The organism is Streptomyces sp. NBC_00075 (genome assembly GCF_045041225.1).
Classification (GTDB): domain Bacteria; phylum Actinomycetota; class Actinomycetes; order Streptomycetales; family Streptomycetaceae; genus Streptomyces; species Streptomyces adonidis.
In genome coordinates, this window is sequence record NZ_CP108243.1 from 6656562 (window position 1) to 6714232 (window position 57671).

47 protein-coding genes, 1 tRNA gene, 1 pseudogene and 1 riboswitch (2 of these 50 cut by a window edge) are annotated in these 57671 nt (G+C 69.1%); of the genes and pseudogenes, 27 read left to right on the forward strand and 22 right to left on the reverse strand.

What is annotated here, in order from left to right:
• A protein-coding gene (locus OG787_RS29105) for a tetratricopeptide repeat protein (RefSeq protein WP_405537037.1) crosses the window boundary here: on the forward strand, window positions 1–113 show its 3' portion. 1960 nt of this gene lie to the left of the window's left edge; the window shows 113 of its 2073 coding nt (coding positions 1961–2073); its start codon lies beyond the left edge, outside the window; the stop codon is at window positions 111–113.
• A gap of 549 nt (window positions 114–662) precedes the next feature.
• Here the strand turns inward: OG787_RS29105 and OG787_RS29110 are convergent.
• Window positions 663–1919 (reverse strand): cytochrome P450, encoded by a 1257-nt coding sequence (locus OG787_RS29110; RefSeq protein WP_369036908.1) that lies wholly within the window; start codon window positions 1917–1919, stop codon window positions 663–665.
• 28 nt (window positions 1920–1947) lie between these two features.
• On the opposite strand from OG787_RS29110, the gene OG787_RS29115 reads away from it, so the two are divergent.
• From OG787_RS29115 to OG787_RS29150, 8 genes and pseudogenes are all read left to right on the forward strand, one after another.
• Window positions 1948–4095 carry a recombinase family protein gene (locus tag OG787_RS29115; RefSeq protein WP_405537038.1) on the forward strand — a complete coding sequence of 716 codons (2148 nt, stop codon included), beginning with the start codon at window positions 1948–1950 and terminating at the stop codon, window positions 4093–4095.
• A 52-nt stretch (window positions 4096–4147) separates the two neighbouring features.
• A pseudogene (locus OG787_RS29120) lies at window positions 4148–4300 on the forward strand (cytochrome P450); the annotation flags it as partial.
• A 239-nt stretch (window positions 4301–4539) separates the two neighbouring features.
• Window positions 4540–5352: a transglycosylase family protein gene (locus OG787_RS29125; protein ID WP_405537040.1), complete on the forward strand. Its 813-nt coding sequence runs from the start codon at window positions 4540–4542 to the stop codon at window positions 5350–5352.
• Window positions 5353–5503: 151 nt separating this feature from the next.
• Window positions 5504–5721: riboswitch (cyclic di-AMP (ydaO/yuaA leader) on the forward strand.
• A gap of 3 nt (window positions 5722–5724) precedes the next feature.
• Entirely contained in the window at window positions 5725–6420 is a 696-nt protein-coding gene (locus OG787_RS29130; RefSeq protein ID WP_369036911.1) for a transglycosylase family protein, read from the forward strand.
• A 334-nt stretch (window positions 6421–6754) separates the two neighbouring features.
• The gene (eno, locus tag OG787_RS29135; protein WP_235478068.1) at window positions 6755–8035 is read left to right on the forward strand and encodes a phosphopyruvate hydratase; all 1281 of its coding nucleotides are present in this window, start codon (window positions 6755–6757) and stop codon (window positions 8033–8035) included.
• 126 nt (window positions 8036–8161) lie between these two features.
• Complete coding sequence (locus OG787_RS29140; protein WP_369036912.1) at window positions 8162–8659, forward strand: septum formation initiator family protein; 498 nt, start codon at window positions 8162–8164, stop codon at window positions 8657–8659.
• A 32-nt stretch (window positions 8660–8691) separates the two neighbouring features.
• Window positions 8692–9210 (forward strand): DUF501 domain-containing protein, encoded by a 519-nt coding sequence (locus OG787_RS29145; protein WP_369036913.1) that lies wholly within the window; start codon window positions 8692–8694, stop codon window positions 9208–9210.
• Between the two features lie 204 nt (window positions 9211–9414).
• A complete protein-coding gene (locus OG787_RS29150; protein WP_405537043.1) occupies window positions 9415–10386 on the forward strand; it encodes an exopolyphosphatase in 972 nt (323 codons plus the stop codon).
• A gap of 88 nt (window positions 10387–10474) precedes the next feature.
• On the opposite strand, the gene OG787_RS29155 is transcribed toward OG787_RS29150, so the two are convergent.
• The 5 genes from OG787_RS29155 to OG787_RS29175 form a co-directional block, all read right to left on the reverse strand.
• Window positions 10475–11305, reverse strand: a complete 831-nt coding sequence (locus OG787_RS29155; protein ID WP_405537045.1) for a hypothetical protein — start codon at window positions 11303–11305, stop codon at window positions 10475–10477.
• Window positions 11306–11735: 430 nt separating this feature from the next.
• Window positions 11736–12293: an RICIN domain-containing protein gene (locus tag OG787_RS29160; protein WP_405537046.1), complete on the reverse strand. Its 558-nt coding sequence runs from the start codon at window positions 12291–12293 to the stop codon at window positions 11736–11738.
• A gap of 197 nt (window positions 12294–12490) precedes the next feature.
• On the reverse strand, window positions 12491–12952 hold the full coding sequence (locus OG787_RS29165) for a glycine-rich domain-containing protein (RefSeq protein WP_405537048.1): 462 nt from the start codon (window positions 12950–12952) through the stop codon (window positions 12491–12493).
• 183 nt (window positions 12953–13135) lie between these two features.
• Complete coding sequence (locus OG787_RS29170) at window positions 13136–13516, reverse strand: hypothetical protein (protein WP_405537050.1); 381 nt, start codon at window positions 13514–13516, stop codon at window positions 13136–13138.
• An 80-nt stretch (window positions 13517–13596) separates the two neighbouring features.
• Window positions 13597–14118 (reverse strand): ATP-binding protein, encoded by a 522-nt coding sequence (locus OG787_RS29175; protein ID WP_405537051.1) that lies wholly within the window; start codon window positions 14116–14118, stop codon window positions 13597–13599.
• 134 nt (window positions 14119–14252) lie between these two features.
• Between OG787_RS29175 and OG787_RS29180 the strand changes: the two genes are divergently transcribed.
• From OG787_RS29180 to OG787_RS29210, 7 genes are all read left to right on the forward strand, one after another.
• Window positions 14253–15608, forward strand: coding sequence for a hypothetical protein (locus OG787_RS29180; protein WP_405537053.1), 1356 nt, complete (start codon window positions 14253–14255; stop codon window positions 15606–15608).
• A gap of 1031 nt (window positions 15609–16639) precedes the next feature.
• A complete protein-coding gene (locus tag OG787_RS29185) occupies window positions 16640–16870 on the forward strand; it encodes a hypothetical protein (RefSeq protein ID WP_405537054.1) in 231 nt (76 codons plus the stop codon).
• Window positions 16871–17279: 409 nt separating this feature from the next.
• Window positions 17280–17405: a hypothetical protein gene (locus tag OG787_RS29190; protein WP_405537055.1), complete on the forward strand. Its 126-nt coding sequence runs from the start codon at window positions 17280–17282 to the stop codon at window positions 17403–17405.
• A gap of 77 nt (window positions 17406–17482) precedes the next feature.
• On the forward strand, window positions 17483–17650 hold the full coding sequence (locus OG787_RS29195; protein ID WP_405537056.1) for a hypothetical protein: 168 nt from the start codon (window positions 17483–17485) through the stop codon (window positions 17648–17650).
• Between the two features lie 1041 nt (window positions 17651–18691).
• Window positions 18692–22525 carry a helix-turn-helix domain-containing protein gene (locus OG787_RS29200; protein ID WP_405537058.1) on the forward strand — a complete coding sequence of 1278 codons (3834 nt, stop codon included), beginning with the start codon at window positions 18692–18694 and terminating at the stop codon, window positions 22523–22525.
• A 443-nt stretch (window positions 22526–22968) separates the two neighbouring features.
• Window positions 22969–24357 carry an NAD(P)/FAD-dependent oxidoreductase gene (locus OG787_RS29205; protein WP_369036916.1) on the forward strand — a complete coding sequence of 463 codons (1389 nt, stop codon included), beginning with the start codon at window positions 22969–22971 and terminating at the stop codon, window positions 24355–24357.
• A gap of 416 nt (window positions 24358–24773) precedes the next feature.
• Window positions 24774–26069, forward strand: a complete 1296-nt coding sequence (locus OG787_RS29210; RefSeq protein ID WP_405537059.1) for a class I SAM-dependent methyltransferase — start codon at window positions 24774–24776, stop codon at window positions 26067–26069.
• Between the two features lie 63 nt (window positions 26070–26132).
• On the opposite strand, the gene OG787_RS29215 is transcribed toward OG787_RS29210, so the two are convergent.
• Both OG787_RS29215 and OG787_RS29220 read right to left on the reverse strand, forming a co-directional pair.
• Window positions 26133–28670 carry an ABC transporter permease gene (locus tag OG787_RS29215; protein ID WP_405537060.1) on the reverse strand — a complete coding sequence of 846 codons (2538 nt, stop codon included), beginning with the start codon at window positions 28668–28670 and terminating at the stop codon, window positions 26133–26135.
• A 60-nt stretch (window positions 28671–28730) separates the two neighbouring features.
• Window positions 28731–29507, reverse strand: coding sequence for an ABC transporter ATP-binding protein (locus OG787_RS29220; protein WP_369034564.1), 777 nt, complete (start codon window positions 29505–29507; stop codon window positions 28731–28733).
• A gap of 420 nt (window positions 29508–29927) precedes the next feature.
• Here OG787_RS29220 and OG787_RS29225 point away from each other — a divergent pair.
• The 3 genes from OG787_RS29225 to OG787_RS29235 all read left to right on the forward strand — a co-directional run bounded on the left by OG787_RS29225 (window position 29928) and on the right by OG787_RS29235 (window position 32489).
• Window positions 29928–30011 (forward strand) — tRNA-Leu (locus tag OG787_RS29225).
• Between the two features lie 171 nt (window positions 30012–30182).
• Window positions 30183–31367 carry a 4-hydroxybenzoate 3-monooxygenase gene (locus OG787_RS29230; protein ID WP_369034565.1) on the forward strand — a complete coding sequence of 395 codons (1185 nt, stop codon included), beginning with the start codon at window positions 30183–30185 and terminating at the stop codon, window positions 31365–31367.
• A gap of 213 nt (window positions 31368–31580) precedes the next feature.
• A complete protein-coding gene (locus OG787_RS29235) occupies window positions 31581–32489 on the forward strand; it encodes a Bax inhibitor-1/YccA family protein (RefSeq protein ID WP_405537062.1) in 909 nt (302 codons plus the stop codon).
• Between the two features lie 105 nt (window positions 32490–32594).
• Here the strand turns inward: OG787_RS29235 and OG787_RS29240 are convergent, their stop codons facing one another.
• Complete coding sequence (locus OG787_RS29240; protein WP_235478137.1) at window positions 32595–32825, reverse strand: DUF4287 domain-containing protein; 231 nt, start codon at window positions 32823–32825, stop codon at window positions 32595–32597.
• Between the two features lie 104 nt (window positions 32826–32929).
• On the opposite strand from OG787_RS29240, the gene OG787_RS29245 reads away from it, so the two are divergent.
• On the forward strand, window positions 32930–33241 hold the full coding sequence (locus OG787_RS29245) for a hypothetical protein (protein WP_235478138.1): 312 nt from the start codon (window positions 32930–32932) through the stop codon (window positions 33239–33241).
• Between the two features lie 364 nt (window positions 33242–33605).
• Here the strand turns inward: OG787_RS29245 and OG787_RS29250 are convergent, their stop codons facing one another.
• The 3 genes from OG787_RS29250 to OG787_RS29260 all read right to left on the reverse strand — a co-directional run bounded on the left by OG787_RS29250 (window position 33606) and on the right by OG787_RS29260 (window position 36993).
• Entirely contained in the window at window positions 33606–34421 is an 816-nt protein-coding gene (locus OG787_RS29250; protein WP_405537064.1) for a hypothetical protein, read from the reverse strand.
• A gap of 266 nt (window positions 34422–34687) precedes the next feature.
• On the reverse strand, window positions 34688–35908 hold the full coding sequence (locus OG787_RS29255) for an acetyl-CoA C-acetyltransferase (protein WP_405537065.1): 1221 nt from the start codon (window positions 35906–35908) through the stop codon (window positions 34688–34690).
• 116 nt (window positions 35909–36024) lie between these two features.
• Window positions 36025–36993, reverse strand: coding sequence for a LysR family transcriptional regulator (locus OG787_RS29260; protein WP_369034569.1), 969 nt, complete (start codon window positions 36991–36993; stop codon window positions 36025–36027).
• A gap of 105 nt (window positions 36994–37098) precedes the next feature.
• Here OG787_RS29260 and OG787_RS29265 point away from each other — a divergent pair, with 105 nt between their 5' ends.
• Window positions 37099–40455 (forward strand): S8 family serine peptidase, encoded by a 3357-nt coding sequence (locus tag OG787_RS29265; protein ID WP_405537066.1) that lies wholly within the window; start codon window positions 37099–37101, stop codon window positions 40453–40455.
• Between the two features lie 18 nt (window positions 40456–40473).
• On the opposite strand, the gene OG787_RS29270 is transcribed toward OG787_RS29265, so the two are convergent.
• From OG787_RS29270 to OG787_RS29280, 3 genes are all read right to left on the reverse strand, one after another.
• On the reverse strand, window positions 40474–41856 hold the full coding sequence (locus OG787_RS29270; RefSeq protein ID WP_405537067.1) for a caspase domain-containing protein: 1383 nt from the start codon (window positions 41854–41856) through the stop codon (window positions 40474–40476).
• Between the two features lie 2 nt (window positions 41857–41858).
• Window positions 41859–42236: an effector-associated constant component EACC1 gene (locus OG787_RS29275; RefSeq protein ID WP_369034572.1), complete on the reverse strand. Its 378-nt coding sequence runs from the start codon at window positions 42234–42236 to the stop codon at window positions 41859–41861.
• A gap of 130 nt (window positions 42237–42366) precedes the next feature.
• Window positions 42367–43563 carry a helix-turn-helix domain-containing protein gene (locus tag OG787_RS29280; RefSeq protein WP_405537069.1) on the reverse strand — a complete coding sequence of 399 codons (1197 nt, stop codon included), beginning with the start codon at window positions 43561–43563 and terminating at the stop codon, window positions 42367–42369.
• 278 nt (window positions 43564–43841) lie between these two features.
• On the opposite strand from OG787_RS29280, the gene OG787_RS29285 reads away from it, so the two are divergent.
• From OG787_RS29285 to OG787_RS29295, 3 genes are all read left to right on the forward strand, one after another.
• On the forward strand, window positions 43842–44246 hold the full coding sequence (locus tag OG787_RS29285) for a hypothetical protein (protein ID WP_369034574.1): 405 nt from the start codon (window positions 43842–43844) through the stop codon (window positions 44244–44246).
• Between the two features lie 122 nt (window positions 44247–44368).
• On the forward strand, window positions 44369–45280 hold the full coding sequence (locus OG787_RS29290; RefSeq protein ID WP_369034575.1) for a hypothetical protein: 912 nt from the start codon (window positions 44369–44371) through the stop codon (window positions 45278–45280).
• 164 nt (window positions 45281–45444) lie between these two features.
• A complete protein-coding gene (locus tag OG787_RS29295; RefSeq protein ID WP_405537070.1) occupies window positions 45445–47739 on the forward strand; it encodes a FlgD immunoglobulin-like domain containing protein in 2295 nt (764 codons plus the stop codon).
• A gap of 49 nt (window positions 47740–47788) precedes the next feature.
• Here the strand turns inward: OG787_RS29295 and OG787_RS29300 are convergent, their stop codons facing one another.
• A complete protein-coding gene (locus OG787_RS29300; RefSeq protein ID WP_405537071.1) occupies window positions 47789–48310 on the reverse strand; it encodes an ATP-binding protein in 522 nt (173 codons plus the stop codon).
• 97 nt (window positions 48311–48407) lie between these two features.
• On the opposite strand from OG787_RS29300, the gene OG787_RS29305 reads away from it, so the two are divergent.
• Entirely contained in the window at window positions 48408–50018 is a 1611-nt protein-coding gene (locus OG787_RS29305) for an FAD-dependent monooxygenase (RefSeq protein WP_405537072.1), read from the forward strand.
• Here OG787_RS29305 and OG787_RS29310 read toward each other — a convergent pair.
• Complete coding sequence (locus OG787_RS29310; protein WP_369034579.1) at window positions 49990–51033, reverse strand: SGNH/GDSL hydrolase family protein; 1044 nt, start codon at window positions 51031–51033, stop codon at window positions 49990–49992. The two genes, OG787_RS29305 and OG787_RS29310, sit on opposite strands and share 29 nt — an antisense overlap.
• A 150-nt stretch (window positions 51034–51183) precedes the next feature.
• On the opposite strand from OG787_RS29310, the gene OG787_RS29315 reads away from it, so the two are divergent.
• A complete protein-coding gene (locus tag OG787_RS29315; RefSeq protein ID WP_369034580.1) occupies window positions 51184–52575 on the forward strand; it encodes a cystathionine beta-synthase in 1392 nt (463 codons plus the stop codon).
• A 365-nt stretch (window positions 52576–52940) separates the two neighbouring features.
• On the opposite strand, the gene OG787_RS29320 is transcribed toward OG787_RS29315, so the two are convergent.
• From OG787_RS29320 to OG787_RS29340, 5 genes are all read right to left on the reverse strand, one after another.
• Window positions 52941–53390: a hypothetical protein gene (locus tag OG787_RS29320; protein WP_369034581.1), complete on the reverse strand. Its 450-nt coding sequence runs from the start codon at window positions 53388–53390 to the stop codon at window positions 52941–52943.
• A 124-nt stretch (window positions 53391–53514) separates the two neighbouring features.
• A complete protein-coding gene (locus OG787_RS29325) occupies window positions 53515–54450 on the reverse strand; it encodes an ABC transporter substrate-binding protein (protein WP_405540619.1) in 936 nt (311 codons plus the stop codon).
• Between the two features lie 51 nt (window positions 54451–54501).
• A complete protein-coding gene (locus tag OG787_RS29330; protein ID WP_369034582.1) occupies window positions 54502–55164 on the reverse strand; it encodes an ABC transporter permease in 663 nt (220 codons plus the stop codon).
• 1 nt (window position 55165) lies between these two features.
• Window positions 55166–55807, reverse strand: coding sequence for an ABC transporter permease (locus OG787_RS29335; protein WP_235478154.1), 642 nt, complete (start codon window positions 55805–55807; stop codon window positions 55166–55168).
• Window positions 55804–56865 carry an ABC transporter ATP-binding protein gene (locus OG787_RS29340; RefSeq protein WP_369034630.1) on the reverse strand — a complete coding sequence of 354 codons (1062 nt, stop codon included), beginning with the start codon at window positions 56863–56865 and terminating at the stop codon, window positions 55804–55806. The genes OG787_RS29335 and OG787_RS29340 overlap by 4 nt, the downstream gene beginning before the upstream one ends.
• Before the next feature lie 142 nt (window positions 56866–57007).
• Here OG787_RS29340 and OG787_RS29345 point away from each other — a divergent pair, with 142 nt between their 5' ends.
• Window positions 57008–57671, forward strand: partial view of an aromatic amino acid ammonia-lyase gene (locus tag OG787_RS29345; RefSeq protein WP_369034583.1) — the 5' portion only. It continues 902 nt past the right edge of the window; only the first 664 of its 1566 coding nucleotides appear in the window; it begins with the start codon at window positions 57008–57010; its stop codon lies off the right edge, out of view.

A 57671-nucleotide genomic window follows, 5' to 3' on the forward strand; every position in this document is an offset into this window, starting at 1 on the left:
TGCTGCGGAGGAGGGGCGGAGACAGCGAGGCGGAGGGTACGGCACTGCTCCGTAAGGCCGCCAGGGCCGGTAGGCCGAGGCGTGGAGCAGTGCACCGAGAAGCTGAGGGGTAGGTCGCGTGCGTATGTGGAACCTGCGCACATCCGATACCGGATCGTGAGTCAGGTCGGTTTCGCTCTGGGCCTGACGGCTGTCCCAGATCCTGCACGGCCTGGCCCGCCCGCGCCCAACGGGCTGTGAGATGTCCCGCCCAACCTCCGTGCGCCGCCATCGGTTGCGGGCGGGCATGAAGCCCCGTTCACTCCGGATCCGACTCCCGGCGGTGAGCGGGGCTTCGACATGACCTTGCTCGCCAGACATCGGCAGACAGCCGGCTGTCGAAGAACCTTGACCCAAGCACGGCAGTCAGAAGAACGTGCGTATGCCAAGGGCCAGGTGGGTATCCCGGGAGCGCAGGGCTAAGTTGATGACCATCTGTTCAACATCGATCCGTCGGACCACACCAGGCCGCGCAGGCGCGCATCGAAGGCTTTCACTTCGCGCCGTGCGGCCGAGTTCGTGCCCTGAGTTCCGGAACCGACCGACGACCTCATCGAACTCGCGAGCTGTGATCTCAAGTGCATCCCACGCGAGGGCTTGGACAACCCCCTGATACACACCTGTCAGGCGGCCGTGAACTCGACAGGGAGGTTCCGTAGTCCGCGCATGATCAGGCCGCCCCGCCAGCGCAGGTCTGCGGGGTCGGCGGCCAGTTGCAGGTCGGGCAGACGCCGCAACAAGGTGGCCAGTGCGGTGCGGCCTTCGAGGCGGGCGAGTGGGGCGCCGATGCAGTAGTGGATGCCATGTCCATAGCCGAGGTGCTGGTTGTCCCGGCGGGAGAGGTCGAGTGCGTCCGGCTCGTCGAAGCGGGCGGGATCACGGTCAGCAGCGGCGAGGACCACGAGCACGGGGTCACCGGAGGCAATGCGTTGTCCGCCGATTTCGAGCGGCTCGGTCGCGTAGCGCCAGGTGGCCAGTTCGACAGGGCCGTCGTATCGGAGGAGTTCTTCGATGCCGGTGTCGAGCAGCTCTTGTTCGCCATGCTGGATCGACTTCTGTAGTTGGGCCCGCTGCTTTGGGTTGCGAAGCAGCGCATACGTGCCGTTGCCGATCAAGTTGATAACGGTTTCAAAACCGGCGAACAATAGTACGAAACACATGGCCGCGGCTTCGTTCTCGGTGAGGTGCTCGCCGTGATCGGATGCCCGGATGAGCCCGGAGATCAGGTCTTCGCCGGGGCCGGGGGTGTCCGGGAGCGCCTCCCGTTTGCGGTGGATCAGCTCGGCGAGATAGCCGCGCATCTTCTTCACGGACCGTGCGACACCGCCCCTCGGCCCGCCCTGGTGCCGGATCATCATCCCCGCCCAGTCCCGGAAGTCGTCCTGGTCCTCGCTGGGGACGCCGAGCAGGTCGCAGATGGCGTAGATGGGGAGGGGGAAGGCGAACTCGTGGATGAGGTCGGCGCTTCCGGTCCGCGCGAACTGGTCGATGAGGTGGTCGGTCAGCTCTTGGACCCGAGGCGCGAATTCGGCCACGCGGCGGGGTGTGAACGCCTTGGAGACGAGCCGACGGAGTCGCGTGTGGTCAGGCGGGTCGATGTTGAGCAGATGGGTCATGAGGTTGGCGCTGCGCTCTCCGGGGATGCCCGTCTTGCTCTTGCCCTGGGCGTCTTCGGAGTGGTGCACGGGATTCTTGGAGAGCCGCTGATCGGCGAGCGCCTGCTTGGCGTCCGTATACCGGGTGACCAGCCAGGCCTCCACCCCGCTGGGGAGCGTGGTGCGGTGCACGGGCGAATGTTCGCGGAGCCACGCGTAGGCGGGGTAGGGGTCGGCGGCGAACTCCCAGGTGAAGAGTTCGGGTTCGATATGTGGGGCGTTCACGCGATGACGGTACCGGGAGCCGTGTTGCGTGGTTGCGGGCGCCGAACCGTTCTATGCAATTCCCCTTCAACTGCACAGAGACGCAGGTAAAGTTCCCCAAAACGGCACCGGCCCCCGAGCGCTTGCAGCAGCGCAAAGGAGCCGGAACCTTCCCGGCGGTGCGCTAACACCCTGGGGACGGAACAGTCTCGGAGGACTGAACATGGCCATTGTGGCACGCCCATGCCCTGCCACCCCGGCGTCCGTGGTTGTCGCCAAGTACGCACGCGTTTCCACCCTCGGTCAGCTCGACGGCTTCGGGCTCGAAGACCAGGACAAGGTCTCCAACGGATGGCTCGACCGACATCCTGAAGTCGCCCTCTACGGCTCCTACGTGGACGAAGCTGTGTCCGGGGCCCTGGAAAGCCGCCCCGGGATGGACCGTCTCGTCGCTGACGCGTACCAACAGCGCTTCAACCGCATCCTCGTCCCCAAGGTCGACCGCATCGGGCGTACAGCCCGAGCCGCCTACCAGTGGGCGTGGAACATGGCTGACATCGGTATCCACTTCATCTCGGTCACCGAAGGTATCGACACCAGTACCGAAACGGGCTGGCAGCAGTTCATGCGGTACGTCACCTTCTCCGAGATGGACTGGCGACGCATCAAGGAGCGGACCGTCGCAGGCCGAGAGCTGAAGATCAGCTACGGCGGTTGGCCCGGTGGCTCGGCCCCCTACGGCTACAGGATCGAGAAGGACACCAAGGAAGTTGACGGACGCCGCAAACGCTTGTCGGTCCTTGTTACCGACGCCCATGAGTCGATGGTCCTTGCCGTCGCCGCGGAACTTATCGTCGATCAGGGCATGAACCTCACCGAGGCTTGCGAGGAACTGACCAACCGCAAGCTCTTCGCCCGCAGCGGCGTCGCCTGGAGCGTCGGCAACCTCCGCAACCGCCTCCACGGCGAAACCATTCACGACGGTTACGTGGTCTACCGAAAGACCGACCGCGGCAACGGGAAGAACGCCACCCTCCGCTGCGCCGACGGTACCCCCGTCCACGGTGAACAGGTCAGAATCGGCGTCCCGCCCATCTTCTCCGAGGAGCGGGCCGCACAGCTCATGGCTGCTCTCAAGGAGCTCGGCTTCCGGAACGGGCGCCGCGGCAATAGCGTCTACCCGCTCACCGGGCGGATTCACGGTACGTGCGGCGAGGTGTACACGGGAGCCGGTAGGGGCGCTGAACGGTCGTATCGCTGCAAGGGAGGTCTCAAGGACTCCTCGTGCCGCGAGCCCGCCTTCGAGGCCGACGACATTGAGGGCGCCGTCTGGAAGGAGCTGGCCAGGCTCCTCGAAGCCGAAGGGCATCCACGGAACCTGGCCGCCGAACGGGCGGGGAGCCTCCCCGGAGACAAGGAGAAGTACGAGAAGCGCGTCGCCGAGTTCACGGCCAGAATCGCCGAACAGGAGCACCTGATCGAGGTGCGCATTCCCGAGTACGTACGCGCCGGCGTCGACCCGGCGATGCTCAAGGCCTCCATCACGGCACTTGAGAGCGAACTGGCGGAATTTCGGGAACAGCACAGGTTCGCCCAGCAGTGGCTGGAGGCGTACAGCGGGCACGAACGCCGGGCGCGCGATCTCGCCGACATCGCGACCAGTACCAAGGAGCGGCTGGAGAACCTGACGCTGGAAGAGCGCAGGAAAGTCTTCGACATGTTCGACGTGAAGGTCGTCCTCGGCGATGCGACCGTCCTCGGCAAGCCCGGCGGGAGGTGCGCCGTCAGCGAGTGGCACTGGACGACCGGCACGAAGGTGCCGCCGGACCCCGACGACGCGGAGTGGGAGAAGGTGCTGGAGGTGCTGCGGCCGTGCTTCACCAAGCGGCACTTCACGAGCAAGTACGACATCCGTCTCCAGTTCGAGGGGATGCTCCACAGGCTTCGGCATGGCCTCTCCTGGGGTGACATGCCCCTTACTTGGGGCCCTGTCGACCCGATTCGTGAGCGTCAGCTCTCCTGGTGGCAGAAGGGTGCGTGGCCGGAGGTCATGAAGACTCTTGACGCCGACGTCACTGGAGTCAGTGCATACAAGCGGCCGACCCTGCCACAGCTCACGGTGACCGGTCAGTTCCGGGCTGGGCTGCTCGGCGAGATCTGGAGTGCGATTGCCGGAGACAAGGGGAGTCGGCGGTAGTCAAACCGGTGCCGGGTTCGCACCGACTCATGCGTGCGCTCTGCGACCCGGCACCCTCCTCACCCGCCTCCCCGACCTCCAACTGGCCGTCGACCCGAGCGAGTTGCGATGGCGGGGCGGGCTCATCATGCGTGGACTGCGCACCCTGCCCGTCGAGTTCACGCCGGTTCGCGAATCGGGGCATACCACGCCAGTGGTGCCGTAGAAGATCACGGGAAGGTGACACTCCCTCAACAATGTGATCTTCACGTGATCTGCGCGGCATTAACTTGTGACAAGTGATCGTCTGTCGATACGTTCGAGCACTAGTGCGACGCACTGGCGGCGTTCGTCGGCATCCGTCGCACCGACCCCCGCTGTCTCGCGAAAGGCACCCGCATGCTCTCCGGGAACGGACGTCACCGTCGCCCCCGTCAGGCCCCGGCTCTGCTTGTCGCGGCCGGCGTGACCGGCTCCGCCCTAGCCATTCCGCTGCTCGCCGCGAGCGGCGCGAGTGCGGCCAGCGGCACCACTTGGGACAGGGTCGCGGAGTGTGAGAGCGGCGGCGCCTGGAGTGCCAACACCGGTAACGGGTTCTTCGGCGGGCTCCAGCTGACCCAGGCGGACTGGGAGGCGTACGGCGGTCTCACGTACGCCCCGAGCGCCGATCAGGCCAGCCGTTCGCAGCAGATCGCCGTCGCCGAGGGCGTGCTCGCCGATCAGGGTGCCGGGGTCTGGGAGGCCTGCGCGCTGCTGTCGGGGCTCGGCAAGGACGCCACTGCGGCCAATGTCGACACCGGTGTGGCGGCGGAGGAGGAGGGCGGCGCGTCTTCCGCCACGCCCACACCCACACCCACGCCTACACCCGCGCCCACCTCCACCCCGGGCTCTTCCGCCTCGGCACCCAAGTCCACTTCGGCGTCCGCTTCGCCCGCGCCCGAATCCACGTCCTCGTCCTCGCCCTCCGTCAAGGCGGCGACCGGCTCGACCGGCTCGACCGGCTCGACCGGCTCGACCCCCTCCTCCTCGTCGAGTGGCAGCACCTCACAAGAAGGTGACAGCTCATCCACCGCTGTGACAAAGGGTAAGGAAAGGGGCAACTCCGGGCAGAGTGTTGAGAGCTCGTACACCGTCCGTCCCGGCGACACCTTGTGCGGCATCGCGGACTCCCTTGGCGTCGAGGGTGGATGGTCCGAGCTGTACGCCGAGAACCAGGATCTCCTCGGTGCTGACCCGAATCACATCCTCCCCGGTCAGACCCTCGAAGTCGGTGCCTAACCGGGGCAAAACCAGCCGGAGTTCGCGTCCCGCTTCGCGCTGAATGTCCGTTATAAATGCAGTGAGAGATAGGTCTCAGAAGCCCTGATCGTCTTTGTATTTCAGAGGATCACCTGTTTACGGTCGTGACCGCTCGCCACAGCGGGCCCCGTCTGTCGCAACGCCGAATCCTGCCAGCGGCCTACGGGAACAGTCGTCGCTATCAAGCGCCGTAGGCAGGAGCGGGGGACCCAAGGTAAGTGCCGCACCGGGCAGTTGACCGGAGCGGCTTGGGGTTAAGCCGTACGCCGCCCGAAAGGGGCGTACGGCCGGGCAACTCAACCGGCCCGAACCCGACAGCTCACCTCGCAGGCGTCGGTGAGGGGATCTCGCATGCTGTTTTCCGGCAAGGGCAAGCACCGTCGTCCGTCCAAGGCCACCCGCGTCGTCGCCATCGCCGGTGTGACCGGTGCCGCCGTCGCCGCTCCGCTCCTGGCGGCCGGCTCGGCCTCCGCCGCCACCTCCGCCGAGTGGGACACCGTCGCCCAGTGCGAGTCCGGCGGCAACTGGTCCATCAACACCGGCAACGGCTACTACGGCGGCCTTCAGTTCTCCGCCTCGACCTGGGCCGCGTACGGCGGCACGGCGTACGCCTCCACTGCCGACCAGGCCTCAAAGTCCCAGCAGATCACCATCGCCGAGAAGGTCCTCGCGGGCCAGGGCAAGGGTGCCTGGCCGGTCTGCGGCACGGGCCTGTCCAGCGCCGCCTACGACGGCGGCAGCAGCAGCTCGGACAGCGGCACCAGCACCAGCACCGGTACGAGCGAGACCACCACCCGCTCCAGCGACGACCAGGCGGCCTCCCGTTCGCAGGAGCGGCCCGCCGCGAAGAAGACCGTCACCACCCCGACCGGCAAGAAGGTCGAGAAGGGCGACGGCGAGTACAAGGTCGTCAAGGGCGACACCCTCAGCGCGATAGCCGAGGCGCACGACGTCAAGGGCGGCTGGGCGAAGCTCTTCCAGCTGAACAAGGACATCATCGACGACGCCGACTTCATCTACCCGGGCCAGCAGCTGCACCTCAGCTGACCCCGGTCACCTGCCCGCCGGCACATCCCCCAAATAACAGTCGGCTCGAAGGTGAACCACAGCGCCCTCACATCCGTGCCCTCCATAGTGAAGGCCTCGTGAGGGTCACCCCCGTCCCCCACGGGCTCCCCGCTCCGGTGCGTGTTCCCCCGTACGCACCGGGGCGGGGCTTTTTGTTTCCCTGAGGAACAATGTTTACCCTCGGTTCCGTCCATGTTCCGTCCATGGGGTGGTCGGACGGCTGGCCGATCGGCCTCGGCCGGTTAGGCTCATCCCGCAGGGCCGCCCGAAAAAGGCCCCGCGTACCCGCGTCACATCCCAGAAGGAGATGCTCGTGCCGTCCATCGACGTCGTCGTAGCCCGGGAAATCCTCGACTCGCGAGGCAACCCCACCGTCGAGGTCGAGGTCGGCCTCGATGACGGCAGCACCGGTCGTGCCGCCGTCCCGTCCGGCGCCTCGACCGGAGCCTTCGAGGCCATCGAGCTGCGCGACGGTGACCCCAACCGCTACCTCGGCAAGGGTGTCGAGAAGGCCGTCCTCGCCGTCATCGAGCAGATCGGCCCGGAGCTCGTCGGCTACGACGCCACCGAGCAGCGGCTGATCGACCAGGCGATGTTCGACCTGGACGCCACCGACAACAAGGGCTCCCTCGGCGCCAACGCCATCCTCGGCGTCTCCCTCGCCGTCGCCCACGCCGCCTCCGAGGCCAGCGACCTCCCCCTCTTCCGCTACCTCGGCGGCCCGAACGCGCACCTGCTGCCCGTTCCGATGATGAACATCCTGAACGGCGGCTCGCACGCCGACTCCAACGTGGACATCCAGGAGTTCATGATCGCCCCGATCGGCGCGGAGTCCTTCTCCGAGGCGCTGCGCTGGGGCGCCGAGATCTACCACACCCTCAAGAAGGTGCTGAAGACCAAGGGCCTGTCCACCGGTCTCGGCGACGAGGGCGGCTTCGCCCCGAACCTGGAGTCCAACCGCGCCGCGCTCGACCTCATCATCGAGGCCATCAAGCAGGCCGGCTACGTCCCCGGTGAGCAGATCGGTCTCGCGCTCGACGTCGCCGCGTCCGAGTTCTACAAGGACGGCAAGTACGAGTTCGAGGGCAAGTCCCGTACGGCCGCCGAGATGACCGAGTACTACGAGGAGCTGGTCTCCGCGTACCCGCTCATCTCCATCGAGGACCCGCTGTACGAGGACGACTGGGACGGCTGGAAGACCATCACCGACAAGCTGGGCGACAAGGTCCAGATCGTCGGCGACGACCTCTTCGTCACCAACCCGGAGCGCCTCGCCCGTGGCATCGAGGAGGGCTCGGCCAACGCCCTGCTCGTCAAGGTCAACCAGATCGGCTCGCTGACCGAGACCCTGGACGCCGTCGAGCTGGCCCAGCGCAACGGCTTCAAGTGCATGATGTCCCACCGCTCCGGCGAGACCGAGGACGTCACCATCGCCGACCTCGCCGTCGCCGTGAACTGCGGCCAGATCAAGACCGGCGCCCCGGCCCGCTCGGACCGCGTCGCCAAGTACAACCAGCTGCTGCGCATCGAGGAGATCCTCGACGACGCGGCGGTGTACGCCGGTCGCAGCGCCTTCCCCCGCTTCAAGGGCTGAGCGGCAGCTGTAGAGGTGGCTGTAGCGGCTTAGGCAGCGTCGTACGTACGTCCCCGTACCCGGTCCCGTACCGTGTGCGGGGACGTACGTACGTACAAGCACAGCTGTTCGGGGAGGCGGGACGACATGGCAGTGAAGGACCGGGACCGGTTCTCCACCGCGACCAGGATCAAGCTGCTCGGCGAGCAGACGGCGGCCCGCGTCTACCGTTCCCAGACCAAGCGCCAGGCCCGCCGCTCCCGCCTGACCGGCCGGGCGGCCCTGCTCGCCCTGGTCCTGTGCTCGCTGATCGTGGCCCTCGCCTACCCGATAAGGCAGTACGTCTCCCAGCGCGCCGACATCGCCGAACTGGAACGCGAACGCGACCAGGCCAGGCAGCGGGTCGAGCAGCTCCGCGACCAGAAGGCACGCTGGCAGGACGACGCGTACGCGCAGCAGCAGATCCGGCAGCGGCTGCACTATGTGATGCCGGGCGAGACCGGGTACGTCGTGATCGACCCGGACGCGGCGAAGCAGTCGCGCGCCGACCTGGGCGCGGCCGACCGGCCCTGGTACGCGAACGTCTGGGACGGCGTGGACAAGGCCGACCGGTCCGGCGGCCGGGCCGACGCCGTGAACCAGTGAAGTGAACTGACTAGAGAGATACACGTACAGGCATGCAAACGCCCCCGCCTCCCACCCCGCGCACCGAGCCCACCGACGCGGACGTCGAGGCCTTCAAACAGCAGCTGGGCCGTCCGCCTCGCGGGCTGCGCGCGATCGCGCACCGCTGTCCCTGCGGTCAGCCGGACGTCGTGGAGACGGCTCCGCGGCTGCCGGACGGTACGCCCTTCCCGACGACGTACTACCTGACGTGTCCGCGGGCCGCCTCGGCGATCGGCACGCTGGAGGCGAACGGCGTGATGAAGGAGATGACGGAACGTCTGGCGACGGATCCGGAGCTGGCCGCGGCGTATCGGGCCGCGCACGAGGACTACATCGCGCGCCGCGACTCGATCGAGGTCCTGGAGGGCTTCCCGAGCGCGGGGGGCATGCCGGACCGGGTGAAGTGCCTGCACGTGCTCGTGGGCCACTCGCTGGCCGCCGGGCCCGGGGTGAACCCGTTGGGCGACGAGGCGATCGCGATGCTGCCGGAGTGGTGGGCTAAGGGGGCGTGTGTGGTGCCGGGCGAGTGAGTTTCTTTCGCCCCCGCCGCCCTTACCCGTACCCATCCCTGGGGGCTGCCGCCCCCAGACCCCCCGCTGTCGGCCTGAACGGCCTCGTCCTCAAACGCCGGACGGGCTGGGAGGGGGGTGCCGGCGGGTGGGGGGAAGGTCGCGCTGAACGCGCTCGTCCTCAAACGCCGGACGGGCTGAAATACCAACCCGAAGGACCCGCCCATGACTCGCGTCGCCGCCATCGACTGCGGTACGAACTCGATCCGCCTTCTCGTAGCCGATGCGGACCCCGTCACCGGGGAACTCGTCGAGTTGGACCGGCGGATGACCATTGTCCGGCTCGGTCAGGGTGTCGACCGTACGGGACGTCTCGCCCCCGAGGCGTTGGAGCGGACCTTCGCGGCCTGTCGGGAGTATGCCGGGGTCATCAAGGAGCACGGTGCCGAGCGGCTGCGGTTCGTCGCGACGTCCGCGTCCCGGGACGCGGAGAACCGGGACGAGTTCGTACGGGGGGTGCTGGACATCCTCGGTGTCGAGCCCGAGGTGATCTCGGGCGACCAGGAGGCCGAGTTCTCCTTCACCGGCGCCACCAAGGAACTGACGGGGCGCGACGACCTCGCCAAGCCCTACCTCGTCGTGGACATCGGCGGCGGCTCGACCGAGTTCGTGGTCGGTGACGATCACGTGCGCGGGGCCCGGTCCGTGGACATCGGGTGCGTACGGATGACGGAGCGGCATCTCGTGCGGGAGGGGGCGGTGGTGGATCCGCCGGGGCAGGCGGAAGTCGCTGCCATTCGTGCCGACATCGAGGCCGCCCTCGATCTGGCGGAGCAGAACGTCCCGCTGGGTGAGGCGCGCACGCTCGTCGGGCTGGCCGGGTCCGTCACCACGGTGTCGGCGATCGCGCAGAACCTGCCCGAGTACGACTCCGAGGCCATCCACCACTCCCGGGTCTCCTACGACCGCGTCCGCGAGATCACCGAGACGCTTCTTCGGTCCACTCATGCCGAGCGGACGGCGATTCCGTCCATGCATCCGGGGCGCGTGGATGTGATCGGCGCCGGTGCGCTCGTACTGCTGTCGATCATGGAGCGGATCGGGGCGGCGGAGGTCGTGGTGAGCGAGCACGACATTCTGGACGGGATTGCCTTCAAAGTGGCACAAGAGGCCGAAGAGGGTAAGAAGGGGGACTGACCTGCGGTGGCGTGCCGAGATTAGGCGCGAGACGGCCCCGGTACCTCGCTCGGAGGTTTCGGGGCCGTCGCATGGGTGGCGCGGCCGATCAGGGGGAGAATGCGTGCGAGCCCGCCTGTCGCCCTTTCTCGCGGTGCGTGGCCCATGCCCGGGCGGCGGCGGTGAGGGCCGCCCTGTGAGGCATAGGGCGTGTGCGTTCCCAGTTTTCCCATGCGGCGTAGACGGCGCGCGCGAAGGTGGTGACGGTGGCAGGGTCGGCCACTCGGTACGCGGGAACCTGCCGGGCGATCGTCTCGGCCTGTTCTGGTGTGTGGCCGGCGGAGATGAGCCGGGGCACTGTCAGTGCGGTGTCTGCCCATGCGGGGGCGGGGCAGGAAAGGGCCCAGTCCAGTAGCAGCAACTCTCCGCCGGGGGTCCTCAGCATGTTGTGCGGGGACATGTCCGTGTGGGCGAGCCCTCGGCCTTGCAGTCCGGGCGGCACGTCCTCGGGCAGAAACTCGGTCCACCGTGTGTGAAGCGGCTTCTTGTTCAATTTCTCGGGCCATGGCTCCCGGGACAGGACGGTAAGCGTGCGCAGCAGTGAGGCGAGATCGTCGGACCCTGGAGTCAGGTCCGGGTGTCGACCCTCGACGTACTCGTATCCGTAGAGCATCCATCCGCCGGCCTCGGTCTCCCACAGCACGCGGGGGGCGAGGGGTGCGCATCGTGTGACCCGCGCTTCGTGGCGGTACACCCACGCCTGTGGGTCGTCGTGCCGAGTTCCCTTGATGAACGCTCGTCCCGCTGGTGTGTGGACGGTGCAGGCGAGCCGGGACATGACGCCGTGCGGTGCGGTCTCGGCCGTCTCGACCGGGCCTGTATGCCGCTCGACGGCGGCCCGGGTCGGTGCCGGTAGGTCGTGCCATTCGATGCGGTCCACCCGCGGTCTCCTGCGTTGGTCGAGCGAAAACGGGGTCGGCCCCCGACCTGGCCACAGCGTGGCACTGCTTGAATCCGCTTACCGGGCGAGTTGCCCCGTGGGCAGCAGCCATCCTGCGTGACGCGGGCGCCACCTACGTAGAGGTGTCCCCGTCGGGTGACGGGCTGCACATCTGGGGTCGCGCTGACGTCCGACAGGGACGCCGCATCCGACGCCCCGACGGTACGGCCGTAGAGATCTACGGAACCGGCCGGTACATCGCAATGACGGGGCGCCGACATGGAAACGCCCCGTCAATCCTTGCGGACGTCAGCAACGTTGTTCGTCGGCTGACTTCCCCCAATTCGCTCCTCGCGAGCTGACGGGGCGGATCCGGCAGAGAGGCGGTGGCAGAGCCGCATGGTGCGGCCTTGCCCGGAGTCAGGCTGCCTCAGTAGCCCGACTTCCAGGTCTGGTAGCCGCCACCGTTATAATCGTGCAGGTAGACGTTTCCGGCGTAGTTGCTATCCAGGTAGGTGCCCGTTTCGGAGTTCATCAGCTGGACCTTGTCCCAGCCCGCACCGAAGCCGGCCCAGGTGAAGTCGGTCCAAATGTTGCACTCCCGCACGGAGACATCGTTCTCATAGCTCAGGCATAGATTGGTGCCGTGGAGCCTGATCCATACATAGTCCACCCCACCGGTCAACCTGTAGACAATGTCCCACTGCTGGAGACCCCATCCATTGATGCACTGACTGGTGATGACCTCGCCAGTCTCCGAGAGACCCAGACAACGTCCGGTCTCCCAGTTGCGCAGGAAGTTCGTGCTGATGACGTCGCCCTCGTTGAGAGCCGACGCGGAACCGGCGTTGACGAACGAAAACCCCAGGGATAGGCAGAGAGCGAGCACCGTCGTCCACGCACGGCGAGCGAGCCGCCCCGAAGTCCGGGATTGCGCTGCCTGAGCTTCCTCAACATGCCCCGCGTCGAGGCTCTTCGTGTACGTCACGTCAACTTCCTTCGCTTGTCGAGTTTTGTACGTGCCGCGATTGGCCGCAGCTCGGCCGAAGTGACAGAATTCAAGCACCCGTCGATTGTCGAATTGTTGCCTTGGTGTTGTCGCCGACGAGCACGTAACCGGCTGACAAAAAACGCATAACCCACCAGACCCACAGACCGAGGACCGACAGAGGTGAACCGGAACCGCTACGGGTGGTTCGGGCTGTCCGAGCAGTTCGCGTGGCACTGCGAGCAGTCGGCGAGGTCCAGTTCGGGCCAGAACTCCATGTCGATTTCGTACCCGGCGAGGGTGATCGAGTCGACGGTCAGCGCGCGCAGTGCCTTGCCACCGCCGTGCTCCTCCTTGTCGAGGAATCCGGGCTGGTGGTGCAGGAAGCGGCCGAACCGCTGCTCGCAGAACTCGGCGTACGCCTTGGTGTGGAGCAGGAAGGCGTGCCAGAAGTCATCGACGAGCGGTGACGGGCTGAGCGGGCGACCGGCGTAGTTGCACGCCGCGAGGAAGGCGAGCATCTGCCCGACACCTCGGTCTGCCTTGTCCTCGCCGAGCTGCGGGAACTTGTCGATCATGTTGGACACGAGGGTTGCCCGCATCTCTGCGCTGAGCAGCGTGCGCGCGTCGGTTGCGGGGTGTTCCTGCATCGTGGTCACGTGCTTGCCTCCATGATGTGTGGATGGTTGCTTGCACTTGCTGACCGCCCCGCCCACTTTCGGCCTTGCTCCTACTTGGTGGGCGGGGCGGGGCTTCAGGCCCGTTACGCTCGACCTCTGGCGGGTCGGCCCGGGGTCCATCTCACCTCGGGGCGGCCCGTTCTTCTGTGCTTGGTGAGCAGGTCAGACGTGATACGTCGTGCCCCAGCGCATCGCGCCGAGTTCAAAGCACGTGCGTACGTGCGCGTCGAGCCCTGTCTGTCTAGTCCCGGCGGTGAGCGGCTCGAACAAGACCAGGACGCGGACGGGCCCGCCGGCCTCGACCACGTCCAGCCACGACCGCGCGGCGGGTAGTTGCAGGCGGCGCGCGCCGTCGCCGTAATCGAGCCACGGTGAGCCCTGCCGTATGCGGATACGGTGCCCGATGGGCGGCGGGGGGCCGTCGTGCGGGCCGAGGTACAGCGCTTCGGCGAACGCCTGCATGCCCTCGCGGATGCTGTCGACGCTCTCATGGTCGAGGTGCGGCGGCGCGTGATAGGCGAGCAGTTGGGCAACTGGGAACACGTAACGTCGGTGCACTCCGGTCCCCAAGCAGATGCCGGCGACGAACCCGGGGCCGGGGGGTGCCTTTGTCTCGGGCACGGTCACAGTGCCTTCACCTCCGCCCATACGGCCTTGCCGAGGGGGATATCGGTCACGCCCCACCGATGGCACAGGAAGTCAAGGATGAGCAGGCCGCGCCCTCGGTCGCGCTGGTCGGACTCGGGCCGTACGCGCGGGCGGCGCCGGACGGGGTCGTGTACCTCGACGCGGGTTCGGCCGTCGTCCGCGTCGATCACGACGCGTACGAGGTCATCGGGCTCGGTGCCGTACCGGATGGAGTTGGTGACCAGCTCGCACGTGACCAGTACGACGGTCTCGACGTGGTCCTCGCTCGCCTCCGGCACGTGGTAGCTGACGTACTCACGTACGAACTTGCGGGCTGCTCTTGCTGATTCAGGTTCGCTCGCCAGCAAAAGGATCGGCGGCGGGCCGACTTGCAGTGTTGGGTATTTCCGCTTGCTGTCCTGGATCGCCTTTTTGGTAATGCCGGCGTCGAGGTGCGGTTCAGTGTGGACGGCAGGGCGTACTTGCTCGCCCGTGCCGGACACGTGCTCTTCGGTCATGGTCAAACCAGGCCCCCTAGTAGGCCGAGATCATGCGAGGTTCGGTGAAGAGGTAACCGCGCGGTCACCCTCCGCGGGTACCGTTAGAGGCTGATGGGAACGTGAACGCCATGAATGTCGTCGGGAGATGAGGCATGGCCAGGAACAAGCGCACGCCCAACCCTGCCCTTGCGGGGTTACTTGACCAGGCAAAATTGACTCGGACGCAGCTCGCGCAGCGCGTGAACCGCCTCGGCGTACAGGCGGGATTGGATCTCCATTACAGCCAATCCACCGTTTCGCACTGGATTGCCGGTGCGCGTCCGAAGCCCGAGGTCAGGGCCCTGATCGTCGAGGCGCTCTCGGCACAGCTGGGCCGGCCCGTCACCCACGCCGAAGCAGGGCTCACACCCGCCCCGTCAGTTCTGGGGTCCGAACAGGCCGACACTGTCGAGGAGTTGATAGACCTCGGAAGGGCGGATATGGACCCATCGCGGCGCGGCGTGCTCGCTGCGGGCGTGTTTTCGGCGGCTCTTGCTGTCCCTGGCTTTTCCAGCCCTGCGCACGCTCACGCCCTAGATCAGCCGGTTAGCCCCGGCAAGAGGACGATCCGTGTTGGCGCCTCGCAGGTCGCGGCGGTGCGCACCATGACGGAGCGCATCGCGGACATCCTTGACGAACTCGGCGCGGGGCACGCCCGGCCCATGGCTGCTGCGTTCCTCGTCAACACGGTCGGGCCGTGGCTGCGTGCACAGGCGAGCGAACAAGTACGCCTCGACATGCTCGCCGCCGCATCCGACCTGACGTATCTGACTGGGTGGATGGCCATGTACGAAAAGGCTCATGGCCTTGGCCAGACCTACTACGTCAAGGCGTTGAAGCTGGCGAGCGAGGCGCAAGACCACGTGACCTACTGCCGAACGCTGCGCGGCATGAGCTTGCAGGCATCCAATCTCGGCTACGGGCGAAAGTCGTTGGAGCTTGCCGACTCGGCTGCGGAGGCCGCGCCGGCCGCGGGGCCTCGTCTGGTGGCGTTCCTGCGGGGACAGCAGGCACACGCGGCGAGCATGGTCGGCGATCGGGACATGGCGCACAGCCGGTTGAGGGAGGCCGAGGCCGCACTGTCCCAGGCGGACAACCACCGGGACGCGATCGGCGGGTACGACCAAACGGCGTGGCTGTTTCACCTCTCTCATGTCCTGTACGAGGAGCGCGACCTACCCGGCAGCATCAAGGCTCTGCAGCAGTCGATCAAGGTGCAACCGAAGGTGGAGCGGCAAGGCCGCGTGCATTCGTACGCGCTGCTGGCACAACGGCAGTACGGGTATGGGCATCTCGACGCGTCGTGTGAGTCGTGGGGGCGCTTTCTGGACGAGTACGAGCACGTCTCATCGGCCCGTGGCGATGACCACTTCGAGACGATGCGCACACAGCTGCGGAGGCACGTGACGGCGCGGCCGGTGCGGGAACTGGCCGGACGCGCGCGGGAGGTCGCGGCGCTGAAAAGCTGATAGCCGTACGAGCTGAAGGCACGAATGCGCCCTCGCCGTCCCGGCATGGGTTGGTGACGGGGGCGCATTTCTGTCTACTGCCGGGGTGCTTCTTGATCGCTTAGTTGCTGGTCGGTCTGGTCCTGCGCTGTGAGACCAGGGCGAGTGATCCGTTGGCGGTGGCGAATTGCTCGGCCATCGTGCCGCGTAGCTTCTCCAGCTCGACGGCGACGGACTGCTCAGGCGGGGCGGCGGGGTAACGCGCTACCTCCCTTGCGTCGTCGATAAAGGAAGGGGCTCGGGGATGGCTGGCGCGCTGAAGATGGTGGGGAGGGCGGCGACGAAAATCACGATGCCCTGGATGGCGAGACGGGTTGGCTGAACAGGGAACAGTGGGAAACGTTTTTAACGCAGCATCAATCCTTGAAGAGTAATATCTCTCTTGTTTTGAAAATCTTGAACAATGGGCCCGCGCTGCGCAGATGTGTGGGGTTTGCTGGTTTGAATGCGGATATTCGGATATTCCGCGATGGGTTGCATAGATTAGTAAGTGTATAGATTTGTGCATGTTTGTTGTGTAGGGAATGGCTCGAAAGGGTCGGGTGTTGTTGCTCCGGTCTCTCGAACGCTGCGGCGATCTTCGACATGATCGAGGGTGGCTGGGGGTCGTCTTTGCAATCTAGTCCGGCTCTTACTCGGGGTGTCCGGTTGGCGTACCCGCTCGCGGTCGCGGTCGCGTTCGTCGATGGGCCGTGTTAAGGCCAGTCGCCTCCTCGATGTTCGAGCTGACCTGCGATAATGGCTAATTTATCCAGAATGCTCCCGATACTTACTAGGTTGTTCGGCGCCTTGTCGACTGGAAGGTTGGGGGGTTTGCATGGTTTTTTCTAATTAATACAAAATATCCACCCCCCTGGGTCCTGAACATGCAGGTAGTTGATGTCGCGGATTGTGGAGGCTGGCGAGAGGACTCGGGCACTCTGGAGATGGGCAAAAGGGCGGCCGCTCTTGCTGGTAGGAACGATCAAAATCCGTACAGCAAGGGGAACTTGATGACCCGTAAGCTGAAACAACGCCGGGGAAGTGCACAGCGCCGATTCGATGCGGGCCCGTCTCGCTCGCACCCGCTCAATGATCACGCGAACGGTGTCCTGATCACGATCATTGTGATTGTGGTGGCACTGGGCCCGTTGCCTAGTGAAAAGGCGGCGGCCCTCGTCGGCACGGCCGTCGCGGCCATCGTTGCTGATGGTGGGCGAAGGCGACTCCGGTCCAATCCGTAGTGCCCAAGTCTTCTGGGTGATGGGGCGGGCCAGTGTGCCAAGCAAGCTGCTCCACGTGAAATGGCCCGCTGCAGGGTTGCTGCGGCGGGCCAGTTCGCGCGCTTACGACGCTGTGCGTTTCCACCTCGAACGGGACGGGACCGGAACACGGTCGTCGAGAAGGCCAGAAAAGACACAGGAAGCCATGCAGAGGCCCCGTTTAGTTCAGTCGGAGGAACTCGCCGAAGCGTGTCGGTGTCGGGGTGAACGGGCCGCTGGCCGACTCGTCCAGGGTGCGCCCTTCCAGCTGTGCGGCGGCCCGATGCAGGACGAGAGTGCGGGAGTCGACCGACGAGCCTCTACGGGTACGTCTTCGCCCCCTTGGCGCGGTCGGCGGCGGCGAGTTGGTCAAGGAATCCGCAGGCCTCACATGGCGGCCACTTCGCCGTCGGCCGACAGCGGCGAACAGGTCGCTCCATTGTTCCCGTACGACGGTGAGGGTGAAGCCAGGCAAGGCGGTGGGCATGTGCTGTTCCTGTCGATCGCGATTTCTTGACGGATGCTTGGCTACGCAGGACCCTTCACCAAAAGGTGTCAAGTTAGGGTAAGAGCGCTTGTATCGGGGGAGAAGTGATGAAGTTTCTGGTCGGGGTGATCGTGGTGAGTTTCGTGGGACTAGGGCTGATGGCCTGGAAGTCTCCGTCGGAGGAGCGAACCCAGATACTCAAGGTGATGGGCAGCATCGTCGGTATGGCGCTGCTTGGGCTGCTCGTGTCGTCAACTCAAGGCATCCGCTGGTGAAGAGCACACGGAGTTAGCTCGTCACGAAACCTGCGGGCGTCGTCGTGCCAGTACGGAACGCAGGTACCTCACGGGCTGGTTTCTCATCTCTGAGTTGGTCGTGATTGCGGGCGAGGCGCAACAGGACTCGGCGCGACGCCCGGAGCGAGGACGATCGCCCATGTGGGGCCGCTCGCGCGAGGGACTGCTCGTCGAGGCTGGCGAGCAGTTTTCGAACGCTGGTCATGCCGGTGAGCAGGCTGCGCGAACTGCGATTCCCGCCACACCGCTTGCGGGTGGCATCGGTGTGCAGCTCGGCGAGGGCGGCGGCCGTGGGGCGCTCCTCGGTATCGAGTAGCAGGTCGCGCAGCGAGCGTCGTTGATGGCTCGTCGGCGCTGGACGCGAGGCGCTGTCGGCCCTCGCTGGCGGGGGTGCTCATGTCGGCGCGGGTGACCCCTGGATGGGGGCGTCGACGGGTAGTTGGGCGGCGACAGTGTCGAACCGGCCGTCGAGGCCGCCGGGCCACTGGAATCGATCGACCCTCAGAGTCCCCATCGGCTCGTCGTGCAGGTGCTCTGCCGGAGTGGGATACCTTCACCTTGGCGGAGCACAACGCCATCGTCCGCAAGCTGATGTGATAGGTGACCGTGTCGCCCCGGCCGTTGCGGTACGAGATCGTGCCCGTACGGGAGCCTGCGCGGACTGAGTGGCTCATGGGTAGTAAGGGCACTCCTATGGCAGTGAACTGCCCGGAGCCGAGTGGCGCTTTGGCAGTTTTGCCTGACGGCGTCGTGCGGAGCGTGGCGTAATACGCCGGTAGGGGCCGGTTCCGTCCCCGTTGTCGCTGGTTGGGCGGTGCGTGGCCGTCGTATTCGAATTGATTGGTGGGCCGGATCGGGGCTGCCAATCAACCTTCCGGTGGCTGGACTTGAGGTGCACACGGGGTGGTGTCCCACGTTCCCGACAGGGGAGGGAGCGTGGGACACCAGAGCGGGGGACTCCGGTGCGTCGGCCGGGCGAGGGGTTCGAACGGCGTCGTCTTCGTACGGGAGGGAAGCCGGATGGGGCGCCCTGAGAGGCCGTTGGATCCGGAGGGTGGGCCGGTCGAGCGGTTCGCCTTCGCGTTGCGGGAGTTGCGGCGAGAGGCCGGGGGGATCACCTACCGGGCCATGGCCGCGGAGGCCGGGTACACGGCGGCGACGCTGTCCGAGGCGGCGGCGGGGGAGCGGCTTCCGTCCCTGGCGGTGGCTCTGGCGTATGTGTCCGCCTGTGGTGGGGATGCCGAGGAGTGGGAGCGGCGCTGGCAGCGGGCCGCCGAGGACGCTGCTGGGCAGGTGCCCGAGGGGGACGGGAGCGCGGCGCCCTATCGGGGGCTGGCGCGGTTCGAGCCGGGGGACAGTGGCTGTTTCTTCGGGCGGGACCAGTTGGTGGCCGATCTGGCGGAGCTGGTGCTGGGCAGTCGGTTCGTGGCCGTCGTGGGTACCTCCGGGAGTGGGAAGTCGTCCTTGCTGCGGGCCGGGCTGATACCGGTGCTGCGGGGTGGGGACTGGGCCGGGGAGAGGCCTGCGGCCATCCGGATCCTCACGCCGGGCGCGCGGCCCGCCCATACGCACGCCCGTGCGCTCGTTCCCGTTGACGGGGGCGGGGACACCTGGGTCGTCGTCGACCAGTTCGAGGAGGTCTTCACCCTCTGCCGGGAACCCGCCGAGCGAGCCCGCTTCATCGACATGCTGCTCACCGCCGTACGGCCGGGCAGCCGGCTGCGTGTCGTGATCGCCGTACGCGCCGACTTCTACGGCCGCTGCGGTGAGCATCGTGAACTCGCCGCCGCCCTGCGCGGCGCCGGGCTGCTCGTCGGGCCGATGAGTGTGGAGGAGTTGAGGGAGGCGATCGTCAAGCCCGCCGCGGCCGAGGGTCTGGTCGTCGAGCGGGCCCTGACCGCGCGGATCATCGCGGACGTCGCCGACCAGCCCGGCGGGCTGCCTCTGATGTCCCACGCGCTGATGGAGACCTGGCGGCGGCGTCGTGGCGGGGCGCTGACCGTCAAGGGGTACGAGGCCGTCGGCGGGGTGCACGGTGCCATCGCCCGTACCGCCGAGGAGTGTTACAGCGGGCTCTCCGCGCATGAGGCGGCGCTGGCTCGTCAGGTGATGCTGAGGCTCGTCGCGCCGGGCGAGGGGACCGACGACACCAGCCGGCCCGCCCGCCGTGCCGAACTCGCCGCTGATGCCGCCACCGTGCTCGACCGGCTGGTCGGCGCCCGGCTGGTCACCCTCGACGACGACACCGTCGACCTCGCCCATGAGGCGCTGATCACCGCCTGGCCCCGGCTGAACGGCTGGATCGAGAGCGACCGCGAACTGCTGCGCCGGCACCGGCTGCTCACCGAGGCCGCCACCGCCTGGGAGCAGCTCGACCGCGACGCCGGTGTGCTGTACCGAGGGGCTCGGCTGACCGTGGCCACGGAGGCCTTCACGCCGGTCGCCGAGCCCGATCCGCTCACGCCGCTGGAGCGGGCCTTCCTCACCGCGAGCCTCGACGCCCGCCGGCACGAACAGCGCCAGGCCACCCGTACGAGCCGTCGGCTGCGCGGACTGACCACGGCGCTGACGATCCTCGTCGCCCTCGCGGTCGTGGCGGGACTGACCGCCTGGAACCAGAGCACGGCCAGTACCCGGCAGCAGCTCCAGGCCGAGGCACGTCGTATCGCCGCGATGGCCGCCAGCCTCCGCTCCTCCGACCCGAGGACCGCCATGCGGCTCAGCGCGGCGGCCTACGGGCTCGCCGACCTGCCCGACAGCCGCTCGGCCCTCCTCGACTCGTACGCCCAGACCGAGCTGGACCGGTTCGATCCCGGCCAGGGGTCGGCCGCGGCCGGCGGCGACGACGATCCGGTGCAGCGGTTCCTCAGCCGCGACGGGCGCGTTCTGACCACGGTCTCGGACGACCGTGTCGAACGCTGGGACACCTCCACGCGGCGGCGGACCGGTTCGTTCCCCGGCACGGGGGACCTGGAGTTCCCCGGCGTCCAGGGCATCAGTCCCGACGGCGGCACGCTCATGATCTGGACGAAGGACGGCCTGCGGCTGTGGGACGTCGACGCCGGCCGGCGGGTCGGTGCCCGTATCGGCTCGGCCGGCGATTCCTCCGCCGGTACGACCGGTTCGTTCGTCACCGATACGCGGATACTCCTCTCCAGCCGCTACGCCGGACGGTCCGGCATCCGCTTCCGTCTGTGGGACACCGCGCTCGGCCGTGCCGTCTTCGAACAGAACCTCAGGGACGAGTCGTCCGCCGACGCCGTCGCCAGCCCCGACGGACGACTGCTGGCGATCTGCCGGCGCCTCGGACCGGTGCAGGTGTGGGACACGGTCGTACGGCGGAGACTGCCGATCCCGTGGGCGACCGCGAACCGGGATCTCTGCCCGAGCCGATCGCAGGGGTTCGTTTCGGCGGCCGGCGATCCCCGCGAGGGCCGGCTGCTGTTCACCCCGGACAGTCGCGCCCTCGCCGTCGTGGGCGACTTCCCGGACGGCTCCGGAGTGCGCGCCTGGGACCTGGCGTCGGGAAAGCAGCGGCTGAGGATCGAGTACTCCTGGCCGAAGGACGCCCGCACCCGCATGACGTTCAGCGCGGACGGCGCGTTCGTCGCGGCGGCGAACGGCGACGAGATCCTGCTGTGGCGCACCGCCGACCCCGCCGTTCCCGTCCTCCGGCATCCGCTCAGCTCCACCGGCTCCTACGATCTGGACGGGACCTCGGCGCTCAGGCTGGACCTGGACCGGCGCAGGATCCGGTACCTGGAGGTGCGCGGCTGGGAGCGCAGGATCTCGGTGGCGTCCCTGGCCCTCGACGAGGCGCTGGACTCCGTCTACCCGGTCGGCCCGGTCCGGGCGGCCACCTACAGTCCGGACGGCCGCACCCTCGCCGCCGTACGACGGCTCGACGGCGCGACCCGCTTCCAGCTCCTGGACGCGGCGACCGCAGAGGTCCTGGCCGACCTGCCCAACCCGCAGATGTTCTGCCTGCCGGATCCCAACTGCGAGAACCACACCGCGTTCAGCGCCGACGGAGGGACGTTCGCCTACGGCGCCAAGCCACCGGCCGGCCGCTACTCCACGATCACCTTCTATGTCTGGGACACCCGCACCCACCGCCAGATCGCCTCGCTGTCCCTTCCGGCAGGCGTGGAGGGCATCGGGCTCAGCCCGGACGGGAAGACCTTCCTGGCTTCCAGGTTCAAGGGGAGCGGGACGATCGAACTGTGGGACGTCCGCAGCCGCACCAGGACCCGGGTGCTCAGCGGTGTGCGGGACGTCCCGGCTGTCAGGCCCGACGGACGTCTGCTGGCCACATCGGGCGGCGACTACGTGGACCTGCCCTCCGGCAAGGTGACCCACCGCAACGCCTCGGACCCGCTGTCGGCCGTGGTCTTCAGCTCCGACGGACGCTACCTCGCGGTGGGCGGCAGGGGCGGGGTCACGATCTGGGACGGGGACGCCCGACGGCGCCTGGCGAACCTGCCCGCCACCCCCGACGGTGACGCGGCCGGGGCCACGGACGACGACGACCAGTTCGTCACGGCGGTGGCTTTCTCGCCGGACGCCCGGTACCTCGCCGTGGGCACCGCCGGCGGAACGCTACAGATCTGGCAGACCGAGGCCCCCCACCTCCAGCCGACGGTGTTCCCCGCCCTCGGCGGCCGTGTGCAGTCCGTGGCCTTCGGCCCCGACGGGGACACCCTGTACGCCGCGAGCACCCACCGCCGCTCCCGTTCCTACGACCTCGATCCCGAGCACGTCGCCACCACCGTGTGCGAGCGGGCGGGCGGCGGACTGTCCCGCGCCGACTGGCAGAGCTACCTCCCCGACGTGCCGTATCGGGACGTGTGCTGAGCCCCTCCCCGGGGTCCCTCGGGCCCCCGAGTCAGCCTCTCCTGAGCAGGTCGGATAACGTATGAGCGCACTTGTGGGGCTGTTCGCGGCCCCCGGGTGACGCCCCCTCGGGAAAGTTCGTGAAGTTCTTCACAAGGAATTCGGTCCTGTTGGGCGACGAACGTGCTCCACAGGGCCCTTTCGGGGGCTCACCAGGGGTGGGAGCGTGCTCGGGGGAGCGTTTCGGCAGCGTTTCCGGTGGGTGTGGCGGGAGGCTGGTCCAGTCACTCCGGCGACCCGGAAGGGCAGTTCACGCGGCATTGACATCGGGGCGTACCGCCCGCTGGTTCGTCCCGCGCGACACGGCCCCGGCCATGCGGGCCGCGCAGTGTAGCAGAGGGGGTCCATATGCTTGTGAAGGGGCTCACGAGCGACCCCCCTGGGGCGGGTGGATACTCGATGGCATGAGCACCACGGAGCGTCCCAGGATCCTCGTAGTAGGCGGTGGGTACGTAGGCCTGTACGCAGCTCGGCGCATTCTCAAGAAGATGCGCTACGGCGAGGCGACCGTCACGGTCGTCGACCCCCGGTCGTACATGACCTACCAGCCCTTCCTCCCCGAAACCGCCGCCGGCAGCATTTCGCCGCGCCACGTCGTCGTACCGCTGCGACGTGTGCTGCCCAAGGCGGAAGTCCTCACCGGTCGGGTCACCACCATCGACCAGGACCGCAAGGTCGCCACGATCGCCCCCCTCGTGGGTGAGGCGTACGAGCTGCCTTTCGACTACCTCGTCATCGCCATGGGCGCGGTCTCCCGCACCTTCCCGATCCCCGGCCTCGCCGAACAGGGCATCGGCATGAAGGGCATCGAGGAGGCCATCGGCCTGCGGAACCACGTCCTCGAGCAGCTGGACAAGGCCGAGTCCACGACCGACGAGGAGATCCGCCGCAAGGCGCTCACCTTCGTCTTCATCGGCGGTGGCTTCGCGGGTGCGGAGACCATCGGCGAGGTCGAGGACATGGCGCGCGACGCGGCGAAGTACTACCCCGGCGTGTCCCGTGAGGACATGCGGTTCGTGCTCGTCGACGCCGCCGACAAGATCCTTCCCGAGGTCGGGCCGAAGCTGGGCCAGTACGGCAAGGAGCACCTGGAGAGCCGCGGGGTCGAGATCTATCTTTCGACTTCGATGGACTCGTGTGTGGATGGCCATGTGGTGTTGAAGAACGGCCTTGAGGTCGACTCCAACACCATCGTGTGGACCGCGGGTGTCAAGCCCAACCCGGTTCTCTCGCGCTTCGGTCTGCCGCTGGGGCCGCGCGGTCACGTGGACGCGCAGCCGACGCTCCAGGTCACGGGTACGGACTACATCTGGGCCGCGGGCGACAACGCCCAGGTGCCGGACGTGGCCGCCCGCAAGGCCGGCGTGGAGAACGCGTGGTGCCCGCCGAACGCGCAGCACGCTCTGCGGCAGGCGAAGGTGCTCGGTGACAACGTGGTCTCCGGTATGCGGGGCTTCCCGCAGAAGGAGTACTCGCACTCGAACAAGGGTGCTGTCGCGGGGCTCGGTCTGCACAAGGGCGTCGCGATGATCGTCATGGGCAAGGTGAAGATCAAGCTCAAGGGCCGGCTGGCGTGGTACATGCACCGCGGCTATCACGGTCTGGCGATGCCGACGTGGAACCGGAAGATCCGGGTGTTCGCGGACTGGACGCTGGCGATGTTCCTGAAGCGCGAGGTTGTGGCGCTGGGGGCGCTGGAGACTCCTCGTGAGGAGTTCTACGAGGCTGCCAAGCCGGCGCCGGTCGCTGCCGCGAAGAAGACGGAAGAGAAGACAGAGGCCAAGGCCTCCTGACCTCCGTCCGCAGAATCACCCCTGCCTGAGCCCGAAGGGGCCGCCCGCCATCCGTGGTGCGGGCGGCCCCTTCGGGTTTTTCCTCGCCCCCGCCGCCCCTACCCGTCCCATCCCTGGGGGCTGCGCCCCCAGACCCCCCTTTCGGCCTGAACGGCCTCGTCCTCAAACGCCGGACGGGCTGGTTTGTCAGCCCGTCCGGCGTTTGAGGACGAGGGGGGCTGGGGCGCAGCCCCAGAAGGATGGGACGGGTAGGGGCGGCGGGGGCGAAGAAAAATCGGCGTCGGACGCAGGTGCCCTGCCCCCCTGGGCAGCCCCTTTGCCCAGTTGTGATCCCCCCGGGGGACTGCGAGCCGGGCGGGTTGGTGTTTTCGTGGGTGTTGGACATTCCCGGTTGTGCCGTAACGGAGGTGTGCGTCATGCCCGAAGCCGCGTCGCGGCTGCAGAGCTTCGCCGAACAGTTGCTGGGTGCCCCGCTCCCGATGCGCGTCCGCGCCTGGGACGGCTCCGAGGCAGGCCCGCCCGGCGCCCCCGCCCTGGTCGTCCGCAACCGCCGCGCCTTGCGCCGGCTGCTGTGGAAACCGGGCGAACTGGGACTCGCCCGGGCCTGGGTCGCGGGCGACCTGGACATCGAGGGGGACTTCTACGCCGCCCTCGACCTGCTGTCCGGACTCGTCTGGGAGCGCGGGGAGGACGCCCGGACCCTCACCGAGGCACTGCGCGACCCCGAGGTGCGGGCAGCGGTGCGCGGGCTCGTGAAGATGGCCGGGCCTCCTGTACCTCCCGCTCCGCCCCGTGAAGAGGTTCCGCGCCGGCGCCGGCACCTCCACACCAAGCGCACCGACAAGCGTGCCGTCAGCCACCACTACGACGTCGGCAACGACTTCTACGAGATCGTCCTCGGCCCGTCCATGGTGTATTCCTGCGCCTACTGGGACGACCCCGAATCGACTGCCCTCGAAGGGGCCCAGCGCGACAAGCTCGACCTCGTCTGCCGCAAGCTCGCCCTCGTGCCCGGGCTGCGGCTCCTCGACGTCGGCTGCGGCTGGGGCTCCCTCGCCATCCATGCCGCCCGCGAGCACGGCGTACACGTCGTCGGTGTCACCCTCTCGCAGGAGCAGGCCGCGTACGCCCGTAAGCGCGTCGCCGACCAGGGGCTCACGGACCGGGTCGAGATCCGGGTGCAGGACTACCGGGACGTCACCGACGGGCCCTTCGACGCCGTCTCCTCCGTGGGGATGGCCGAGCATGTGGGGAGCGAGCAGTATCTGACGTACGCACGTGATCTGTATGCCCTGCTGAAGCCCGGCGGGCGGCTGCTCAACCATCAGATCGCCCGGCGGCCTCAGGCCGACGAGGGCGCTTACAGCCTCGACGGGTTCATCGACGCCTATGTCTTCCCGGACGGCGAACTCGAGCCCATCGGCACCACCGTCACCCAGCTCGAACGGGCCGGGTTCGAGGTGCGTGACGTCGAGTCCATCCGGGAGCACTACGCCCTCACCCTGCGGCAGTGGGTGACCAACCTGGAGGGTGACTGGGCGCGCGCCCAGCAGCTCACCGGCCCGGGGCGGGCCCGCGTCTGGCGGCTGTACATGGCCGCCTCCGCCCTCGCCTTCGAGCACAACCGGATCGGCGTCAACCAGGTTCTCGCCGTACGCACCTCGGAGGACGGCGACTCCGGGATGCCCCTGCGCGCCCGTACCTGGAACTGACCAGGGGGAGTACGTCGATGTCGGGCCCCGCTCCTCACGAGCGGGGCCCGGCCGCTGCCTTGCCTACTCCGACTTGATCGCCGCCAGCATGTTCAGCCGCGCCGCGCGCCGCGCCGGCCACAGGGCCGCCAGGACGCCCACCGTGGCGGCCAGGAGCAGGAAGAACGCCATCCTGGCCCAGGGCAGGACGAGTTCGTACGTCGGCATGCTGGTGCCGATGAGTTCGCCGGCCGCCCAGCCGAAGAACACGCCGAGGCCGATGCCCAGGACACCGCCGAAGACGGAGATGACCAGGGATTCCAGGCGGACCATGCGCTTGATGCCCTTGCGGTCGAGGCCGATCGCCCGGAGCATGCCGATCTCCTGGGAGCGTTCGAAGACCGACATGGCCAGGGTGTTGATGACTCCGAGGACCGCGACCAGGACGGCCATCGCCAGCAGGCCGTAGAGCATGTTCAGCATCAGGGTGAACATGCTCGCGATCTCGTTGGAGATGTCCTTCTTGTCCTGGATCTTGATGGCCGGGTTGGCGCCCAGCGCCTTCTCCAGGCGGTTTTTCGTGGTGTCCGTCGCGCCCGTCGACGTCTTCACCATGACCTGCATGTCGCCCACGTCGTCGGCGGCCGTCCGGTGCGGGGCCAGGACGCCGTCGTCGACGAGGAGGCCGCTGATCATCTCGTTGCCCTCGTACACGCCCGCCACCGTCAAGCGCTGCTTCTTGCCGTCCTCGTAGGCGACGGTGAAGGCCGAACCCGCCTTCCAGCCATGGGAGTCGGCCGTCCACTCGTCCACGACGACCTGGGTGGCGCCGATCGCGAACGTGCCGTCGTTGATCGGCAGGTCGGTCAGCTTGCCGAACGCGGAGCCGGTGACGCCGGTCAGGTACTCCGTGGAGCCGTCGATGCGCGCGGGGGTGTTGCGCATGGGGCTGAGGGCGGTCACGTCGGTCGTCCCCGCCAGCTTCTCGGCGACCTCGGGGGAGAGTTCCATGCCGTTGGCCATGGAGACGACGTAGTCCGCCTTGATGGAGGAGGAGGCCATCTTGTCGATCGACTTCTGGAGGCTGCCCGCCATCACCGTCATGCCGGTGATGAGGGTGAGCCCGATCATCAGCGCGGAGGCCGTGGCGGCCGTACGACGGGGATTGCGGACCGAGTTCTGGCGGGCCAGCTTCCCGGAGACACCGAACACGCGCATCAGCGGGGCTGCGGCGGCGATCAGCGGGCGGGAGAGCAGCGGGGTGAGGATGAAGACGCCGATGATCAGCAACACCGCGCCGATGCCCATGGGGGCCTGGCCGTCCGAGCCGCTCATCGTCGTGGCCGCCAGGACGACGGCGACGCCCGCGCCCGAGAAGAGCGCGCCCAGCGTGTTGCGCAGCACCAGCGACTTGGTGGTCGCGGTCGCGTGGACGCTGCTCATCGCGGCGACCGGGGGGATCTTCGCGGCGCGGCGGCCGGGCAGCCAGGCCGCCAGCATGGTGATGAGGATGCCGACCGCGAGGGCCGCGCCGACCGTGCCGGGCGTGACGATCAGCGGCCCGTCGGGCACGGTCGCGCCGAGCAGGCCGAGGAGCGCCTTCAGTCCGGCCCCGATGCCGATGCCCGTGACCAGCCCGGTCACCGCCGCCACCGCGCCGACCACGAACGCCTCGATCAGCACGGACCGTGTGACCTGGCGGCGCGAGGCGCCGACCGCGCGCATCAGAGCCAGTTCCCTGGTGCGCTGGGCGACCAGCATGGTGAAGGTGTTGGCGATGATGAACGTACCGACGAAGAGCGCGATGCCGGCGAAGACCAGCAGGCCCTGCTTGAGGCCGCTCATCGAGGAGGAGATGAACTTGGCCTGGTCGTCGGCCAGTTGGGTGCCTGTCGTGGTCTCGATCGTGTCGCCCGGCAGGGCCTTGTCCAGGGCCGCCTTGAGTGCGGTCTGGCTCGTCCCTGCCGCCGCCTTGACGTCGATCTCGTCGTACGTGCCCGTCTTGCCGAACAGCTGCTGCGCGGTCGCCGTGTCGAAGAGGGCGAGGCTGCCGCCGGCCGCCACATTGCCGTCGTCCGTGGTGAAGATGCCGGAGACGGTGGGGGTGAGCACCGGGCCGTCCACCGACAGGCGCACGGTGTCGCCCACCTGGTAACCGGCCCGCTCGGCGGTCTTCGCGTCGAGGGCGACCTGGTTCGCGCCGCGCGGCGCGGTGCCCTCCTTCAGCGGGTACCGGGCGTCCTTGTCGCCCCAGAAGTTCCCGCCCTGCGACTGGAAACCGTCGCCGACGAGCTTGCCGTCCTTGTCGGCTATGGCCGTGAAGCCGGTCACGACACCGATGGCGGAGGCGGCACCCGGGACCTTCGCGGCCTCGTCGAGCAGGGCCCGCGTCAGCTCCGGCGTCTTGCCGATCTTGTCGCCCACATCGTCCCGGGGGCGCGCCTGCACGGCGACGTCGACCTGGTCGAAGCCCTTGGCGGAGCTGTTCTGGAGGGCGTTCGAGAGGGTGTTGGTGAAGACCAGGGTCCCGGACACGAACGCCACGCCGAGCATCACGGCGAGCACGGTCATCAGAAGCCTGGCCTTGTGCGCGAGTACGTTGCGCAGGGCGGTACGGAACATGGGGTGTCGTCTCAGTCCGTCGGGTGAAGGAGAAGCAGGGCTACGGGAGTTGAGTGGGCGTCAGCTGGTGCGGACGGTCCGTGTGTCCAGCCGCTTCATGCGGTCGAGGACCGCGTCCGCCGTCGGGCCGTACAGCTCGTCCACGATCCGGCCGTCCGCGAGGAACACCACCCGGTCCGCGTACGCCGCCGCCACCGGGTCGTGGGTGACCATCACGACCGTCTGACCCAGTTCCCGTACGGAGTTGCGCAGAAAGCCCAGTACCTCGGCGCCCGCGCGGGAGTCGAGGTTCCCGGTCGGTTCGTCGCCGAAGATGATGTCGGGGCGGGAGGCCAGCGCCCGGGCCACCGCGACGCGCTGCTGCTGGCCGCCGGAGAGCTGGGACGGGCGGTGGCGGAGCCGGTCGGCGAGGCCGATCATCGTGATCACCGAGTCCAGCCACTGCTTGTCCGGCTTACGGCCCGCGATGTCCATCGGGAGGGTGATGTTCTCCAGGGCGGTCAACGTCGGCAGCAGGTTGAACGCCTGGAAGATGAAGCCGATCTTGTCCCGGCGGAGCTTGGTGAGCTGCTTGTCCTTGAGGGAGCCCAGCTCGGTGTCGCCGATGCGCACGGAGCCGGAGGAGAAGGAGTCCAGGCCCGCCACACAGTGCATCAGCGTGGACTTGCCGGAGCCGGACGGGCCCATGATCGCGGTGAACTCGGCCTGCTTGAAGTCGACGGAGACCTGGTCGAGGGCGACGACCCGCGTCTCACCCTGTCCGTAGACCTTGGACAGTTCCGTGGCGCGGGCGGCCACTGTCGTGGTGGTCCGGTCGGCGAGGGGGGTGGTGGTCACGGGCGGGCTCCTGTCGGGAGGTTCGACGAGTTTCGACTTCTGAGGCTCGTGAACCATCGTCAGCGCCGGGGACCGCCGTGTAGTCAGCCGCTGTTCCGGTTCCGAAGGCAGTCTTGGGACGGACCCGGCGCGCCTGTGTCATACCTGGGGATGACCGGCGTCCCCGACGAGGGGACCGTGGCAAATGCCAGGGGCCATGACAAGAACAGGTGGAGCCCCCTTGTTCGGGCGGTGAAATTCCGTCATTCCGCATGCGCGCCGGGCTGCCTCGCGAAAGGCTATTGGCAAGTGCGGATGGCCCGTTCCAGGTGCTGATGCACCCTCAGACGTCAATAAAATAAGACAACATCGGTCCCCTCACCCGCAGTTCGGGTGAGGCGTCCCGATAGGCTCGGAACCTCGATGCGGAGCCCAGGGCCTGCCCGGATGGTGGAATGCAGACACGGCGAGCTTAAACCTCGCTGCCCCTTCGCGGGCGTGCCGGTTCAAGTCCGGCTCCGGGCACCTCCGACCGTCGTATGCCGGATTTGTCGGTGCTTCATCCATTGAAGTCTTGGCTGCGGAATCGTTGACAGCGGGCGTATGCGGTCAGACACTCATTCCAGGAAGCCAGTGAAGAAAGTTTCACTATACGAACACCCCTCGTATGAACGTACTGCATGAAGGGAACGACCGATGCGTACCACCGTCGGCATCATCGGAGCCGGCCCCGCGGGGCTCCTGCTCGCGCGGCTGCTCCACAACGCCGGTATCGACTCGGTCGTCCTGGAGAGCCGGGACCGGGAGTACGTGGAGCACCGGCAGCGCGCCGGAATCCTGGAGCAGGGGACCGTCGACGTGCTGCGTGCCGCCGGGGCGGGTGCGCGCATGGACCGCGAGGGCCTGCGCCACGACGGCATCGAACTGCGGTATGACAGGAAGCGCCACCGCGTCGACTTCCCCGCCCTCACCGGCGGCCGGTCCGTGATGGTGTACGCGCAGACCGAGGTCTGCAAGGACCTCATCGCCCTCCAGCTGGCCGAGGGCGGCCCGCTGCTCTTCGAGGCGGAGGCGCTGGCGGTGGAGGGACTGGAGGGGGCGGACGGTGGCAGTCCTCGGGTGCGGTTCCGGCACGAGGGGCGCGAGGACGTACTGGAGTGCGAGTACGTCGTCGGGTGCGACGGCTTCTGGGGCGTGGCGCGTACGGCGATCCCGGCCGAACTCACCCGGGTGTTCGAACGGTCGTACCCCTTCGGCTGGCTCGGCATCCTCGCCGACGTACCGCCCTCGCACGACGAGCTGGTCTACGCCCGCCACGACCGCGGCTTCGCCCTGCTCTCCATGCGCTCGCCGTCCGTCTCCCGTCTCTACCTCCAGGTGCCGGACGGCACCGACGCCGAGGAGTGGAGCGACGAGGAGATCTGGGACGAGCTGGAGCGGCGCTTCGAGACCGCCGACGGCTGGAAGCTCGACCGGGGGCCCATCACCCAGAAGTCCGTGACCCCGATGCGGAGTTACGTCCACGAGCCGATGCGGTACGGACGGCTGTTCCTCGCCGGGGACGCCGCGCACATCGTCCCGCCGACCGGCGCCAAGGGGCTCAACCTCGCCGTCGGGGACGTCGTCACCTTCGCGCGCGCACTGACGTACGAGAAGGAGACGGGGTCGGCCCAGCTGCTCGACGCCTACTCCGAGACCTGTCTGCGCCGGGTCTGGCAGGCCGAGCGGTTCTCGTACGACATGACGACCCTGCTGCACCGCACCCCGGACGCCACTCCCTTCGACGACCGGCTTCAGCTGGCGCGGCTGGAGCGGATCGCCACCGCCCGTTCGGCGGAGACGGATCTGGCGGAGGGGTACACGGGGTTCCCCCTCGACTGACCCCTGAGTGACCCCGTCGGCGGATCAGGGGGCGGTCTCGGGTCTGTACCGGGTTGGTCATGGTCCGGGGGCTCCGTGGCCGGGAATCAGGCGGGCGCGTAGCGTGTTCGCGACAGGACAAGGGAAAGATCCTCCCCAAGCACTAGGGTCAATCCTTTGCCCACCTATTACTCTTGAGCCCAAGGCCACGCATCGTGTCCATGGAGGAGTGAAATGAGGAGCAGCAACCCGGTCTTCTCGCGACGGGGGTTCAGCCGCGACAACGGCTACGCGGGTTTCAACACCGCGCCGCAGGCCGGGGGCGCCGCTGTCGGTACGCAGGCGGGCAACCCGTACGCGGACCAGCAGGCCCAGCAGGGTGGCAACCCGTACGCGACCAACCCCTACGCCCAGCAGGACCTTCAGCACGGCGCGCCGCCGCAGGCCCCGGTCACCACCGGCCGGATGACGATCGACGACGTCGTCATGCGGACCGCCACCACCCTTGGTGTGCTGGTCGTCACGGCGGCGCTCGCCTGGGCGCTGCTGCCGGTCGACGACGCGAACATCAACCGGTCCTACGGCATCGCCATCGGCGCCGGTCTGGTCGCGATGGTCCTCGGCCTCGTCCAGTCCTTCAAGCGCAAGGCCTCGCCCGCGCTGATCGTGACGTACGCGGCGCTCGAGGGTGTCTTCCTCGGCGTCGTCTCCAGCGTGGTCGACAACCGCATCGCGAGCGGTGCGGCCATGCAGGCCGTGATCGGCACGCTGGCGGTCTTCGCCGGCGTACTCGTGGCGTACAAGGCGGGCTGGATCCGCGTCAACCGCCGCTTCTACGGCTTCGTGATGGCGGCCGCGCTCGGCTTCGTGCTCCTGATGGCCGTGAACCTGCTGTTCGCCGTCTTCGGCGGCGGTGACGGCCTCGGCTTCCGCAGCGGTGGCCTCGGCATCGTGTTCGGCATCATCGGCATCCTGCTCGGTGCGTGCTTCCTGGCTCTCGACTTCAAGCAGGTCGAGGACGGCATCGCCTACGGCGCGCCGCGCGAGGAGGCCTGGCTGGCCGCGTTCGGTCTGACGATGACGCTGGTCTGGATCTACCTGGAGTTCCTGCGGCTGATCGCCATCCTTCAGGGTGACGACTAGTACGACGGCCGGCAGTAGCCAGTAGGCAGTAGAAGGGCCCCGGGGTCACTCCCGGGGCCCTTCGTCGTCGTGGTGTCGGTGCGTGTCGGTGCGCGCCCCGGGCTCTCAGAGGAGCTTGCGCGCGGCCCTCCTCATGTCGTACTCGTGAATGATCGCCTTGGCGTGGCCGTACGCGAGATTGTGCTCGTGCCGGAGCCAGCTGACCTTCTCCTCGAAGCGGAAGAGGGAGGGGCCTTCGTCGACGGTGCGCAGCCAGTCGGATACTTCACGACCGGTGCAGTGGGGGATGCGGGCGAGCATGTTGCGGTGGGTCTCCTCGGAGAGGACGTGGGACATCGGCGCCTCCGGACGCAAAGGGGATGTAAGCCGGTCCTTCACGCCACGGTGCCTGAGGGTTGGGTTGTTGGCAACAGTCCAGGTGCGACCGTTAGTCTCACGGCGTGCTGGATACCTCGCCTTTGACGCGCGCAGTGGATCACTTTGCCGATCGTTTGCGGGCGGCGCCGCAGAGTCGGTTGCAGCGGGGCGCTGCCGCTGAGGCGTTGGGGTTGGCCAGGGAGTTGGCACGGCGTGCCCAGCTGTTGGAGTCGCCGGGGGGTGAGCCGCTCGTCATGCCGGATGTGGGGATGTTCGCGGGGGCGGATCAAGTGACTGTTGCCGCGCATGATTTGGCGCTGGTTCTTCGGAGTGAGGGGGAGTTGGCGTCGGCGTTGGCTCTTGTTGCGGAGGCTCAGCAGCGGGCGGGGGTTTAGGGGGTTCGTTGTCGGCTGACCGCCGGTGGGGGCTTGTCGCGCAGTTCCCCGCGCCCCTGTCGGGGCGCTTCTGCCGGCGGCGATTGAATGCTCAGCCCCTTGCCGCGACGGAAAACCCACCGACTGCCCGCGCCCAGAGACCGTGACCGGCCCACCCACGCCCAGCGACCGTGACGGGCCACTCGCGTCCAGGGACCGCGACCGGCTGCCACGCCCAGCGGCCTTGACGGGCCACTCGCGTCCAGGGACCGCGACCGGCTGCCACGCCCAGCGGCCTTGACGGGCCACTCGCGTCCAGGGACCGCGACCGGCTGCCACGCCCAGCGGCCTTGACGGGCCACTCGCGCCCAGGGACCGCGACCGGCTACAGGGACGCTATGACCCTGTCCGCCAGTACGTACACCGTTTCCTCGCCGCATTCGAAGGTGAGGGCGTAGGCGCCCGAGATGCCGGAGCCGCCCAGGAGGATCGGGGCCTCGCCTGCGCGGAGGGCTGCGGAGAGGCGTTCGGCGGTTTCGCGGTGGCCGGGGGTCATGCAGAGGGTCGTACCGTCCGTGAAGACGTAGACGTCGAGGGTGCCCAGGGGGCCGGGGCGGACGTCGGCCAGGGCGGTGCGGGAGTCGGCGAGGTCCTCCAGGCAGGCGACCGTGCGTTCGTGGTCGTTCACGATGGGCGACTGGGCCGGGACGAAGTCCGGGTGGGAGGGGTGCCTGCGGCGGGCGGCGGCCAGTTCGGCGGACTCTCCCCCAGAGGGGGTGCCCCCAGCGAACTCGTCGGATTCCGTGCTGGGCTCCGTCACCGGCTCCAGGGACTCCAGGCCCGCGAAGTCCGCCGGACGCGGCAGGAACAGTTCGCTGTCGGGGAGACCGAGCAGGGAGGGGGCGTCGGAGGCGTCACGTGCCTCCTGGGCGGCCCAGAAGGCACGCGCCTCGGCAAGCTCCCGCTCCCGCTCCTCGGCGAGCGCCTCGGCCACGGCAGCGCGTATCTCGTCGGTGTCACGGGACGTGCGGGCCTGCGGCACGCGACCGTGCGCCCCGACGGCGAGGCTCTGGGCGGCCAGTTCGGTGTGCAGGGCCGCGATCTGTCGACGCAGTCCCAGCAAGGTGCGCAGAACGGCGACGCCCACAGCCGTGGTGACGGTGGCTGTGGCGAGCAGCAGAGCAAGAGGCGTAGCGCTCACTGACGTACTCCCGGTTCAAAGTCGACCCCCGACTTCCTACATCAGCTTGAAGGGTGGACTAACCACCTGTCAGTGCGTAACGTCACGAAACGGACAGGACTTTGGGCCTGATGTTTGGGGTCGAACCCCAGGTGACCTGCACAAATACCTCTTCGGAGCGAGATAGGTCACATCCTGGGGGAGATTGGATCACAAAACGGCCCAGAACCCCGGTGGTTGCGGGGTTCCGGACCGCTCTCTCACGCAGAGTTTCCTGTCAACTACCGTCAGCTCAGGCGCTCGATGACCATCGCCATGCCCTGGCCGCCGCCGACGCACATCGTCTCCAGGCCGAACTGCTTGTCGTGGAACTGGAGGGAGTTGATCAGCGTGCCGGTGATCCGCGCGCCCGTCATGCCGAAGGGGTGGCCGACGGCGATGGCGCCGCCGTTCACGTTCAGCTTCTCCAGCGGGAGGCCGAGGTCGCGGTAGGAGGGGATCACCTGGGCGGCGAACGCCTCGTTGATCTCGGCCAGGTCGATGTCGTCGATCGTGAGACCGGCGCGACGCAGTGCCTGCTGGGACGCTTCCACCGGGCCGAGGCCCATGATCTCGGGGGAGAGACCGGAGACGCCGGTCGACACGATCCGGGCCAGCGGGGTCAGGCCCAGCTCGCGCGCCTTCGTGTCGCTCATGATCACGACGGCCGCGGCCCCGTCGTTCAGCGGGCAGCAGTTGCCGGCCGTGACCAGTCCGTCCGGACGGAACACCGGCTTGAGCCCCTGGGTGCCCTCCAGCGTCACCCCCGCACGCGGACCGTCGTCCTTCGAGACCACCGTGCCGTCGGGCAGTGTCACCGGGGTGATCTCGCGCTCCCAGAAGCCGTTCTTGATGGCTTCCTCGGCGAGGTTCTGCGAACGGACACCGAACTCGTCCATGTCCAGGCGTGTCACGCCCTTCACGCGGGCGAGGTTCTCGGCGGTCTGGCCCATCGAGATGTAGGCGTCCGGTACGAGACCGTCCTCGCGCGGGTCGTGCCAGGAGGTGCCCTCCTGCTCGGCGACGGCGGCCGTACGGGCCTCGGCCTCCGCGAAGATCGGGTTGCGCGTGTCGGGCAGCGAGTCCGAGTTGCCCTTCGTGAACCGGGAGACCATCTCGACCCCGGCCGAGATGAAGACGTCACCCTCGCCCGCCTTGATGGCATGCAGTGCCATGCGGGACGTCTGGAGCGACGAGGAACAGTAACGGGTGATCGTGCAGCCCGGCAGGTAGTCCATGCCCATCTGCACGGCGACGATCCGCCCGAGGTTGTTGCCCTGCTCACCGCCGGGCAGACCGCAGCCGAGCATCAGGTCGTCGATGTCCCGCGGGTCCAGCTCGGGGACCTTGGCCAGCGCGGCCTGGATGATCGTGGCGGTGAGATCGTCGGCGCGCAGTTCCTTGAGGGAGCCCTTGAAGGCGCGTCCGATGGGGGAGCGGGCGGTCGAGACGATGACGGCTTCCGGCATGACGGCTCCATTGGCGTTACGAGGGTAAGCGGACCTGCTTGGGAAGTTACCCGGACGTATGGCGTCGGTCACGGGTGTGGCGGTGTGACTAGGACCGCACTTTTCTAAGCGCTTGCTCAGGGATGATGGTGGGCCGGCAGCAGGCCCCTCCCCGCCAGCCACTCCCAGTACACCCCCGCCCGCTGCACCTCCGCCCAGTACGCCTTCGTGAGCGCGTCGTGCAGTGCGGGCGCGTGTTCGGCGAGGGGGCTGTGGGCCGCCCACACCAGCCGTTGCCGCACGCCCATGGGGTCCCCGGTCAGCGGCCGTACGACGACACCCTCGCGCTCGGTCACCAGCGGGTGCGCGAGGGCGACCCCGTGCCCCTGTCCGACCAGCGGGAACACCACGCTCGCGCTCAGCCGCTGCACCCGGCGCGGGGTGAACCCGGCCCGGCGGCACGCGGCCCGGAACTGCGCCCGCATCCGTACGTCCTTGTTCTCACCGGCGAGCCAGGCCTCGCCGGAGAGTGCGGTGAGGGGGATCTCGGGCCGGGCGGCGAGCGGGTGCCGTTCGGCGATCAGCACGAAGACGGGGTCGACGGCGAGCAGGGCGTCGCTGAGCCCGGGGCGCAGGGCCAGCTCGTACTCCGGGTAGTCGACGACCAGCCCGAAGTCGAGCCGGCCGCCGGCGAGCAGTTCGAGCTGCTCCTCCTCCGTGTCGCAGGTGTGCAGGGTGATCTCGGCCCGGGGGAGGAGTCGGCGCGCGGTGGTGACCAGTACGGCGGTGAGCGGGCCGGGGACCGAGCCGAGCCGCAGGGCGGTCAGGTCGGAGTCGTCGGGGCCCCGCTGCCGTACGTCACGCATGAGGTCCTCATGGGCGGTGAGGATGCCGTGCGCATGCGCCAGCACCATCGCGCCGAACGCGGTCGGCCGGGAGCCGCTGCCGTCCCGTACGAACAACGCGCCGCCCAACACCCGCTCGATGCGCTGGAGTTGGGCGGTCAGCGCGGGCTGGGTGAAGCCGAGGGCCGCGGCGGCACGAGTGATGGAGCCGGTGTCGGCGATGGCGTTCAGGACGCGTAGGTGGCGGATCTCCAGATCCATAGCGCGATGTTATGGGTGGTTGGGAGTACCCGGAAGATCGCACCGGCCGGGACAGTCGACGGCGACCGGAGTCACGACCGTCACCACCGCAGCAGTGGAGGCCGTATGTCCCGCATGTCCCGCAGACTGGTCGGCGTACTGACAACCGCGTTGCTGGTGCAGGGAGTTGCGGCGGTCACGCCCGCAACCGCTGTGACGGACAAGGCCGTTGCCTCCGACTGGACCCACGGAACCGGACAACAGGCCGCCGCCACCCACCGGGTGACCCTCGTCACCGGCGACCGCGTGGACCTGGCCGGTGAGGGCGTCGCCATCGAACCGGGCCCGGGACGCGAGAGCGTGGGCTTCCAGCAGTTCGAGCGCGGAGGCCATCAGTACGTCGTCCCGAACGACGCCCTGCGCATGGTCGCCGGCGGTCAGGTGGACGAGCGGCTGTTCGACGTGACGGGGCTGGTCGCGGCCGGGTACGACGACGCGCGTACGGCCGTACTGCCCACGATCGTGACGTACGCCGACGCGGCCCTCGGCGGCCGGAGCCTGCGCGCGGCGGACGGCGCCCAGGTGATCCGTACCTTCCCCGCTGTCGACGGCGCGGCGGTGGCCGTGGCGAAGGACAGCGCGGGCGCCTTCTGGGACGGGGTGACCGCGGGCAGCCGTACGACCGGGCTGCGCACCGCGACCGGCATCGCCAAGGTCTGGCTGGACGGGAAGCGGCAGATCAGCCTGGACCGGAGCGTGCCGCAGATCGGCGCGCCGACGGCCTGGCAGGCCGGGTACGACGGCACGGGCGTCACGGTCGCCGTCCTCGACACCGGCGTCGACGCCACCCACCCCGACCTGGCCGGGCGGATCAAGGAGGCCGTGAACTTCACGGACGCGTCCGACACCGACGACACGGTCGGACACGGCACGCATGTCGCGTCGACGGTCGCGGGCGGCGGCGCGAAGTACAAGGGGGTGGCGCCGGGCGCGTCCCTGCTGATCGGCAAGGTGTGCCCGGACCGTTCCTGCCCCGACTCGGCGATCCTGGCCGGGATGGAGTGGGCCGCGCCCCGGGCACAGGTCGTCAGCATGAGCCTCGGCGGTGACGACACCCCCGGCGAGGACGTCCTCGAAGAGGCCGTGAACACGCTGACGGCGCAGACCGGCGCCCTCTTCGTGCTCGCCGCGGGCAACGACGGCAGCGCGGACGGCTCGGTCGACTCCCCGTCCACCGCCGACGCCGCGCTCTCCGTGGGCGCCGTCGACAAGCAGGACGTGATGGCGTCCTTCTCCAGCCGGGGCCCGCGCGTGGACGGCGCGGTCAAGCCGGAGATCACGGCACCCGGCGTCGACATCGTCGCGGCGCGGGCGGCACACGCGGGCAGCGACTACGTGGAGGTCGAGCCGGGCTACACCTCGGTCTCGGGTACGTCCATGGCCACCCCGCATGTCGCCGGGGCGGCAGCGCTGCTCGCGGGCCAGCACCCGACCTGGCAGGCGGCCGAGCTGAAGGCGGCCCTGATGGCGGCGGCGACGCCGACCCCCGGCGCGAACGTCAACGCGCAGGGCGCGGGCCGGGTGGACGTGGCCCGAGCGGTCCACCAGTCCATCCTCGCCACCCCCACCGCCCTGCCCCTGGGCACCCAGGAGGCCCCGGCCGACGACGACATACCGGTGGTCAGGACGGTGACGTACCGGAACGAGGGCGCGGAGCCGGTGACGCTGGACTTCGGGGCGCGGGTGACGGCCCCGGACGGCTCGGCCGCCCCGGCAGGCATGTTCACGGCGAGCCCCGAGCGCGCGACCGTCCCGGCGGGCGGGTCGACGACGGTGACGGTGACCGCCGACACACGCGTGCAGAGCGCGACGGGCGTCTTCGAGGGCGCGCTGGTGGGCGCGGACGCGGCGACCGGGGTCTCGGTCCGCGTACCGCTGACGATCACCAAGGCCACCCCCACCCACAAGCTGACGGTCAAGGTCATCGACCGCGCGGGCAACCCGGCGGCGAGCTACTGGACCGACATCATGAACCTGGACGGCTCGACGTACCGCTTCGTGTACGACCCCTCGGGCTCGGGCACGGTGTCGCTCCCGGCGGGCCGCTACACGGTGGACGCGTCGGTGATCACGCCGACGGACGGCAGCACGACACTTCTGGCCCGCCCCACTCTGACGGTGACCGGCGACACGGAGATCGTCCTGGACGCCCGCACAGCCACACCCGTCTCGGCGACCCTCCCGCGCAAGGACGCGAGCCTGCGCCTGGCGGCGGTCGGCTTCCGCCGCACACTGACCAACGGGACGGGCTTCGGCATACGGGCCACCGCCGACTCCTTCGACAAGCTGTTCACGGCGGCCGTCGGGGACGACGTGGGCCCGGGCGAGGGCGCGTTGGTGGCGGACGTACGCGGCTTCTGGGCGAAGAAGGGCGCGGACGGGACGTACAACGACTCGCCGTACGAGTACGTGCTGGTGTGGTTCGAGCGGGGTCATCTGCCGACGAACTTCAGCAGGGTGGTGCGGCAGAGCGAACTGGCCGAGGTGAAGCAGCAGTACTACTCGGTGACGCCAGGGGCACCGGCACGGGCGTTCCAGCACAACTTCGGCTTCCCGCCGGAGGGTGGGAGCGCGCTGTCGGCGGGCGCGATCTGGTTCGACACCCCGGGCAGCGGCCGGACCCTGTACTACAAGGCCGACGACACGATGTGGGAGACGCGGTACAACCAGTACGCGGCCGACGGCACGTTCCAGACACAGTTCTGGTCGAAGGACTACGAGACCTTCAAGCCCGGCAAGCGCTACACGGTGACCTGGCAGAAGGCGGTACCGGGCCCACGCTTCGGCCGCCTGACGTTCGTCACCCGAGACGTCAACCGCCTCTCCTTCAACATGCCGATGGCCGGCGACCAGGCAGGCCACACCGGCTACTCCCTGTACGACAGGAGCCGCGTCGCCTTCTACTACGGCGACCAGAAACTCGTGGAGCTGAACTACCCGTGGACGGACGCCTCTGGCACGGTCCCGGCGGCGGAATCGACCTACCGCCTGGAGTACTCCGCGGAACGCAGCGCGGCCAACGGCGGCTTCGGACTGGGCACGAGCATCAGCGGCTCGTGGACGTTCCGGTCGGGGGAGGCCGCGGGCGGACGGACACCGGTCGGCCTGTCGGCGTTCGACTTCGCGCCGGTTGTCGACCGGACCAACACGGGGCGGGCGTCTGTTCTGCCGGTGCGGTTGGTGCGGCAGCCGGGGGCGGCTGCGTCGGCGGTGCGGTCGGTGTCGGTGGAGGTGTCGTACGACGACGGGGGGAGCTGGCGGAAGGTTCGGCTGGTGCGGGTCGGGCGGGATGCGTGGGTGGTGCCGTTGCCTGGGAGTGGGCGACCCAAGGGTGGGGCGTATGTGTCGGTGCGGGCGAGTGCGGGGTTCGCTGATGGGGGTGCGGTGGAGTATCGGGTGATTCGGGGGTATCGGGTGGGGTGAGCGACGGGGGGACGGGGCTCAGTTGTCGCGGCGGCGGCGGCGCTCGACGAGAAGCGTCGTGACCAGGATCGCCACGGTGATGAAGAAGAGCCAGGGAGGGAAGCCGTCGCCCGTGTGGATGACGGCGCTCACGAGCCCTGCGCAGAGCCCGGCCGCGACGAAGCGGAGAAGCCAGGTCGCGATCCTCCGCCATGTACCCCACGAGTCGTCGCGCGATGTCCCCGCTCCTGCCGTTGGGGGAGCAGGGGGCATCGGCGCCGACGCCGGGCGGGTGTCGGCCCTGCTCCGTGGGCCTGGAGCGCTCGGGCCGGGAGTTCGTGTTCGGCCCGGCTGCCGAGGGGCCGGGTCGATGAGCTCCGGTGGTCGGGTCGGTCGGGTCGGCTGGGCAGGGGAAGAGGCCCGAGGCGCCGGTGGTGCCGGTGCCGGGCTGGGCCGGGGCTCGGGGGCCGCCGGTGGCAGCAGGGTCTGGAGTCGGGCCGCCGCGGCGGCGGACACGGTTCGGCTGTCGTCGTCCACCAGTTGCCGGATCTCGGCGAGGGCGCGTCGGCGCACATGGGTGTTGCCGACCCGGTGCAGGTGGGCGAGCCCGTCAAGGGCACCGAGCCGGTCGGTGGCGATGGGGCTGGCCAGGGCGTGGTGCAGATGGGCGGGCAGGGTCCAGTTGATGTTCCGGGCGATGATGATGCGTCCCTCGACGTTGTCCTGCTTCTTGGGGCGCTGCTGCGGCATCTCGTCGACGACCCTGTCGTGCACGTAGCTGTACAACTCGTCGAGGGTGATGTCACCGTCTCCGTCGAGGTCGGCGCTGCCGTCCCGGAGGCCTGTCACCAGGTGACGGGTGAACACCGACTGCGCCGCCGTGCCGTACGGCTGGTCGCCCTCGAACGAGTACTGGGTGGCGTCGGACGCCGTCAGTACGGTCCGTCCCCGGCCCTGGAACCGCTCCAGCGTGTGCACGTCCGTGTCGGCCTTGGTGGCAGCACGCCCGGCCGGGAAGGCGCCGCTGTAGCAGCAGTCCAGGATCAGCACCTTCTGCCGGGACATGCTCGCGGACATGGCCTGGTCGATCTGCTCCGCGGGCAGCGACGTGAACAGCAGACTGCCGCGGCGGGTGTTCGTCGTCGCCAGATAGAGCCGGCCGTCGTCGTCCTTCAGACCGTGGCCGGTGAAGTACAGCAGGGTGAGGTCGTCACGCCTCCGGTCGCGGTACAGGTCGCCGATGGCCTCTCCCACGCGGTAGTGCGGCTCGTTGATCAGCGTGGTGACCTCGAACCCCGCGATGGCGGGGTCCCTCAGGACCGCCGCGAGCGCCTCCGCGTCGTGTGCGGGTGCGGCCAGGGCCCGCAGCCCGTCGTCCTGGTACTCGTACGTGGCGATCAGCAGCGCCAGCCGACGGGTCATCGCTACCCGCCCGTGTGGCGACGGACGTACGCGTCGATCAGCTCCCGCCGCTCGGCGGCGGACGCCCGGTCCAGCTCGATGGTGTCGCCGTCGATGGTCAGCGAGACGCGATGCCGCGCGGAATGCCGGCCGAGCCAGTCGCGCACCGTCTCGATGAGCGTGGGGAACACGCCACCGGAGGCGCTCAGCGCGACGACGACCGCCCCCAGCGCGAGTGCCTCCGTACCCTTCGCTCCGTCAGGAACTGTCCCCACGGGGGCGGGGCGGACCGAGTCGACGTCCAACTCGGTTATTTCGGCGCGTAGTTGCCGCGTCAGCCGCTCGGCGGGCTCCGGGTCCAGCTCGGGATCGAACGCGATGGACAGCCGTACCTCCAGCAAGCCGTCCGAACCGGATCTCCCTGGTTCCGGCCCTGGTTCCGGCCCCGGCTCTTGCCCATGGTCTGTGGAATTGCCCATCCGCATGAGTCCCCCGACGACGAACGATGACGAAGCATCCCCAAACTGTTCCTCACAGTGTGACGAACCGGGAGCACATACGGCAGCCCTTGGTGTCCGGAAGACGGGCGCGTCGCCGCCGCGATCCTCCTTGACGATGGCGACGCCAGGCCGAGCCGGACGGTGAGGGGGACGGTGAGCCCAGGTACGCCCGGTCGCAGTGGGACCAGTCACTGAAGTCCTTGGCGCGCTGGTACAGGCGGTACGCGGCCTGGATGTTCCACTCCGGTTCCAGGGCGGTGCGTGGTGTGCCGCCCAGTTCCCGCAGTCGGGCGTCGGAGATCTGGAAGACGCCCCAGTTCCTGGTGCCGTTGGTGTTCGGCAGGACGTGCAGCGGATCGAGGAACGACTGGCAGTCGGCGATGGCGACCGCGCGATCGGCCTTCTCCAGGAACACCTCACGGATGCGCTGCCGTACCTTCTCCGGCGACCAGGTGTCCATCCGTGTCTTCTGCGCGTAGAGCGCCTTCTTCGTCCGCTCCCCGACCACCCCGTTGACGGTGAGGCCGGACAGCACCTGGAAAGCGGTCACGCGTCTCAGTGTCTGCGGTCCGAAACTGCTGTCCACGTCGATGTCGGCCCCCGCCCGGGCGAGGAGCCGCTGCACCTCCCGTACGCAGGCGTCCTGCTGGCCCATGCTCACCGTCTCGGCGCACGCGTCCGAGAAGAGGAGACGGCTGTCGCTCTTCGTCAGGCTGTTCGCTCGGGGCGCGGTCTCCGAGACGGCGACCGACACCCCCGTCGCGAGTACCAGGGCACTGGCCCCGAGGACCATTCGGCGCCGTCGGTGCCGGACGCCGCCCCGGGCGGGCGCTGCCGCCACCGGCGTGGGTGCGGATGCCGGTGCCGGTGCCGGTGCGGCGTCCGGCGCCGAGGCCGGGTCCCGGGTCGGCTGCGGGTCCGGGTTCGAATCCGGGTCCGGGTCCGCCATGGGCTCGGGGCCGGTCCCTGCGAATGTCGTCCGGCGGGCGTCCGCGAGAGCCCATAACCGGTGCAGGTGTCTCAGTTCCTCACGCGAGGCTCCGCAGGCCGTGGCGAACTGGTGCACGGAGCCGTAGTCCTGCGGGACGTAGGAGCCCGAGCAGTACCGGTGAAGGCTGGACCTACTGGTTCCGGTCTTCTGGGCGAGCGCCTCGTAGCTGAGATCCGCGCGATCCTTCAACGCCCGCAAACAGGCCGCGAATCTCTCGAATTCCGCGCTGTGCGTCACGAGAACACCCTTCCAGGCAACCGTGGTTGTAGGCGGCCGGATCCTAGCCCCCTCCCCTGTGCTTGTCCCACACCCGTCCCACAGTCCCTCGAAACACCATGCTCACGCGGGTCATCCCATCCCAACGTCCCATCCTGGGCTGACTTGTTGCTGCCTGCGGACGCCCCTTGCCAGTGTCTGCGGCGTTCGGCGGGGGAAGGGCGGCGCGGTGGGAGAGCCGCGCCGTTCCCGTCCCTCCGAGAGCCGATCCGTAGCACCACCGACTCAAGGAGAAGTCCATGAACAAGCTCTGGGCAGCGCTCGCCACGACGGGCGTGATCGGTGCCTCACTGGTCTCTCTGGCGCCGGCGGCCTCCGCCGCGGCCCAGGCGTGCGTCACCACGACCATCACCACGGGCTACCGCACGTACTCGGAGACGGCGACGAAGTCGTCCACGAGCACCTGCAGCGACCTCAACCTCACCTACGCGAACGACACGTCGGCGGTGGGCTACGACTGTTACCGCGGTATGTACCGCAACTCGGCGGGCACCTGGTTCCGCGGCACGTCCGGCTGGCACTGCCTCAACGACGGCGCCTACGCCATCGACACGCAGCTCCTGCTGACCGACCTCAACGACGGCACCACGTTCGGCGTCGAGAGCTACTACGACTCGCCCGACTACGTGAACATCACGCACTAGTCCTCCCGTCCCTGTCCGGTGGGGCCGCCCGGCGGCCCCACCGGACAGGGCACGGTCACGGTCACGGACGCGTGCACGGCGTCCGTCCCACCGATTGCGAAAGAGCAAGGAGAAGGCTTCTGATGGCCGGACCGACCCGGACAGCCGCGGTACCGCCCCGCACGGTGCGCACACTGGTCACGCTGATCACTCTCGTCGCGTGCGCGGCCGGCTGCTCGGAGCCGTCCGCCTCCCCCGCCGGAGGCGATCCGGCTGCCGCCACGTTCCGGGCCTCGCCCGTGACCTACGAGGTGCCGGCGGACCTCACGTCCGCCGTACTGCCGGCGACCGGCGCCGAGGCCCGGTGGTCCCAAGGTCTCGACGCCTTCGGCGAAGCGGTCGCCGACGGCGAGATCCGCGACTGCGTACAGTCCCGGGGCGAGGAGATGCCGGACCTGGCGCCGCTCGCCTTCACCAGATACATGGACCTGCCCGACCTGGAGTTCATCCGGCGCCACGGCTTCGGATCGACCGCGGTTCCGGTGCCCTCCCCCGAACCCGCCGCGTCGCAGGACTCTCCGGGGGCCGAGCTGATGCGGCGTTGCCTGGCGGCGGGCCAGACCGTCCTGAACGAGTTCCGGGCGCTCTACGGTCCGCTGCGGATGTCGTGGTTCAAAGTGATCGGCCGACTCGGATCCGACGAGTCGGTCGCCCTGGCCTACCGCGCCTTCCCTTCCTGCCTCGCACGGCGGGGTGTGCGGGTGAAGAACGAGAGCAGGTTCTTCGGGCTCGTGGACCGGCGGCTCGCCGCCGGCGGAACCGACATGGACCTGGCCGCCGACTACGCGACCTGCATGGCCCCCGTCGAAGCCGTCCGCGAGCCGCTGCGCGAGGAGCTGCGGACCCGGTTCGTCACCGACCACCGCCAGGAGATCAAGGAACTGACGGAGAAGCTGATGCCCCGGGTCCGGAACCTGGAGGCCCGCTACGACGTACGGCTCTGCTTCCCCGCTCTCGAACAGGCCGGTACGGACATCACGGAGACTGCTCGCTGACCCCGCGCGCGCTCCGGACACGATCCCTTGCGGACAGCGCCGCTCGGTCATGGTCACGTCGGTGCCCTTTCCGTACAACGTCTCCACCCCCACGTGAGTCTGACGGTGCGGCATGGGCTGGAGCGGCCGTTCCGTACGGCAGGAGACCAATGGGGGTGGGGCGCGTGGGACGTACGACTCTGCGTACGGTGTCGAGGAGGAGACGGGCCAGGGGTGGGGTCGTCTCGGTCGCGGCGGGCCTGGCCCTGGTGGCCGGGCTGTTGCAGTTCACGTCGGAGTCGGCTGTCGCGGCCGGTGGTGGGGACATGCCGACCGTCACCCTGCCGGGCACGCACCGGGCGGCGCCACGGGTCGGGTTCCTGACCGCCGCCGACAGCTCCGGGTATCTGGCCGCACCGAGGCCGTTCGACGCCGCCTCCCCGGCCAAGTGGATCGGCCGCGACGGCTCGACCAGGGAGGTCCCGAGCCAGGCATCCACGATCGCCCGCACCGGCGGGCTCGGGCTGGAGAAGGCCGCGGGGACGGCGAACGCGTACGACATCCGGCGCTACGCCACCAACAAGGTGACGCGGTTCTCGCTGCGGGCCGGTGACCAGGTCACCGAGGTCTTCGCCGAGAACCGGCTGCTGGTCGCCCGCCAGGCCGGCGGGAAGTGGACGCTCCACCTGCTGGAGATTCCGGCCGGAGGTGGGCAGTTGGTCGACCGGCCGGTGACCGGCGTGGCCGACGACTTCAGCGGGTTGGTGTACCACGCGACGTCGGACGAGCGGGGAGCCGCGTTCGGGTACAAGTCGGCCGACGGCAGCTTCTCCTGGCGCGCCGTGCTGCTCGACTTCGCCACCGCCTCACTGACGTACGTGCCGATGGACGACTTCGACTACCTGGAGTACCCCCGCCTGGCCGGCGACACGGTGAGCTTCTACGCCATCGGCAAACAGTCCGACGACCAGCATCTGTACGTCATCGACCGCGAGCGTCCGCAGGCCCCCGGACACCTGGTCGACGTTCCGCGAAGCAGCCTCCAGGCCGCTCGCGCGATCGGCGGCTGGGTGATGTACCCCGGCGCCGCCAACGAGGGGATCGTCGCCGTGCCGGTGACCGGCGGCGGCCCGGCGCGGACCGTGCTGGCCGCCTCGTACCGCGGCTTCGTCGACGGCGACGACGGCAGTTTCTTCATCGAGGGTGGGACGGACGCGGAGCACTGGGCGGTGCAGCGCGTCACCTTGGGCACGGGAGGGGTTCCGGTCTTCGAGCCGGTGTCGCCGCTTCCCCCGGTCTCCGTGTACGAGGCCGGCGGCGTGGCGGTCGACCAGGGACGGCTGCTGCTCGGCACCGATCGGAAGGACGGGTTCTTCCCGTACCCCGGCACCGATCTCACCGCCTCCGCGCTCAACCTGACGGCCGGCGGCACGCTGACCGCCGCACCGCCGCAGAACCTGGGCAGCCTCGGCTACACGGAGTCCAACCCGTCGTACGACGTCGACTGCTACGGCGAATGCCTGCGCTTCACCAGCAACGGCGAGGGTGGCATCCCCCACCCGCAGGAGTGGCTGACGAACGTCGTGGCCGCGTCCGCCTCGTACACGGTGAAGAAGGACGGGCTGGGGCTCAGCAAGCGGGTGTATGACGGGGACAAGACGCTGGTCACCGGCTCCTGGTCGGCCGCCGCTCTGTGGGGCAACACCCTGTGGACCGCCCGGACCGTCTCCGGCAGGCCGACGTTCGAGACGTACTCGCTGCCGTCGATGCGGAAGCTGGGCAGCCTGTCGGTCGCCTCCTGCCTGCCGACCGATCTACAGGTCGTCGGCCGATACGTCTACTGGTCCTGCGGGCCGGACAAGGCGGCGGTCGTCTACGACCAGAAGACGCGGGCAGCGCAGAACGTACCGCGGGGGTACGCGCGGCTCGGCGACGGTTACCTGGTCTCCCAGGACAACAAGGCCGGCAAGCTCCTCATCACCTATCTGAAGGGTGCGGTCCCCGCCGCCAAGGTCGGTACGAAGGACCTCGCCCCGCTGCCGGCCCCGCCGTACGCCCCGGCCGACCGGCGCGGCCGGTTCTGGAACGTGGACCGGTTCGGCGGTCCGGTCGCCTACCTGACGGCGTCCGGTGCGGTGACGGTCAAGTGGCCGCAGGTGACCACCTCCCCGCTCGCGGCGACCGACGCCACCGTCCCCACCTCCGTCGCCCCGCGCCAGGGCGGCACCTTCCAGGGCGTCTGGCACCTGAACAAGCCGACCGCGACCTGGAAGCTGACCGTCACCACCTCCGCGGGCGCCGTCGTACGGACCCTCACCGGCGGCCGGGCCCACGGGAAGATCGCCGTGACCTGGGACGGGCGCGCCGCGAACGGGGCGCTGGTCCGCGCCGGTACTTACCGGGTGACCCTGACCGCCCGTACCGCGAACGGCACCCCCAGGAACGCGGTGATCTACGACAAGCCGCTGGCGGTGCGGTAGGCGGGGCGACGCAGTCAGTACCGGGCCCGCTCATACCTGCTGTCGGGCCTCAGTTCTTGACCGCCTCCGCGATCCGCAGGGCGGCCTCGGCGGGCGTGAGGTGGGTGGTGTCGACGACCTCGGCCTCGGCGTGCAGCCAGGTGCGGGCCGCCTCTGCGTAGGGCTCGACGTATTTGAGGCGGAACGGGGAGTTGGGGCCGAGCGGGTCGCCCGCGATGCGTCCGCGCAGGGTGTCCTGGTCGGCGTGGAGGACGAAGTGCCGTACGGGAATGGCGTGTTGGGCCAGGCCCGTGCTGATCTCGCGCCAGTACTCCTCGACCAGGACCGTCATCGGAATCACCAGCGTGCCGCCGGTGTAGTCCAGCACGCGGCGGGCGGTCTCGACGACGAGCGGCCGCCACGGCGGCCAGTGCTGGAAGTTGTCCACCGCGGGCAGCCCGGGCTTGATGTCCATGAGCGTCTCGCCGACCTTCTCGGCGTCGAACACCTGTGAATCCGGGATCAGTTGCTGCACGAGCGGACTGGTCGTCGACTTGCCCGCGCCATGGGTGCCATTGAGCCATACGATCATAGGTCCGACGCTATCGCTCCCCTCGCGCGCCGCCTGTGCCGCCCGCGCCCCTCGCGCTGCCGTTGCGGCCCGGTGCCGGGCGCGGATCATTGATCCCATGACAGTGATCGATCCCATGACGGTGGATGTGCTGATCGTCGGGGGCGGGCCCGTGGGGCTCACCGCCCGGGCGCTGCTGGAGCGCTGGGGTGTGCGCGTGCTGCTCGTCGAGAAGCGGGTCGAGCTGTCGCCCTTTCCCCGGTCCCGGCTCGTCAACGTGCGGTCGATGGAGATCTTCCGGCAGCTCGGGCTCGCCGATGCCATCGCCGCCCGCGCCTTTCCACCGGAGTACGGCCGTATCCGCTTCCGGGACGGGCTGCTCGGCCGTGACTTCGCCTCCGCCGCGATGATCGGGGTCAACGCGCCCGTGCCCGAGAGTCCCGTGATCGGGGTGGTCACCTCGCAGGACCGGCTGGAACCCACCCTGCTCGGGGCCGCCGACGACACGCAGGTGCGGTTCGGGAGTGAGGTCGTCGGGCTCGTCGAGGAGGCGGAAGCCGACAGTGTTGTCGCCCGGCTCGTCGACCGGCGCAGTGGTGCGGAGACCACTGTCCGGGCCCGGTACGTCCTCGCCGCCGACGGGGCCAACTCCACCGTCCGGGGACTGCTGGGCATCGGCACCGCCGGACCCGGTGCCCTGGGACGCATCACCACCGTCGTCTTCGACGCCGACCTCACCGCCTGGTCCGCCGGTCAGCCCGCCGGGTTCTACGCCACCGTCCACGGGTCGTTCCTGCCGCTCTACCCCGAGGGCGGCTGGGCCTGGGTCGTTCCCACCCCGGAGGACCCCGAGCACACCGACTGGGGCGGCCTCGTCTCGGGCGCCCTCGGGCCCGACGGACACGGCGTACGTGTCGACGTCCTGCGCGTCGAGCACTGGACACTGACCGCCTACGTCGCCGAGCGCTTCCGGCACGGGCGGGTCCTGCTCGCCGGTGACGCCGCGCACGCGGTGCCACCGGCCGGCGGTCTCGGCATGAACGTCGGCATCGCCGATGTGCACAACCTCTGCTGGAAGCTGGCCGGTGTTCTGCGGGGGTGGGCGGGGGACGGGTTGCTGGACAGCTATCAGGTGGAACGGCAACCCGTCGCCGAGCTGACCCTCCGGCAGGCCGTGGCCAACGCTCAGCTCATGCTTCAGGTGCAGGACGGGCGTCGCGAACAGCTTCGGCAGGGGGTCGGTGCCGTGGCCTCCGGAAAGGTCGAACTTCCCTGGTCCGAGCGGTTCTTCGCGCAGCTCGGGCTCGTGCTCGGGGTCGGCTATCGCTCCGGTGCCGTCCTCGGTGACGGTGCCGATCACGGCGCGCCCACCGAACTCTCCCACCCCGGCACCGACTACGTCCCCACCGCGGAGCCCGGGCACCGCATGCCCCACCTCTGGCTCACGCCGGGCCGCTCCACCCTCGACTCCTTCGGCGAGTGGTTCACCCTGCTCACCCCGGACCCGGGCAGCTGGGAACAGCACGCCGACCCGTCGTCCCTGGCGCCCCTGCGCGTCGAGGGGCTGCCCGGCGAGTACGCCGACCTCTGCGGCCTCCGTCCCCACGGCGCCCTGCTCGTCCGGCCCGACGGGCACATCGGCGCCCGCTGGACGGACCGTCCGGACGGCGCCTGTGCCGTCCGGCGCGCCCTCGCCGGGATCAGCCGCTCGACACCCCTCCCGACGTAGTCGGCGTGGGCGTCGGGTCCGTCGCCGGGACCCGCCTCCGCCGCCTGCGCTTGAGGAGTGCCCAGGGGCCCCTGGGCCCGGTCGGCATCGCCGCCGTGACCTCCGTGCCCGCCTCCGACGCCGCCTCCGCCGCCGCCCGCGCCACCGGCAGGAAGCCCTCGCGGCGGGACACGTCCGGGCGCTCCTCCTCCGCCGGCCACAGGCCCAGTGCCGCGCACACCGTCGGGAGCACCGCCATCGCCGCCGTCGCGTAGCCCTCCGCCGAGGGGTGGTAGTTGTCCGGGCCGAACAGTTCACGCGGGTTCGCCTCGAACTCGGGGCCCAGCAGGTCGCCCAGCGACACCGTGCGGCCCCCCTGTTCCACGACCCCGATCGTCTGCGCCGCCGCCAGATGCCGGGACGCCCGCCGGGCCAGCCAGCGCAGCGGCTGCTGGACCTGCTCCACGGTGCCCAGGTCGGGACAGGTCCCCACGACCACCTCCGCACCCGCCGTACGCAGCCGTCGTACCGCCGAGGAGAGGTGGCGGACCGAGCGCGTCGGGGGCATCCGGTGGGTGACGTCGTTCGCGCCGACCATGATCACGCAGATGTCCGGGACCCAGTCGGACGCCGAGACGGTCAGCGCCACCTGGCGGTCCAAGTCGTCGGACTGGGCGCCGGGCAGCGCCACGTTGCGCAGCTCCACCGGGCGCTCCGCCACCGCCGCCAGACCCGACGCGATCAGCGCGCCCGGCGTCTGACGGGCCCGGTGGACGCCCTGGCCGGCCGCCGTGGAGTCACCCAGCAGTACGAGTCTGAGCGGAGGTTCACCGGGGGTGGCGTACCCGCGCCCGTAGAGGCCGTCCGCGCTCGGCGCGTGCGGACTGCGGCCGTTGCCCACCTGGCGTTTCGCCATCCGTACCTCGGCCAGCACCAGACCCACGGCCGCCGCGCTCACCAGGCCGATCCCGCCACCGCCGTACGCAGCGCCGGCCGCGATCCGCCGGGCCACCCTTGCCCTGGACATGCTCGTCATGCGTCGCCGCCACCTCCTCGTAGCCGTACAACCACTCCTTGCCCCGTACCGACCGTCCGCCAATCGTGACGTGAGGTGAATGCCGAGGTGGAGCCTTAGGCTGGCCGCACCAATGACAACCACATTTATGTGCGGCAACCGGAGACAACGGTGCAATTCCACGACTCGATGATCAGCCTCGTCGGCAACACCCCGCTGCTGAGGCTCAACAGTGTGACCGCGGGCATTCAGGCGACCGTCCTCGCGAAGGTCGAGTACTTCAACCCCGGCGGGTCCGTGAAGGACCGCATCGCCCTGCGCATGATCGAGGCGGCGGAGAAGAGCGGGGAACTAGAGCCCGGCGGCACGATCGTCGAGCCGACCAGCGGAAACACGGGTGTCGGGCTGGCCATCGTGGCCCAGCAGAAGGGGTACAAGTGCATCTTCGTGTGCCCCGACAAGGTCTCCACCGACAAGATCAACGTGATGCGTGCGTACGGCGCCGACGTGGTGGTCTGCCCCACCGCCGTCGACCCCGAGCACCCGGACTCCTACTACAACGTGTCCGACCGGCTCGTCCGTGAGACGCCCGGTGCCTGGAAGCCCGACCAGTACTCCAACCCCAACAACCCCCTCTCGCACTATCACTCCACCGGCCCCGAGCTGTGGGAGCAGACCGAGGGGCGGATCACCCACTTCGTGGCGGGCGTCGGCACCGGCGGGACCATCTCCGGGACCGGGCGCTACCTCAAGGACGCCAGCGACGGGCGCGTCCAGGTCGTCGGGGCCGACCCGGAGGGGTCCGTGTACTCCGGCGGGTCCGGGCGGCCGTACCTCGTCGAAGGGGTGGGCGAGGACTTCTGGCCCACCGCCTACGACCGGACCGTCGCCGACGAGATCGTCGCCGTGTCCGACAAGGACTCCTTCCAGATGACCCGGCGGCTCGCCAAGGAGGAGGGCCTGCTGGTGGGCGGCTCCTGCGGGATGGCCGTCGTCGCCGCACTGCGGGTCGCGGAGCGGCTCGGGCCGGACGACGTGGTGGTCGTACTGCTGCCCGACAGCGGACGCGGGTACCTCAGCAAGATCTTCAACGACGAGTGGATGGCCGACTACGGCTTCCTGGAGGACAGCGGCCCCTCCGCGCGCGTCGCCGACGTCCTCGACTACAAGGAGCACGGCCACATCCCCTCCCTCGTCCATATGCACCCGGACGAAACCGTCGGTCAGGCCATCGAGGTGCTGCGTGAGTACGGCGTCTCGCAGATGCCGATCGTGAAGCCCGGCGCCGGTCACCCGGACGTCATGGCGGCGGAGGTCGTCGGGTCGGTCGTCGAACGCGAGCTGCTCGGCGCGCTGTTCACCCAGCGGGCCTCGCTCGACGACCCGCTGGAGAAGCACATGTCGGCGCCGCTGCCGCAGGTCGGCTCCGGCGAACCGGTCGCCGACCTGATGTCCGTACTCGGCGCGGCCGACGCGGCGATCGTGCTGGTCGAGGGCAAGCCGACCGGTGTCGTCAGCCGGCAGGACCTCCTGGCCTTCCTGGCCAAGGGCGGCAAGCAGTAGTAAACGTCCGGTGAACTGGGCGTGTCGAAGCGGAAGTTGCGGTCTTGGCCGCGGTGTCCCGGTCCGCTTCCCCTTCCGAACGGAACTTCGTGGAAGTGGTACGAGGGTGTCACGTCCGCGCAGCACACGCTTAACACGAGTCCGGCACATTAGTGGATGTCGGCAAGGGCGGGAGCGGCTCCCCGCCCCGGCCGGCAACCGAAACGGCGTCACGGACCTCCGGAGCGGCTCCCGGACCTCCACCGACGCCTAGGACGCGCCAGCCCGGCCCTGACCCGGCCCGCGTCCCTCGCGGGGACCGCCGTCGTCCCGCCCCCCGGCAACGGGGGTGCGGCGGTCCCCGCGAAAGCTTTTTCCGGGGAGTGTCAGTCCTCCCACTTGTCGCTGTCCTTGCCGGACCTCCGGTGGTGACTGCCGAACATCCACGCCGAATTGCGCGCCGCCTGGACCGCGTTGACGCCCACGATGCCCGCCCAGGCCACCAGCAGGCCGGGCAGCCCCGAGCTGCCGCCGCCGATGGCGGACAGGGGTATCGCCAGCACCAGCGAGACGATGCCGAAACCGAAGCGCTCGCCGAAGGTGTCGCTGGATTTCGGGCCGCGCGAGTCACGCGCCACCACCATCTGCTGCTCGGCGAGCTGTCGCCGTACCCGGCGCTCCACCGAGCCGTCTATCCGCTGGTCGACCTTCTCCAGGAACGAGTCGACCAGCGCGGACTCGTACTCGTCGCCCAATTCCCTGCGGGCCTGCAAGGTGGCGTTGAGTTCCTTCTTCAGGTCGGCGTCGTGTGCGCCCGTCGCGTCCATACCGGTCATGCACACCACGGTAGAGAAACCGCGCCCGGCCGGCACTGGGGATAGCCCCCCAGTTGTCCCTGGGCCGGACCCTAGGGGACAGGACCGGCAAGGGGTCTCCGGCAAAGGGTCTCCGGCAAGGGGTCTACTTCGTCAGGCCCTTCTCCTTCGCGTACGCGTTCGCCACGTCCTCCGGGTCCTTCTTGTCCTTGTCCACCTTGCGGTTCAGCTCGGTGAGGTCGGCCGTCGTGAGGACGTTGCCGAGTTCGGCGAGGGCCTTGCGGACCTTCGAGTCGGCCTTGCGGTCGGCTATCAGGGGGACGATGTGCTGGCCGGGGATCAGGTTCTTGGGGTCCGTCAGGACGACCCAGCCGTTGTCCAGGATGTCGGTGTCCGTGGTGAACAGGTTCGCCACGTCGACATCCCCCTTCTTCAGGGCGCCCTTGACCAGCGGACCGGACGAGTCGAGCGACTTGAACTCCTTGAACTCGACCCCGTACACCTCCTTGAGGCCCACCACGCCCACCTCGCGCGTCTTCACCTCGGCCGCCGCGCCGATGATCAGCTTGCCGTTCTGCTTCTTCAGGTCGGCCAGGGAGGTCAGGCCGTACTTCGCCGCCGTCTCGCGGGTCACGGCGAAGGCGTCGGAGTCCTCGGCCATGCCGTACGGGAGGACCTGGAGGCCCGCCGGGAGGGCGATCGTGAGGGCGTTCTGCATCTCGCCCTCCTCCGTCGCCGTCGCCTTGGGGGCCACGTAGTGCAGCAGGGCGCCCTGGTACTCGGGGAGGAGGTCGATGTCGCCGCTCTTCATCGCGGGGATGAGGATCTCGCGGCTGCCCAGGTTCGGGCGGACCTTCGTCTTCACACCCGCCGCGCCCAGCACGGCCGCGTAGAGGTAGCCCAGCACCTGGTTCTCGGTGAAGTTCGCGGTGCCGATGGTGAGGCCGCCCGCGCTGGAGCCACTGCCCCCGCCCGCGGAGCCGGACCCTTCGTCGAGGGAGGTGATGCCGCCGCTGCACGCGGCGAGAGCGGGGACGGAGGCGGCTGCGAAGAGGCCGCCGAGGAGGGCGCGTCGGTTCATCGGAAGGGCCATCGGAAGAACTCCTGGGCGGTTCGGTTTACCCGGTTCGGGTTACGCGGGGCGGTGACGGAAGAGGAAGCGCTGGACGCCGGAGAGCGCCAGGTCCAGGGCGATGGCGACCACGGCGACCAGCACCGCACCGCCCATCACCTGGACCAGGTCGCGCTGGGCGAGGCCGTCGAAGACGTAGCGGCCCAGGCCCCCGAAGGAGACGTACGCGGCGATGGTGGCCGTGGCCACCACCTGGATCAGCGCCAGGCGCAGGCCGGTCATGATCAGGGGGAGCGCGAGCGGCAGTTCGACCTGGAAGAGGACCTGGTGCCAGCGCATGCCCTGGCCGCGCGCCGCGTCCTTCACGTCCGGGTCGACGGCGGTCATACCGGCGTACGTGTTCGTGACGATGGACGGGACCGCGAGCGCCACCAGGGCGATGTACACCGGCCACATGGACAGTCCGCTGGCCAGGAAGACCAGCACGACCAGGCCGACCGTCGGCAGGGCGCGGCCGAAGGAGGCCAGGTTGATCGCCACGAACGCGCCCCGGCCCGTGTGGCCGATGAGCAGGCCGAGCGGGAGACCGATGGCCGTCGCGATGAGCGTGGCGAGCAGCGAGTACTGGAGGTGCTCGGCGAGGCGGTGCGCGATGCCGTCGTAGCCGGACCACTGGTCGCCGCTGGTCAGCCAGGAGCCGAGGTCCTTGAAGAGTTCGTACATGTCAGGCTCGCCGCCTCGTCCACGGGGTGAGTACGTACTGGACGGCGACCAGCAGCGCGTCCGCGATCACCGCGAGGAGCAGGGTGAGGACCACTCCCGCGATCACCGGGGTCGGGAAGTTGCGCTGGAAACCGTCCGTGAAGAGCTGGCCGAGGCCGCCGTCGCCGATGTAGGTCGCGACCGACACCAGTGAGATCGACATGACAGTCGCGATCCGGACGCCCGCCATGATCACCGGGAGGGCGAGCGGGAGTTCGACCGTGAGGAGGGTGCGCAGCGGGCGCGTGCCCATCGCCTTCGCCGCCTCCTTCGTCTTCACCGGCACCGAGTCGAGGCCCTCGACCGTGTTCCGCAGCAGCACGACCAGCGTGTAGACCGTCAGGCCGATCACGGTGGTGGTGCGGGTCAGACCGCTGACCGGCAGCAGGAGCACGAAGATCGCGATCGACGGGATCGTGAAGAGGACGTTGGACAGCCCGAGCAGGAAGCCGCGCAGGGGGCGGACCCGGTGGGCGATCACGGCCAGGGGGAGCGAGATCAGCAGTCCGAAGAAGACCGCCGAGAGGGCCGCCTGGAGGTGGGAGACGGTGAGGGTGGTGAGGTCGTCGGTGTGGTCGCCGATCCACGACCAGTCGATGGTCATGCCTTGACCTGGGCTTCCGTCTGGGCCTCTGTGTGGGCTCGGCCCGCGTGTGCGTGGATGTCGTCGCGGGACGAGACACCGGTGAGGGTGCCCGCCGCGTCCACGCGGGCTATGAGCCCGGTCGGGGAGGCTATCGACTCGTTGAGCGCCGCGAGGAGCGAGTCGCCGTCCTTGAGCGGTCGTACGGGGATGTCGGCGCCGTTCGTGCTCCCGTCCGCCGCGTGCCAGTGCAGCGGCTTGCGGGCCTCGTCCAGTACGAGGGTCCAGGCGCCGCCCTCGGGGGCCGGGGCCTGCGGGAGGTCCGCGAGGGTCTTCAGGGAGAGCAGCTTGAGGCCGCGCTCGGCGCCGAGGAAGTCGGCGACGAAGTCGTCGGCCGGGCGGGCGAGCAGCTCGGCGGGGGTCGCGCACTGGACCAGATGGCCGCCGGTGCGGAAGATCGCGATCTGGTCGCCGAGCCGGACGGCCTCGTCCACGTCGTGCGTGACGAAGACGATGGTCTTGTTCAACTCCTTCTGGAGGCGCAGCAGTTCGTCCTGGAGCTGGGTGCGGACCACCGGGTCGACCGCGCCGAACGGCTCGTCCATGAGGAGGACGGGCGGGTCGGCGGCGAGCGCGCGGGCCACGCCGACACGCTGCTGCTGGCCGCCGGAGAGCTGGTGCGGGTACCGCTTGCCGGCGTCGGCGGCGAGGCCGACGGTCTCCAGGAGTTCGGCCGCGCGGGTGCGGGCCTTCTTCCGGCCCCAGCCGAGGAGCAGCGGTACGGTCGCGATGTTGTCGAGGACCGTGCGGTGCGGGAAGAGTCCGGACTGCTGGATGACGTACCCGATGGATCGCCGCAGGTCGGCGGCGTCCTGCTGGAGGACGTCCTTGCCGTTCACCTTGATCGTGCCGGAGGTCGGATCGACCATCCGGTTGATCATCCGCAGGGTGGTCGTCTTGCCGCAGCCGGAGGATCCGACGAGAACGGTCACGCCGCCTTCCGGCATCCGGAGCGAGAGGTCGTGGACCGCGGTGGTGCCGTTCGGGAAACGCTTGTGGACCGCGTCGAACTGGATCATGGGGTGTCCCTTGCCGGGCCTGTATAACGTCATGCAGAGTTCTCCGTGTCTGAATAGATTGTCAATGCCCTCGTGTTAATCCGAGGTAACGGGCGTCCGGTAAGCAAGATCAAACGTCCTATTTGATGGGAGTGCGCACGTTATGTCGTCTCGGATCGTGGATGCATCGCTTCCGGTGCCGCCTCCGATGTCCACCGGCATCGTCGTGCTGGACGGCGTCGGTCTCGGCGTCGAGGACGTCGTACGCCTCGCCGACGGGGCCGCGCGGCCCGTCCCCGGCACCGACGCGATGAAGCGCGTCGAGGAGGTCTGGGGCGTCGCCCGTCAGATCGCCGCGACCGGCCGCGTGTACGGCCGCTCCACCGGCGTCGGCGCCAACCGCAACGAGGACGTCCCGACCGAGGCCGCCGCCGACCACGGTCTGCGTCTGCTGCGCAGCCACGCGGGCGCCATCGGCGCGGAACTCCCGGCCCGGCAGGTGAGGGCGATGCTCGCCGTCCGCGCCAACCAGCTCCTCGCGGGCGGCGCCGGCCTGCGCCCCGGGGTGGTCACGGCCCTGTGCGAGGCGCTGGAGAGCGGCGCGTATCCCGTGGTCAACGAGTTCGGGTCGGTCGGTACGGGCGACATCGCGGCGCTGGCACAGATGGGGCTGGCGCTGGCGGGGGAGCACGAGTGGATCGCGCCCGCGACGGTGGCGGGCGGATCGGCGGTCCGTGGCTGGAGCGTCACCGGCGTCCCCGAGCCGCAGGCCCTCGACAACAACGACGCCCTCGCCCTGATCAGCAGCAACGCCCTCACCCTCGGCC

Coding starts and splice junctions, on each gene's coding strand:
- OG787_RS29145 (WP_369036913.1), top strand. CDS start 8,692: ATGCAAACGCCCCCGCCTCCCACCCCGCGCACCGAGCCCACCGACGCG.
- OG787_RS29215 (WP_405537060.1), bottom strand. CDS start 28,670: ATGTTCCGTACCGCCCTGCGCAACGTACTCGCGCACAAGGCCAGGCTT.
- OG787_RS29320 (WP_369034581.1), bottom strand. CDS start 53,390: ATGACCGGTATGGACGCGACGGGCGCACACGACGCCGACCTGAAGAAG.
- OG787_RS29265 (WP_405537066.1), top strand. CDS start 37,099: ATGTCCCGCATGTCCCGCAGACTGGTCGGCGTACTGACAACCGCGTTG.
- OG787_RS29240 (WP_235478137.1), bottom strand. CDS start 32,825: ATGTCCCACGTCCTCTCCGAGGAGACCCACCGCAACATGCTCGCCCGC.
- OG787_RS29255 (WP_405537065.1), bottom strand. CDS start 35,908: ATGCCGGAAGCCGTCATCGTCTCGACCGCCCGCTCCCCCATCGGACGC.
- OG787_RS29195 (WP_405537056.1), top strand. CDS start 17,483: ATGAAGTTTCTGGTCGGGGTGATCGTGGTGAGTTTCGTGGGACTAGGG.
- OG787_RS29310 (WP_369034579.1), bottom strand. CDS start 51,033: ATGACGAGCATGTCCAGGGCAAGGGTGGCCCGGCGGATCGCGGCCGGC.
- OG787_RS29260 (WP_369034569.1), bottom strand. CDS start 36,993: ATGGATCTGGAGATCCGCCACCTACGCGTCCTGAACGCCATCGCCGAC.
- OG787_RS29200 (WP_405537058.1), top strand. CDS start 18,692: ATGGGGCGCCCTGAGAGGCCGTTGGATCCGGAGGGTGGGCCGGTCGAG.
- OG787_RS29175 (WP_405537051.1), bottom strand. CDS start 14,118: ATGACCGAAGAGCACGTGTCCGGCACGGGCGAGCAAGTACGCCCTGCC.
- OG787_RS29270 (WP_405537067.1), bottom strand. CDS start 41,856: ATGACCCGTCGGCTGGCGCTGCTGATCGCCACGTACGAGTACCAGGAC.
- OG787_RS29340 (WP_369034630.1), bottom strand. CDS start 56,865: ATGATCCAGTTCGACGCGGTCCACAAGCGTTTCCCGAACGGCACCACC.
- OG787_RS29235 (WP_405537062.1), top strand. CDS start 31,581: ATGAGGAGCAGCAACCCGGTCTTCTCGCGACGGGGGTTCAGCCGCGAC.
- OG787_RS29330 (WP_369034582.1), bottom strand. CDS start 55,164: ATGTACGAACTCTTCAAGGACCTCGGCTCCTGGCTGACCAGCGGCGAC.
- OG787_RS29285 (WP_369034574.1), top strand. CDS start 43,842: ATGAACAAGCTCTGGGCAGCGCTCGCCACGACGGGCGTGATCGGTGCC.
- OG787_RS29150 (WP_405537043.1), top strand. CDS start 9,415: ATGACTCGCGTCGCCGCCATCGACTGCGGTACGAACTCGATCCGCCTT.
- OG787_RS29210 (WP_405537059.1), top strand. CDS start 24,774: ATGCCCGAAGCCGCGTCGCGGCTGCAGAGCTTCGCCGAACAGTTGCTG.
- OG787_RS29185 (WP_405537054.1), top strand. CDS start 16,640: ATGACCCGTAAGCTGAAACAACGCCGGGGAAGTGCACAGCGCCGATTC.
- OG787_RS29130 (WP_369036911.1), top strand. CDS start 5,725: ATGCTGTTTTCCGGCAAGGGCAAGCACCGTCGTCCGTCCAAGGCCACC.
- OG787_RS29230 (WP_369034565.1), top strand. CDS start 30,183: ATGCGTACCACCGTCGGCATCATCGGAGCCGGCCCCGCGGGGCTCCTG.
- OG787_RS29140 (WP_369036912.1), top strand. CDS start 8,162: ATGGCAGTGAAGGACCGGGACCGGTTCTCCACCGCGACCAGGATCAAG.
- OG787_RS29335 (WP_235478154.1), bottom strand. CDS start 55,807: ATGACCATCGACTGGTCGTGGATCGGCGACCACACCGACGACCTCACC.
- OG787_RS29180 (WP_405537053.1), top strand. CDS start 14,253: ATGGCCAGGAACAAGCGCACGCCCAACCCTGCCCTTGCGGGGTTACTT.
- OG787_RS29300 (WP_405537071.1), bottom strand. CDS start 48,310: ATGATCGTATGGCTCAATGGCACCCATGGCGCGGGCAAGTCGACGACC.
- OG787_RS29305 (WP_405537072.1), top strand. CDS start 48,408: ATGACAGTGATCGATCCCATGACGGTGGATGTGCTGATCGTCGGGGGC.
- OG787_RS29290 (WP_369034575.1), top strand. CDS start 44,369: ATGGCCGGACCGACCCGGACAGCCGCGGTACCGCCCCGCACGGTGCGC.
- OG787_RS29205 (WP_369036916.1), top strand. CDS start 22,969: ATGAGCACCACGGAGCGTCCCAGGATCCTCGTAGTAGGCGGTGGGTAC.
- OG787_RS29325 (WP_405540619.1), bottom strand. CDS start 54,450: ATGAACCGACGCGCCCTCCTCGGCGGCCTCTTCGCAGCCGCCTCCGTC.
- OG787_RS29190 (WP_405537055.1), top strand. CDS start 17,280: ATGGCGGCCACTTCGCCGTCGGCCGACAGCGGCGAACAGGTCGCTCCA.